Consider the following 57,671-nt stretch of genomic DNA (forward strand, 5'->3'; position numbering starts at 1 on the left):
AGCAGAAAGGCACTCACCGCAAAAGTAATCACAATTGCAGTCAACACAAACGCCTGCGGCAGCGGATCATTCATCTCTTCCGCTTCTGCAGTTCCTACCAGAGGTGCTGCGCCGAAACTACCGGACATCATGAAAATTAGCAGGTTGGTGGCGTTTCCAACAAGCAAGAAACCGAGCAAAATTCTGGTAAAACCGCGATCGAGCATGAGAGTAAAACCAACCGCATACATGACCACCATAGCTACAACTAAAAGCAGCGAAACTGTCATCGTGCTGTCACCTGCCGATCTGATTCCGTGTGCACATCAATCTGCGCGCCGAGTGAGCGAACCACATCGAGCACCAGCCCAAACACGATAAGGTACACCCCAATATCGAAAACTGTTGAGGTCACCAGCGCAAGCTCACCAAAAATTCCAAGGTCGAGATCGATCCAGTTAGATGTCAGCGCGGCCTGTCCAAACAGCATTGGAGCAATAACTGTCAGGGCCGCGATAATCATACCGATACCAACTATGCGCCCCGCGTCAAATGGCACTGTTGCACCGAGCTCGGTGCGACCGCCCGTCAAGTATCGTGCAACAACTGCCATGCCGGCAATAAGACCGCCGGCAAAACCACCACCGGGGCTGTTGTGCCCGGCAAGCAGCATGTAGATCGAAAGAATAATCAGAATATGGAAAATTAATCGCACCACCACTTCAAGCACGATCGACCGCCGTTCCGGGCTCAGGTCGCTCCCTGCAAGCATCCAGTTGCCGCGCGCGACTGAGCTCTGCGGGTCAACAACCTGGCGGAACTTATGCAGTGCATTTGACCTGGCGTCACGGCGACTAATCTTTGGCAGATTATCTCCGCGTTCAAAGAGGAACACGAGGGAGGCAATACCTGTTGCCGCAGCGATAACGACGCTCAGCTCCCCGAAAGTATCCCAACCACGAATATCGACGAGCGTGACGTTTACAATGTTTTTCCCGTGCCCACCTGAGACAGCAAGCTCAGCAAAATCAACTGAAACTGGTGTGTGAATGCGCGCACCGAGTGCAGTCAGCGCAAAAACTCCCAACACAATACCCATTGCTGATCCAATAAAGATATTGCGGATCCTGAGCGGCAGTTTTTCACGCCGTGAGAGACGCTGCGGCAGGCGCCGGATCACCAAAACAAAAGCAATCAGCGTAAGTGTCTCAACAAGCATCTGTGTCAGCGCCAAGTCAGGGGCACCGTGCAGAGCGAACAGGGCTGCCATAGCGTAGCCGGCAAACCCGACAAGAATCGCTGCTTGGAATCGCTTGGTGGCAAGCAGCGTAGCAACTGACGCGATTATCAGCACAGCAGCAATCACAGCCTGCACAGGGCTCCCCAAGTAGGTATCGACAAGCGGCTGTTGCGATAGGAGTAGGTGACCACCAACACCCACGGAGGCGACTGTCAAGGTCACAGCGAGATAGAACGGCAGGGAGCCACGTTGGGTCAGAGCGGTAATCCAGACTGCAACGCGATCCAACACCAAAAATAGATCTGCGAAAAACGCGGGAGCTGAAAACCTATCTTCGAAATGCGGCAGCCTAGAGTCACCAACCCCGAAAACAGGAATTAATAGGGCACCAACTATTAACACCGCAACGGTGGTGCCGAGTGCTGGTGTAATACCGTGCCAGAGAGCGAAATGTTCAATAGTTTCGGCCGTTGGCCGCACCCGCTGATATATCGGATCAAGCAGATTTGAGAAGATACCGCCGAAAAGAGCAAGCGCGCTAAATACCGCCGCAGAGAAAAGCATGGGTTTGCTAACATCGTGGAGTTTTTCGACTTCGGCAACTCCCTTTTTGCTTGCGAAAGCACCATATGCAAAACGGAGCATATACGCGACGGTGAGCACGGATCCTGCTACCAAAACCCCCAAAACAAGTGGTGCGTAAGGATCGTTAAGATGATGAATCAACTCTGTAAGAGCTGCCTCTTTTGCCACAAAACCGATAAGCGGCGGGAACCCAATCATCGACAGCGTCGCAAGAACTGCGACTGTTGCAAGCAAAGGTGCCTGTTTTCCGAGACCGCTGATCCGCCTTAGGTCGCGTGTTCCGGTATAGTGCTCGATCAGACCAACTGAGAGAAACAGCGGAGCTTTAGCAACTGCGTGCGCAAAAAGTAGCGCAGTTGCAGCAGCGTCAACGGCGGGGATGGCTACACCGTAGAGCATAACAAGCATCCCCAGCTGGCTCACTGTGCCGAAGGCGAGCACGAGCTTTAGATCAGTCTGGCGCAGTGCGCGTATTCCGCCGAGCAGCATGGTAACCGCACCGAGAATAACGAGTGTCGCACGGTAGCCGGGGATATCTCCGAATGCTGGCCCGAGCAGAGCCACTAGGAGGATACCGGCTTTAACCATTGCTGCCGCGTGCAAATAGGCGCTAACAGGGGTGGGCGCTGCCATAGCCTGCGGCAACCAAAAATGGAACGGGAAAATAGCAGATTTAGAAAGCGCACCAGCCAAAAGCAGGAAAACAGCAACAGCAGCGGCCGTAGATGAGGGCGCCGCGGCAATAATTGCACTCAGGTTGGCCTCGCCTGTTTCAAACACAAGAATAATCAGACCAACCAGCATGGCAAGACCACCAATAGTGGTGATAATAATTGCCTGTGCTGCTGCGACACGCCCCGTACGCTTCTTACCGTTATGCGCGATAAGCAGGAATGAGAAGACGGTTGTTGCTTCCCAAAAAATGAAGAGCAAAAATACGTTATCGGCAATTACAAGCCCCAGCATAACCGCTGCAAAGGCTGTGAATACCGCGCCGAATCTAGGGACGTTCTGATCTGCCACCTGGAAGTATCGCGCGCAGTAGAAAAGAATCAGCGCTCCAGCGCCTGTTACCAGAAGCGCAAGCAGGTTTGTAAAAAGATCTATCCGGAAGGTGATGTCGATGGAAAATTGCGGGATCCATGCGTAGTGCTCAGAAATAGCTTCGCCGTTAAAAGTTTGAGGCAAATACGTCGCCAAAGCGCAGAAGGCCATGGCTGGAACAGCAGCTAGAGCAAAAAAGCCGTTTCGTCCAAAGCGGCGAAGAAGTGGGTATGCAAGAAGGCTTGCAAAAGAGTATAGCGCTAGTGAAAAAGTGATCACTGTCACGAGAAAACCCCTGGGCCGATTGTTGGAGCCGGCACACAAATACTGAATCTAACCCTACATTGCTAACCTTAAAACTATCTGGCTAGGGAAACTGAAATGTCTCGTATTTTTTTGTGTATATATAAAAATAGTGGGGGCATGTTCCCCACTCTCACCACAACGGTAAGAGAAGAAAACACACCCCCACAAGAAAAAAATAATTCCGGCAGTGACCTACTCTCCCACACCCTCCCGAGTGCAGTACCATCAGCGCTGTCAGCCTTAGCTTCCGGGTTCGGAATGTAACCGGGCGTTTCCCTGACGCTATAACCACCGGAAAACCCTTCAACAGGACTCCCCAAAAAAGTGGAACCAATATTAAATTACCAACATTTAAGGATCCGTCGGAAACCACACAGTAGACGCAAACAACAAAAACCCAACACTTCTTATAGCCAAAAATGTTTAACAAGTCTTCGGTCTATTAGTACCAGTCAGCTCCACACATTACTGCGCTTCCACATCTGGCCTATCAACCCCATAATCTATAGGGGACCTCACACCCACAATTGGGTAAGGAAATCTCATCTCGAGGCCGGCTTCCCGCTTAGATGCCTTCAGCGGTTATCCATCCCGAACGTAGCAAACCAGCCATGCCCTTGGCAGAACAACTGGCACACCAGAGGTCCGTCCAACCCGGTCCTCTCGTACTAGGGTCAGATCCTCTCAAATTTCCAACGCACGCAGCGGATAGGGACCGAACTGTCTCACGACGTTCTAAACCCAGCTCGCGTACCGCTTTAATGGGCGAACAGCCCAACCCTTGGGACCAACTCCAGCCCCAGGATGCGACGAGCCGACATCGAGGTGCCAAACCATGCCGTCGATATGGACTCTTGGGCAAGATCAGCCTGTTATCCCCGAGGTACCTTTTATCCGTTGAGCGACAGCGCTTCCACAAGCCACTGCCGGATCACTAGTCCCGACTTTCGTCCCTGCTCGACCTGTCAGTCTCACAGTCAAGCTCCCTTGTGCACTTACACTCGCCACCTGATTGCCAACCAGGCTGAGGGAACCTTTGGGCGCCTCCGTTACTCTTTGGGAGGCAACCGCCCCAGTTAAACTACCCACCAGGCACTGTCCCAGAACCCGATCAGGGTCCGTAGTTAGATATCCAGAGTGACCAGAGTGGTATTTCAACAACGACTCCACACACACTAGCGTGCATGCTTCAAAGTCTCCCACCTATCCTACACAAGCCACACCGAACACCAATACCAAGCTGTAGTAAAGGTCACGGGGTCTTTCCGTCCTGCTGCGCGTAACGAGCATCTTTACTCGTAATGCAATTTCGCCGAGTTCATGGTGGAGACAGCTGGGAAGTCGTTACGCCATTCGTGCAGGTCGGAACTTACCCGACAAGGAATTTCGCTACCTTAGGATGGTTATAGTTACCACCGCCGTTTACTGGGGCTTAAATTCAAAGCTTCACCCAAAAAGAGTTAACCTCTCCTCTTAACCTTCCAGCACCGGGCAGGCGTCAGTCCGTATACATCCAATTGCTTGTTAGCACGGACCTGTGTTTTTAGTAAACAGTCGCTTCCCACTGGTCTCTGCGGCCACCACACCCTTTCCCAAGCAAGTTGGTATAAGCGGATGGCCCCCCTTCTCCCGAAGTTACGGGGGCATTTTGCCGAGTTCCTTCACCACGATTATCTCGATCTCCTTAGTATTCTCTACCTGACCACCTGAGTCGGTTTGGGGTACGGGCAACCAGCAACCTCACGCCGATGCTTTTCTCGGCAGCATAGGATCAGTAACTTCACCAAAACGGCTCCCCATCACATCTCACCCAAACACCCGCGGATTTACCAACGGGATAGGCTACATGCTTAGCCCGGGACAACCATCGCCCGGGATTACCTACCTTCCTGCGTCACACCTCACGCTCACGCACCAACACCGGGTTCGAAAACCAACACCAGAAATCAACCCCGAAGGGAAAAAATCCAGAAAAGCTTTCTTAGCACTTATTGGATTGTGTTGAACGGTTACCAGCCGGTACGGGAATATCAACCCGTTATCCATCGACTACGCCTGTCGGCCTCGCCTTAGGTCCCGACTTACCCAGGGCAGATTAGCTTGACCCTGGAACCCTTGGTCTTCCGGAGGACGGGTTTCTCACCCGTCTTTCGCTACTCATGCCTGCATTCTCACTCGTGTCACATCCACAACTAGATCACTCTGCTGCTTCACTCGCGACACGACGCTCTCCTACCCAGTCAACAAACTGAACCACAAAGGCTTATCTAACTGTTAACTGCCATATCTTCGGTGGTGTGCTTGAGCCCCGTTACATTGTCGGCGCGGAATCACTTGACCAGTGAGCTATTACGCACTCTTTCAAGGGTGGCTGCTTCTAAGCCAACCTCCTGGTTGTCTAAGCAACTCCACATCCTTTTCCACTTAGCACACGCTTAGGGACCTTAGATGATGATCTGGGTTGTTTCCCTCTCGACTATGAAGATTATCCCCCACAGTCTCACTGCTACGCTCTCACTTACCGGCATTCGGAGTTTAGCTGACGTCAGTAACCTTGTAGGGCCCATCGGCCATCCAGTAGCTCTACCTCCGGCAAGAAACACGTAACGCTGCACCTAAATGCATTTCGGAGAGAACCAGCTATCACGAAGTTTGATTGGCCTTTCACCCCTAACCACAGCTCATCCCCTCAGTTTTCAACCTAAGTGGGTTCGGCCCTCCACACGCTCTTACACGTGCTTCAGCCTGGCCATGGCTAGATCACTTCGCTTCGGGTCTAGGACACGCGACTAAAACGCCCTATTCAGACTCGCTTTCGCTACGGCTACCCCACACGGGTTAACCTCGCCACATGCCGCTAACTCGCAGGCTCATTCTTCAAAAGGCACGCCATCACACCAAAAACAGTGCTCTGACGGATTGTAAGCAAACGGTTTCAGGTACTATTTCACTCCCCTCCCGGGGTACTTTTCACCTTTCCCTCACGGTACTTGTCCGCTATCGGTCATCTAGTAGTATTTAGGCTTACCAGGTGGTCCTGGCAGATTCACACGGGATTTCACGGGCCCCGTGCTACTCGGGATACACATAACGCTGTAAGAAAATTTCAGATACGGGACTCTCACCCACTCCGGTCACCCCTTCCAAGGTGTTCTCCTATATCCTTAACAATCACGTCGAAAGTCCGGTAGAACAATCAAATGCGTCCCACAACCCCGCACGCGCAACCCCTACCGAGTATCACACACGCACGGTTTAGCCTCATCCAGTTTCGCTCGCCACTACTCCCGGAATCACTATTGTTTTCTCTTCCTGTGGGTACTGAGATGTTTCACTTCCCCACGTTCCCTCTACCCGCCCTATATATTCAGACGGGAGTAACACACAAACATAAAGTCGCATGCTGGGTTTCCCCATTCGGAAATCCTCGGATCACAGCTCGTTTATCAACTCCCCGAGGCTTATCGCAGATTACTACGTCCTTCTTCGGCTCTAGATGCCAAGGCATCCACCGTTCGCTCTTAAGAACTTGCAAACAAAACAAAATCACAAAACAAACACCACAACAAAAAGTTGCAGCATCCATCTCTAGACCATAAAAAAAATTAAGTATCACAACAACACAAACAAAACAAACACCACAACAAAAAATTGCAGCATCCATAAAGCTTGCATCACTGCAGATGCTCGCGTCCACTGTGTAGTTTCCAACGTACCCACACACCCAACCAGCAACCACCATCAAAACAGCAGCCACCAGAAGGAGTGCAAGAAACCCAAACCAGAAAAAACCTGGCCCCGGTCTCCCAGAACCCCAATAGTATGCACCAACAACCAGAACCGAAAACCAAACACCCCGTTCCAACCCCACAAAAGAATGAAGCGTACTAAACAGCATCCAGAAACAATCCCAATCAATCATCAAACGTTCCACCCATGAGCCACCAGCAAACACACACACGGCATTTAAACTGGCAACCACCACAAAACAGACACAAGCCTGAATAACATGCGGCGACAAATGCTCCTTAGAAAGGAGGTGATCCAGCCGCACCTTCCGGTACGGCTACCTTGTTACGACTTAGTCCTAATCACCAGTCCCACCTTAGACGGCTCCCTCCAAAAAGGTTAGGCCACCGGCGTCGGGTGTTACCGACTTTCATGACTTGACGGGCGGTGTGTACAAGGCCCGGGAACGTATTCACCGCAGCGTTGCTGATCTGCGATTACTAGCGACTCCGACTTCATGGGGTCGAGTTGCAGACCCCAATCCGAACTGAGACCGGCTTTTTGGGATTCGCTCCACCTTACGGTATCGCAGCCCTTTGTACCGGCCATTGTAGCATGCGTGAAGCCCAAGACATAAGGGGCATGATGATTTGACGTCATCCCCACCTTCCTCCGTGTTGACCACGGCAGTATCCCATGAGTCCCCGGCATAACCCGCTGGCAACATAGGACGAGGGTTGCGCTCGTTGCCGGACTTAACCGAACATCTCACGACACGAGCTGACGACAACCATGCACCACCTGTATAGAAGTGTCCAAAGAGTCCTGTATCTCTACAGTGTTCTCCTATATGTCAAGCCTTGGTAAGGTTCTTCGCGTTGCATCGAATTAATCCGCATGCTCCGCCGCTTGTGCGGGCCCCCGTCAATTCCTTTGAGTTTTAGCCTTGCGGCCGTACTCCCCAGGCGGGGAACTTAATGCGTTAGCGTCGACACGGAGACCGTGGAACAGTCCCCACATCTAGTTCCCAACGTTTACGGCATGGACTACCAGGGTATCTAATCCTGTTCGCTCCCCATGCTTTCGCTCCTCAGCGTCAGTAGCGGCCCAGAGATCTGCCTTCGCCATCGGTGTTCCTCCTGATATCTGCGCATTCCACCGCTACACCAGGAATTCCAATCTCCCCTACCGCACTCAAGCCTGCCCGTACCCACTGCAAGTCTAAGGTTGAGCCTTAGGATTTCACAGCAGACGCGACAAACCGCCTACGAGCTCTTTACGCCCAATAATTCCGGACAACGCTTGCACCCTACGTATTACCGCGGCTGCTGGCACGTAGTTAGCCGGTGCTTTTTCTGTAGGTACCGTCACTTACGCTTCTTCCCTACTAAAAGAGGTTTACAACCCGAAGGCCGTCATCCCTCACGCGGCGTTGCTGCATCAGGCTTTCGCCCATTGTGCAATATTCCCCACTGCTGCCTCCCGTAGGAGTCTGGGCCGTGTCTCAGTCCCAGTGTGGCCGGTCACCCTCTCAGGCCGGCTACCCGTCGTCGCCATGGTAAGCCATTACCTCACCATCAAGCTGATAGGCCGCGAGTCCATCCCCCACCAAAAAATCTTTCCACCAATCACCATGCGGTAAAAGGTCATATCCAGTATTAGACACCGTTTCCAGCGCTTATCCCAGAGTGAGGGGCAGGTTACTCACGTGTTACTCACCCGTTCGCCACTAATCCACCCAAGCAAGCTTAGGCTTCATCGTTCGACTTGCATGTGTTAAGCACGCCGCCAGCGTTCGTCCTGAGCCAGGATCAAACTCTCCGTAAAAAACAAAAAAACAAACAGCATCGGGAAAACAACACTGAATGCGAGTTTGACCTGACAAACGATTCTGACAATCAAAAAATCATCAAGAATGTTCATCCAAAAACAAGGAATCCCCACCAGCATAAAAACTGGCACGAGGTTCAAATAAAATTTGGCATTTGACAATCAAGTGCACACTATTGAGTTCTCAAAGACCAAACAGAACCCGTACACGCTCCAACCAAGAAGCCTCCGAACCCCGCAGGATCAAAACAATGAAAAACAACCATAACACAAAAAGCCAACAAACAAAAGCCAGAAAATGTGTAAACAGTGTTTCCCACCAAGACGCTGACCGTGTTTCCGTTTCCTGACGTTCGGCCAACAGATGACTACTCTACGCACCCAGACCCACCCCACGCAAACAACACCAACACCCGGGCGTGTCGCAGGCGTAAATACGCTTGAATAGTGCCCATGTCTATTAATGACCGCAGCAATTTTGGATTCCAAGTAAATAGCGTGCTCACCTCCGACGGTTTTACAGGCACACACTCCGGTAAACCCCTGGGTCGCACAGGCACGATCACAACACCCCACGGCACAATCAACACCCCCGCTTTTATCCCGGTTGGCACAAAAGCAGTTGTAAAAGGTTTGCTGCCTGAGACTGTTAGAGAGTTGGGCGGGCAGGCTGTTTTAGCGAACGCCTATCACCTGTTTTTGCAGCCCGGCAGCAAAACCCTCGATCGGGCTGGTGGGCTTGCAAAGTTTATGCACTGGAACGGCCCAACCTTTACCGACTCCGGCGGCTTCCAAGTAATGTCACTCGGTGTCGGTCACAAGAAGACTCTCTCAATGGAGGCGGCAAAACACAACGCCGCTGAAGTTATCGCGAAAGACAAAGATCGACTTGCCAAGGTTGATGAAGACGGGGTCACCTTCAAATCCTTCATAAACGGCGATACACACCGCTTCACGCCTGAAGTCTCCATGCGCGTTCAGCACGAAATTGGCGCAGACATCATGTTCGCTTTTGATGAACTGACCACGCTGATGAACTCCCGAGAGTATCAGGAAGCCTCTGTGCAGCGCACATCCCGGTGGGCAAAACGCTGCCTTGACGAGCATGCGCGCCTTACAAGAGAGCGGACGGATCGGCCATACCAGGCACTGTTTGGTGTTATTCAGGGAGCGCAATACGAAGACCTGCGGCGGATGGCGGCAAAAGATTTGGGCACTATGACGGGTGCGGAACACACCTCACAGACCTTTGACGGTTTCGGCCTTGGCGGCGCAATTGAAAAACCGCGGCTCGGCGAAATTGTGAGCTGGATGACCGATGAACTCCCGGAAGATAAACCGCGCCATCTGCTCGGTATCTCCGAACCAGATGACCTGTTTCTGGGAATCGCAGCAGGTGCCGACACTTTTGACTGCGTTGCCCCCTCCCGTCAGGCTCGGGGTGGCACAATGTACAGCCGCGACGGCCGTGTAAACGCAAAAAATTCGATCCACAAAACCAGATTCGAGCCGCTTGAAATAGGTTGCGATTGCTACACCTGCGAAAACTATGACGCCGCATATCTGCATCATTTGTTTAAGTCGCGCGAGATGGGCGCTGCAACACTGGCAACAATTCACAACGAACGGTTTATTGTGCGACTCGTTGATGAAATTCGCGCATCGATGACTGACGGCACCTTTGCTGAGCTCCGCGAAGAAACGCTGCATCGCTACTACGGCAAGGAGTATGCCCAGGAGGTAATTGCACGCGCTAGCTAAGCTTTACGCGGCTCTTAATTCACTTTCTCGCTTAGAGTAACCAGCAAATGCGGCACTATCGCGGCGCCGCTACCGGCTGCAACCAACAGCTGCTCAGGTTTCCCAGTGGCCGCTTCTCCCACCGCATAAAGCCCGCTGATGCGCGTTAATCCGGGAAGTGCTGCGTGCGGATCCGAAAGCCCTAAACCCTTAAATGCTGTTTCGGTCACACCGAGCGGCGCGAGGAATTTAATATTCAAAGAGCTCTTTGGCAGCACAAACCCGGCGCTTGCTGCAACAACCTCACCAGTGTGCAGGCGCACACCGTGCATTTGGGCGCGCTCACCAATAATCTCACTGACGCTATCGGCGTTTAGCACCGTCACCCTAGGGCTAAAGCGGCGCACCAGAGTCTCCGCCTGCAGCACAGCTTCCCGCTCTATTTCCGGGTGCGGAATGATGACGAGTGGCTTGTTTGTTTTTTCATAACCGTCACAAACCACACAGCTGTGTAACGCAGTCCCATAATAGGCGCGCAGGTTGGTAATTTCAGGCAGCTGTTCAGCAAGCCCGGTTGCAACCACTACGATCCTTGCGCTGACAGTTTTAACCTCACCGCCCCGCACTGTTCGTAGGCTTAGCTCAAACCCCGCATCAGCGCCGCCCTGCACCGCAGTAACCTCTGCCATTAGGTAGCTCGCACTCGGATAGGTGAGAAATTCTTCACGCCCGAGTTGCCTAAGTTCCAGCGGGGATGCGCCGTCACGGGTAATGAAACCGTGCGAGATAAGGGTGGCCGAGTGCCGTGGCCGGTTTGCATCGACCAACAGAACCCGCGCATGGCCGCGCACCAGGTTGAGAGCGCAGGCAAGCCCAGCTGGCCCGGCCCCAATCACCACAGCGTCAAAACAGTTTGCGGGAACAGCCTCCCCAGCGCCGCAGATAGCAGCTGTCGGCACAGCGCCCCCTTAAAGCTGGTCTGCTAGCCGCTGTAGACGGGTCAGCGATTCTGCCTTACCAAGCAGCTCTAACGACTCGAAAAGCGGCGGTGATACGCGACGGCCAGAAACTGCGACGCGCAGTGGCGTAAAGGCAAATCTTGGCTTCAGCTCCATTTTTTCAACCAACGCAGACTGCAGTGTTTCTTGGATTGTCGCTGCTTTCCACTTATCGTCACTGAGTGCGTTAAGCGCCTCCTGGCTCGCCTCGAGCACCTCAGGCGCGTTATCTGACAGAGCCTTAAGCGCATCAGCAGCGTAGTCAATGTGTTCAGCTGTTGTGAAGAGGAAGCCCAACATTCCAACAGCCTCACTGAGCACAGTAATGCGTGACTGCACGAGCGGCACCGCCTGGTGCAGCACCTCTCGCTGTTTCTCAGTTAGCTCAGCTGGCAGAGCTCCCCCGGCTATCAGATACGGCACTATACGCTCTTCAAAATCTTGCGGGTCGAGCAGTCGAATATGATCTGCGTTTATCGAGTCTGCTTTCTTCTGGTCGAATCGCGCTGGGTTCGGGTTGACGTTCTTTACATCAAAAGCTGCAACCATTTCGTCGCTGGTAAACACATCACGGTCTGGGGCCAGCGACCAGCCGAGCAGCGAGAGATAGTTTATGAGCCCCTCGGGAATGAAACCGCGGTCGCGGTGATGCAAGAGGTTCGACTCGGGATCGCGCTTTGAAAGCTTCTTATTCCCCTCCCCCATCACATATGGCAAGTGACCAAAGTTTGGAATATGCCCCGCAACCCCGATCTCAATAAGCGCATGGTAGAGCGCAATCTGGCGCGGAGTGGATGACAATAGATCTTCACCACGCAGCACATGGGTGATGCCCATCAGAGCGTCATCAACAGGGTTTACCAGTGTGTAAAGCGGCGCCCCGTTTGGTCGCACAACAACAAAGTCGATCGTGGAACCGGCAGGGAAAGTGATGTCACCGCGCACCAGGTCTGTGAATGATAGATCAACATCCGGCACACGGAAACGCAAAGCTGGCTGGCGGCCTTCCCTGCGGAATGCCTCTTTCTGCTCTTCGGTTAAATCGCGATCAAAGTTATCGTAACCAAGCTGCTTTGGGCGACCGTTAGCAATGTTGCGAGCTTCAATCTCTTCGGGGGTTGAATAGCTTTCATAGAGATGACCGCCGGCCTTTAGCTTCTCGATAACATCCTGGTAGATCTCGCCGCGCTGTGACTGCCGGTATGGCTCATGCGGGCCACCGACGCCAACGCCCTCGTCCCAGTTAAGACCCAGCCAGTGCAGGCTGTCGATAATCTGTGCAAAACTTTCTTCGCTGTCTCGTGCCGCATCAGTGTCTTCAATACGGAAAACAAAAGTGCCGCCCGTATGCCGTGCATAAGCCCAGTTAAACAGAGCTGTGCGCACCATACCCACGTGTGGGGTGCCGGTTGGTGACGGGCAAAAACGGACGCGCACGTCGCTGCCGGTTGCAGTTGAGAACAAAGATTTGCTTGAAGTAGTCATCACAAGCAAGTTTACTAGAGTGACTCAAGCCCCCAGCGCCCAGCATCAACCTCAGCTGCAAGTGTCGCCGCTAGTCTGGCAGCTGGGCTCAGCACCGCTGTATCGGTCGTTGCCAAGCCGACTGTGCGATGTCGCGCCCGTTGCATGGATACGGCCTTGGCCCCCTCAGGCAGTGTGCGCATGCCTGCAAGTGCTAAGCCCGGCACAAGCGCCACAGCAGTGCCGGCTGCCACCATCGCAACCATCGCCGGCATGTTATCGGTCTCTTGAATAATGTCCGGCTCGAACCCGTGCTCAGCTGCCACAGACAGCAGGTTGCCACGACACTTCTCACAGCCAGCGATCCAGTGGTCTGCCCTAAAGTCAGCCATGTCTACCGCACCTTTAACAGCAGCGCGGGCGTCATCTGCAGCGATAACAAGATGCAGCTGCTCCCGCCACAGCGGTTTATAGACCGTTCCAGCCGGCAGCTTGGTGGTGTCTTGGTAGTCGAAAATTAGCGCGCAGTCGACTTCCCCATCGCGCAGCATTGCCAAGGCGGATGGTGGCTCTGCCTCGCGATACTGCATCGTTACTCCGGGGGCGAGTGAGGCTAAGGATCGCATCATGTCCGGCACTACGGTTGCCGAAGCTGAGGGGAACCCAACCAGACGCAGCTGCCCCCCGCGATCATCTTTTAACGCAGCAATTTTCTCGAATGCTTCATCGAGCTCAGCAACGACCTTTGCACCGTGACTGGCAAGAATCAGACCCGCCGGTGTCAAGCGGACACTGCGCCCAACCCGTTCGGTTAACGGCACCTGCAGTTTTGCTTCCAGTCGCTTTACGCGCTGCGACACAGCCGGCTGACTCAACCCCAGTTTTTCAGAAACTCCGGCGAGTGAACCTTCGCTACCCAGACTGTACAAAATGCGTAGGTCTGTTGAGTCGACACCCTCAGCCATGCTGTCTCATCAGTCTTCAGAGCTCATCCGAGCATCTACAACAGCGCGTGTACGTTCAGCTTCAGCCGCTAAAAGACGCGCTTGATTCTCAGCATTTTCTGCCTGCGCGCTGCGCAGCGCCTCAGCTTTATCAGCTTCGGTGGCGACTAGCTGGCCGCAGGCTCCATCAATTTCTTTGCCGCGCGTATCACGCAGAGTTGTTGGAATTCCGGCTTCATTCAAGCGCCGCACAAATTCGCGTGTCACATCGGGCTCAGAGCGCGTCCAAATAGAGCCCGGAGTTGGGTTCAGGGGGATCGGGTTAACGTGCACCCAACCTCGCCCGCGCGCATTTAATTTTTCAGCCAGCAGGTCAGCACGCCAGGCGTGATCGTTCATATCTTTGATCAACGCATACTCGATTGACACACGCCGCCCAGTTTTTTCGAAGTAGCCGCGCGCAGCGTCAAGCACCTCGTCAACCTTCCACCGGCTGTTTACCGGAATTAGGTCATCACGCAGCTCATCATCTGGCGCATGCAGGCTCAGCGCGAAGGTGAGCGGCAGCTCCTCGGCTGTCAGTTTGCGGATCGCGGGAGCCAATCCTACGGTAGAGACGGTAATGCCGCGCGCGCTCATACCCAGCCCCTCGCCGGCCGGGGCGATCATCGTGCGAATTGATTGCATCACCCGTTTGTAATTTGCGAGCGGCTCACCCATGCCCATAAACACGATATTTGTGACGCGCTCCGGCTCTGCGCCGTTCCCAGCCTGCCGACCAACACCGAGCCCACCCTCAGCGATAACGCGGTTTGCCTGCACAACCTGATCAACGATTTCTGCCGCTGACATGTTTCGAGTCAGCCCCGCCTGCCCGGTGGCGCAGAACGGGCAGTTCATGCCGCAGCCGCACTCACTGGAAACACAGAGCGTGATACGACCCGGATACCGCATTAGAACTGATTCAATAAGGGATCCGTCAAACAGGCGCCACAAAAACTTCACAGTTGCGCCGTCATCTGTTGTGAGACGCTTCACCTCAGTTAAAAGAGGTGGTAAGAGCTCTCGCACAAGCTCTGCACGCCCCTCTTTTGGCAGGTCTGTCATCCGTTCAGGATCAGCGGTGTAGCGCTCGAAATAGTGTTTCGCAATCTGTTTTGCACGGAATGCGGGCAGCCCCAGCTCTTTAACTTTTTCAACGCGCTCTGCAACACTCATATCAGCCAGGTGCTTTGGCGGCTGTTTCACACGCGGCGCGGCAAACTGCAGAGTTGGGCGCCCGTCTGGGTTGGTTATCTGCTTCCACCCTTCCGCTTTCGGCCGCACCTGCCGACGCTCAGACCTATCCGCTGCACCAACAGAACGTGGACGAGTCGCGCGCAGCCGCCCCTCAACCTGACGCACACGCGGCGTCAGATCTGCTTTCTCTGTGTTGTGGTTAAGTCGTGCTGGATCCATAAGCCCTATTTATGCAGTTTGGTTTCTGAGATTACTGGGTTTCGCAGCACCCCAATGCCGCTCACCTCAACCTCAACACTGTCACCGTCAGTAATCGTAGATACACCAGCGGGGGTGCCGGTGAGAATCACATCGCCAGGCACCAGGGTGAAAACTGAAGACGCATAGGAGACTAGTTTCGCAACCGAATGAATCATGTCATGCACCGGCGCATCCTGCCGAATTTCACCGTTGATCCGAGATTTTACGCGCGCGGCATCAGAATTAAACTCAGTTTCAATAACAGGTCCGAGCGGGCAAAAAGTATCAAACCCCTTAGCGCGCGCCCACTGCCCGTCAGCCACCTGCAGATCGCGAGCGGAAACGTCATTAGCCACTGTATAGCCGAAAACTATGTCAAGCGCTTTCTCTTCTGGCACGTGCTTCCCAACAGCACCAATTACAACAGCGAGTTCTGCCTCAACCTGCACATTGCTAGAAACCTGTGGCAGCACGATTGGATCGCCGGGGCCAATCACAGAGGTGTTCGGCTTTAAAAACAGGAGCGGCTCAAAGGCCCCGCTGGCGGAAGTAGCGCCCGTAATATCCTGCATTTCCTGCTGGTGCGCAACATAGTTTTTACCCACACCGATTACTTTTGACATCGGCACTACCGGGGATAAAACACGGATCTGGCCGAAGCCGTATCGAGTGCCGGTTGTCTCAAACTTCCCGCCGAGCGGATCACCAGCAAGCTCAACAACCTCCAGGTCGCCGTTTTCAGCTTCGTCGACGACACCGAATGCGATTTTCTGCTCTTTTGAGAATCGAACAATCTTCACAACCGACCGCCCTCTATTGCGCTACCTGATGCAGCCAGCCGCGCTTGTCTGCGCGCGTTCCGAACTGGATGCCGGTGATCTCCTCGCGAATCCGCACGGTCACATCGCCCGTTGGCTGTGGCAGCGCAATCTCAAAACCGTCTGGCCCGATTAGGTAACCGATCGGGGCGATCACAGCTGCTGTGCCGCAGGCGAATGCCTCTTGAATGTAGCCGCTCTTAACGCCAGCTGCCCATTCGCTGACGGTTACGTTACGCTCTTCAACTGTAAAGCCAAAATCGCGAGCGATCTCAATAATGCTTTCACGGGTCACCCCGGCAAGAATATTTCCGTTGAGCTCCGGGGTGAGAAGCTTGTTGTCGTTCGTGACAAGAAATAGATTCATGCCGCCAAGCTCATCTATTGAGTCATTATCACCGGCATCTGTAAACAGCACCTGTTGGCAACCGTTTGCAAAAGCTTCGTCTGTCGCAACGAGTGATGCGGCGTAATTGCCACCGCACTTTGCAAAGCCGGTGCCTCCAACTCCCGCACGATTGTAGCTGGTCGACAGCCACAGCTTCAACGGCTTCAAACCACCTTCGAAGTAGTTACCTGAGGGGCTTGCGATAACGATAAAACGTGCACGGTGCGCACTGCGAACGCCTAAAAACACCTCGTCAGCAAACATAAACGGGCGCAGGTATAGCGAGAACCCTTCCTGCTCCGGCACCCAGCGGCTATCAACCGCAGTGAGCTTTTCGCACGCAGCGATAAAGAGCTCCTCAGGCAGTTCGGGCAGCGCAAGACGTTTTGCGCTCTTGTTGAATCGGGCAGCGTTTCGCTCTGGCCGGAAAATTGCGATTTCCCCGTTTGGATGACGGTATGCCTTCACACCCTCAAAAATTTCCTGCCCGTAGTGCAGCACAGCGTTTGCTGGATCCATCGCAATAGGGCCGTAAGGCAACACTTCGGGAGTTTGCCAGCCGGTCTCTTTTTCCCACACGATTGAGATCATGTGGTCGGTGAAAAAGGATCCGAACCCCAGCTCACCCTTTAAAATTTCAGCAACTTCAGCGTCACTCTTTGGGTTGCTTGGCACCACCTGAAATTCTACGGTCACTTTTTGCTCCGTTCTCTGATGCACTGATGTTACAACCATCTGTGCAGATAAAGATGCGCGCGGCATAAATACCGCGCGCACTAGTACGGGAGAAGAGACTTGAACTCTCACGCCTTGCGGCACAGGAACCTAAATCCTGCGTGTCTACCAATTCCACCACTCCCGCGCTGCAAACAGTTTAGCGTAAATTACGGCTGCGCATATGCAACAGGCGGCAGGCTCAATTAAGAACCCGCCGCCTGCGCATTAATAATGCTTAGTGCTCGTCGTAGTGACCGTCGTGCTCAGCGTGACGGTGACCGTCGTGCAGGTAATCTACGTGATCACCGTGCTCAACCGTCTCATGCCCACAGTCTGCGCCGTGCGCATGCTCTTCAACGGTGTGCTCGCTAGTCTTGTGCTCTTCAGTCATAATTTGGTTCCTTACTTAATAGCTGTTACACCAATTGTGACCGTGCACCGAGAGGTTGTCAATTTACTGGTAGTGAGAAACAAACTCAGTTTCATCAGGGGTTTTTTACTCAGCCAAGCCGCTGCTGCAAGAGCGGAATCAAAGCCTCAAACGCCCGCCGACGGTGCGACAGTAAATTCTTTTTTTCCGGGTCAATCTCAGCCGCAGAAACATCCATGCCGCGGGGCTGAAAAATTGGATCGTACCCAAAACCATTCTCGCCGCGCCGCTCGTTAAGAACCGATCCTTCCCACTCACCGAGCACCACATCTTCAGTGGTTGATCCAGCTGCGTCCGGCACAACCAGCGCGGCCGCGCACACGAAACTGGCCTCTCGATGCGCTGCCGGGACATCCTTTAACTGCCACAGCAGTAGGTCAACATTCGCACTGTCTGACCGAGCCGGCCCGCCCCAGCGCGCAGAAAAAATACCCGGCGCGCCACCCATTACGCGCACCGCAATTCCGCTGTCGTCAGCGATCGCCGGTTTGCCCGTGCGGATCGCCGCTGCCCGCGCCTTTATGAGCGCATTTTCGGCAAAGCTGATGCCAGATTCAACCGGTTCCGGCCCGTCGTCACCAACAAGTTGCACCTCAGGTAGCAAAGGCGCAAGAATCGCACGCAACTCTTCTAGTTTGTGTGCGTTGCGGCTGGCGAGAATAACTTCAGTCATTTAGAACTCAACTCCTTGCAAAGCCGCTTCCTGTGCGGCGCGCAACTGACTGTTTGCGGCCTCTGCAAGATCGAGCAGCTGTGCCAGTTCACCGCGCGTAAAAGGAGCGCCCTCTGCAGTTCCCTGCACCTCAACGAAGTCGCCAGAACCTGTCATCACAACGTTCATATCTGTTTCAGCGGTTGAGTCTTCAACATACGGCAAATCTGCCACGGCTTGGCCGTTAACGATACCAACAGACACCGCAGCAACAGAGTCTGTGAGCACCCTATTTCTCAAAGGAATAAACTTTCTTTCTTTCGCCCACGCAACAGCTTCTGCGAGCGCGACATAAGCGCCGGTAATGCTCGCTGTGCGGGTGCCGCCGTCTGCCTGCAGCACATCACAGTCGATGACAATAGTGTTTTCACCGAGGGCTTTGGTGTCAACTACAGCGCGCAAACTGCGCCCGATGAGACGTGAAATTTCGTGGGTGCGACCGCCAATTTTACCGCGCACTGATTCGCGCCCTGTGCGCTCACTGGTCGCGCGCGGCAGCATTGCGTACTCTGCTGTCACCCAGCCGGTGCCCTCCCCCTTTTTCCAACGGGGCACCTCGTTGGTGAAGCTCGCTGTGCACAGCACCTTTGTCTTGCCGAAACTTACAAGCGCTGATCCTTCGGCCTGTTCACTCCAGCCGCGTTCGATTTTTATGTCGCGCAGCTGTTCCGGGGTGCGGCCGTCAAATCGGGTCTGGGTCATGTTTGTCCTTTCTTAAATGCGCGTGTTAGATACGCGTCACGCTGTCGATTTGCAGGCCGAGCATTGTTTGCGCGAGCGCTTTAAACGAGCCGGTATCTCTGCCCGTCGCCTCAAACCGTATCTGAGGCGGATGGTCTTGTGGGTTTAAAAGGTCGAGCTTGCGCAGCACACGATAGACCTCGTTGGCGGTTTCAGTGTCACTGGTAACTAAGGCCACATTGGGGCCGACGGTGTGTCTAATTGCGCCCTGCAAGAACGGGTAGTGGGTGCAGCCAAGAATTAGAGTATCGATGTCGGCTGCGATTAGCGGCTCGAGGTAGCGCTTAGCGACATCCTCCACTTCTGGGCCTGCGGTTGTGCCAGCTTCAACGAGCTCAACAAAGCGGGGTGCCGCCTGACTAATCAGGTCAACTCCGCCGTGCACAGCGCAGAAATCGTCGTACACACGACTTTTTACTGTTGCTTGGGTGCCGATAAGCCCAATATTGCCGTTGCGGGTTAGGGCAATCGCGCTGCGCACGGTGGGGCGGATCACTTCTACAACCGGCACATCGTAGCGTTCGTATGCATCGCGCAGCACTGCTGTGGAGGCGGTGTTGCAGGCGATCACAAGCATCTTCACGCCCTCTGCAACCAGTCTGTCGAGCATTTCAAGCGAGTATTCACGCACCTCTTTTATGGGTTTCGTGCCGTATGGGTTGCGGGCGGTGTCGCCGAGGTAAATTATTGCTTCATTTGGCAGCTGATCCCTAATTGCACGCGCAACTGTTAAGCCGCCAACACCAGAGTCGAAAACGCCGATGGGTAGGGTTGTATCAAGTTCTGGAAACTTCTGCTTCACGCCTATAAATGTACCCTGCAAAGGTTAGAGGATCCCCCGCTTTACCATTTTGTGTGCGGCAGCAGATATGAGAAGCTCCCCTACGACTGGCGTATATTGCAGTCGCAGGGGAGCTTTTTTAGCGTTGAGTTTTAGCTCCGTGTGCGGCGGCGCGCTGTGAGAAGCGCACCACCAAGAGCAAGCACTCCGGCTCCGATTAGGAGAGCCAGGGTAGCGTCAGGAGCGCCTGTGTTGGCGAGGGTTTGCTTCCCGCTCGCTGTCACAGGAGCCGCTTGTGTAGCCCCTGATGCTGCAGCTTTGATGGTGATTTCCTGAGAGACACTCACCTTCTGCTCTGCGCCATCTGCGCTGCGTGCAAGGCCGGTAGCAATCACAGTGTGTGACCCCGCTGGCAGAGTGCTAGGCACCTTCCATGCGAGAGAGGCAGCCCCTTGCGCATCAGCTTTGACTGTGCCAATAACGAGCGGATCAGAGTGCACCTCAAAGGTGACTTCAGTTCCCGGGATAAATCCGGCTGCAAGGATATCTAGGGCATCTCCCACTGCAAGCTCAGTCTGTGAGAGGGTGAGCTGCGGTTTCACAGTCGCGGGTGCGTTATCCGCTGGTGCGTTATCCGCGTCTGCTGGTGCGTCATTCGTATCCGCGGCAGGAGCTTCTGTGCCTGCGTCGTCAGTCTCAGCAGGCACTGCCGGAGCAGCAGGCTCACTTGGCTTGTCAACCGGGGCAACCGGCTCAGCGTTTGAGTCACCTGGCTCGGTGTTTGAGTCAGCCTGCTTCTCCACCCCGATGTATAGCTTGTCAGAAACAACCCAATCTGTTTGCTTGTATTCATTTCCGTACCAGCCGGCAGAGCGAACAGAAACGGTGTAGACACCATTAGGAACAGAGCTGAAGGTTTCAGAACGCGCTTCAGGATCAGAGAGGTTCTTCTGCTTGCTCTGGTAGAGCGGGTCTGAGCACTGCTCCACACAGGTGATCAGCACCTCCCAGCCGCGGGCTGGAGTCGCACCAGAATAGCTCCATTCGGCTGCAACGTCACCCTTCTCCTGCACAGTTGCTGCAACAGTATCCGGTGCGAAGATCGCGTTTGGATCGTAATCAATCGCCTTAAATGTCAGCTTTTCTGCGCGGTCGATAGAGCGTTCAGTCAGCGCCAGGGCGTGCGCAGCCATTGTTCCGGCATAGTAGGTCTTGTTGCGATCCATACTGTTTGCCGCCAAAACAACATCTATTTTGAAGGCGCCGTCATTAGCCTTGAGCTGTTCTGGGGTTACCCACTGAGCGGCAATAAATTCGCCCTCACCGAGCCCTTGAGTTCTAACGTACTCCCCCGGCTTCCACATGGCTTCTTCGCTAACAACCACGTAGACACCATTCCGTGCAGCGTCACTAACAAAGTCTTTACCGCTAATGGTAAGCACATTCCGTGCTGCCGGATCAAGATTCTCATGCGGCTCAACAGTTACCGAAGCACTCGCACGGTTGGTGGGAGCAGTATTGCGCCCAAAAGTAGCGGTGAGGTTAACATCTGCATCCGGCATTGTGAAGGATGTTTGCGGGCTGGTCCAGGCTGTTGGCTCAACACCAGGAGTTTCGCTCGTCCAACGCAGGAAGTGATGATTTTCTGGCACCTGCGCTGTGATGGTTACGGTCTCTCCCGCAAGCGCAGTTTGCGCTGAGGCTGTGCCGCCGGTCACGGCGATCGCATGAGCTACCGCCGCAGGTTTATCTTCAAAGACTGCTGTGACGGTGACGGCGCTAGCCGGCATCATAAAACTGGTATTAGCGTCTTTCGCATTAGCAAATGACACACCAGCAGTTTCGGTGCGCCACTCGAGAAAGCGTTTACCCTCTGGCACCGACGCGGTTAGCGTAACTTTCTCCCCTTTAGCTGCTTGCGCCTGAGAGGCCTTACCACCCTCGACTGTGACAGCGTGGGTCACAATGTTTGGGGTTGTGTAGCTAATACCAATTTCTGTCGGCACTTTACGCGAGTCTGCTGAACCACCGCTGGAGTACCAGTAAGCTGCCTGCCCTGTTTCTCCTTGGAAGTCAACAAATTCTTGCGGCCATGAGCCCCAGTTCGCTCCGGTGCGTGCCTGGGTTCCGCCCAGCGGCGGAGTAACCTCAACACCCTTGTATTCGGGTGTCACTTTAATGCCACTGTCAGTTACTGTGACATTTTTTAGGGTGGCGAGAGTTACTTCACGAGCACGCAACCGCTTCCACTGGCTCTGATCCTCCATGGACGTGCCGTATCCAGAAAGGCGCCCTGTGAGCACACCCTCACCGTTTACAACGTTGAGTTTCGGGTTAACAACGCTCCAGTAGGTCATTCCCGAGTAGTAGATCACTGAGAATGAGCCAAACCAGCGGATTTGTGCGGAGTTTGTTTCAGGATCAACAGTTCCGGTGCCCTTAACGATGCGCACAATATTTTCTGAGGTTTTTCCTGAAGTGTTTGTGCGCGAGCCATCTCGAGTCTGGCACTTGGTGTCCCAGGTGGTTGGCACCAATTCTCCGTTGCTGTTTGGCTTCAGAATTGAGGTGTTATCGTCATTTTGACGCCACATCACGTCAGAGTTTGCAGGGTTAACAAACACCTTGCCGTTTTCTTCCTGTTTGCCCTGCCAGATGCTGGAAGACTCATTATCTCCAGACACACCAGCGCCAAGGAAGTTACAGGTTCTGGGTGCGTACCCCGCACTGCCTGATTCTGCGTTCAAACCCCACTCAAAGACTGCGTCAGTGATTTCTGATTCAGCAGCTTGCGCTGTGACCGGTACAAGGAGGGAGGTAGCTAGCACCCCGGAGAGTGCAACGGCAGCTATACCTGCCCTCCACTTGCTTCTATGCATGTAATACTCCTCATGTCACAAGGACATTTAGCACTTAGGTAAACGTAAATTAATCTGTGTAACTGCGTGCACGCAGTTTAGACAAGCACTACGTAGTGCTAGCCAGCCGAAAATCGGCACACAGATGAAAGATAGCATTACCTAACTTCGCAGCGTAAGAAAAAATTCCTGTGAATTTAATGAAGATCTTGCAGCCCCTTAAAACGACGCGAAAAATCGCTGATTTAAGGCAGTCTGATCCAGGTTTTGCGGTGCAGCTCGGTTACCCCGTGTGTTGCAATACCGGCGAAGTGCGCTTTCGAACCGTACCCTTTATTGCGCTCCCATGCATAGTGTGGGAAATTTTTCGCTGCTGCGATCATAAAGTGATCACGCTGCACCTTTGCGCGCACACTGGCTGCCGCAACTGTCGCACACGCGCGATCCGCCCCCACCCTAGTGACCACAGTGAGCGGTGAATTAAGTTGTGGGCTGAGCCAGTCGTGTTTACCGTCGAGCAAAATAACAGCATGCTGCACCGGAATGCCCACCTCGTGCAGCATGCTTAGCGCCTCACGCGCTGTGCGTCCGAGCATTTCGGTGATCCCGTTTGCGTCTATTTCTGCGGCTGCGCCGAACGCGACCGCGCCCGCACCCCAAGCGTCTAACAGCGGCGCCACAGCCTCCCGCCGTTTTTCGGTCAGCAGTTTTGAATCTCGCAAACCGGCTGGAATCTCTCCGGCATCCGGCGTAAAAACTTGGGCACCAACTGCAACAGGGCCGGCAATCGCCCCACGCCCAACTTCGTCGAGACCGATCACAAGCGGCGCTTTGGCGAGCAGCTCAAATTCATAATCGAGCGTTGGGTCTTTTGCGCAGTTTGAGATATTCATGCGGCTATTTGTCAGCGGGGTCGGGAACTTTTTTAAAAACTTCCGCATAGTTGTCGAGCCAGGTGAAACGATCGAGCGGCCAGTTCAAAACGAAGGCACGCCCAACCACGTTATCAATCGGCACAAATCCGCGCCCCGGCTGATCAGTGTTAAAGCGACTATCCCGTGATGCAAAGCGGTTATCACCGAGCACCCACAGCGCATTTTCGGGGACGGTCACATCGAACTCAGTGTACGGCCCCGGATGGTTGCGAGTCTCCTCAGACAAATAGGTCTCGTCTAGGGTCTCTCCGTTAATGCTCAGCCGCCCCCGTGCATCGCAGCACACCACGTGGTCGCCGGGCAACCCAATAACCCGCTTTATCAGGTAGCTGGCGTCATCTTCAGGAGCCAAACCGATGAACTGCATGAACTTACCCAGAGCGCTATCGTTCTTCTGTGGCACAGATAAAATCCAGCCACCCGGATCACTGAAAACCACAACATCACCGCGATTAAGCCCCACCACGTCTGGCACCAGCTGATTCACCATCACCCGGTCATTAACCTTCAGGGTTGTTTCCATCGAACTTGAGGGAATGAAAAAAGAGCGGATCAAGAAGGTTTTCAAAAGGAATGAGATGAGGAGCGCGACCAACACAATAACGATGAGATCGCGGATGAAGGTGAGGGCACCGCCTGATTTTTTAGCTGAGGTTTCGGAGTTCTGCACGTTTTCGTCTTAATTGAAGGATCTAGGTGAGATCACCAGTTTAGCCGCAACCTGATGCCAAGAACTCAAATACGGTAAAACATACTGCTGCCTTCGCGTAACGTGTATTAGTTTCCGGATCACTCTCTAAGGAGTTTAAACGCACTCAATCAGTTTCAGAGTTTGTTGTTGGCGCTATCTGACGCAGGATCTTTGCAGCAGGCCCTGCAGCTAGACCGGTGTACGGCTCACCCGCCCAAATGTGCGTCCATTCGTGCTCGCCCGTGCTTGCTGCTGCGCGTCGCAAAGGTGCGGTTATCTCATGCACCCCGGGATAGATTGCAGGGGCTGTTTCATGGTATCGCTCTGCCCAACTATTTTTGATAGCCCGCGCAAAGCGCCCGGTAAAAGCCCTCGTCAAAACCGTCTCCCGCTCCAACGACTGCAGCACCTCGCGCTGCGTCGCCGAGGTGCCCGCCTCGTCTGCTAAGAGCAGCGGGGTGCCGATCTCCACAGCAACAGCGCCAGCATCTAGCAGCTCTCGCACCTGCGCGGCGGTGCGGATCCCACCTGCGGCAATCAGCGGCAAAGAACATACGCTGCGTATCTTGGCAACCAGCTGCAACAGCGGTAGCTGATTTAACTCATCAGACACACTAAATGTTGACTGATGCCCACCAGCGGCAGGCCCCTGCACGCAGAGAAAATCAGCACCCGCTTGCGCAGCAACCACGGCGTCTTCAGGTTTGGTAACGGTTACACCAACGAGGGAACCAGAATCCTTAAGCCTGCGCACCAGCTCGGTGGCTGGGCAGCCGAAAGTGAAGGTTACCACGGCAACTGCCTGAGAAACACACACCTGTATGAGCTCATCAAAAACCCGAGCTTCACTCTCGACACTGGCTTTTGCCTCACCCAACTGGGCTTCTAGCTGCTGGCCTACAGTCTCTAAAGCAGTAGCGAACTCTGTCAGCTGCTTATCTGCGTCAGACGGCAGCTGTTCGTCGGTCACGGGCATAAAAAGATTGACACCGAAAGGCAGATCGGTAAGCGCTCTGGTCTTCTGAATCTGCTCTGCCAGGCTCTCGGCAGAGAGGTAGCCACCCGCCACAAAGCCTAGACCACCCGCTGCAGACACTGCTGCCGCAAGCTCAGGCGTGCTCACCCCACCAGCCATAGGGGCTCCAACAATAGGCAGTTCGAGAGATGAGAAAGAAAACATTTTGCACCCTTTCGCGAGCTTTTTCTAGCCACGAGTTTAGTCGCTGGGCTGCTTAAAGGCAGGCCTGTTTCTCTCAGCTGCGCAAGGTTGCATCTTGGCAGCTGTCATAAAACGGCAAGGGTCTGAATCCGATGCAGTATCAGATTCAGACCCTTGCAGAAGGAAACCCGTGCAGACCGATCCTAGTTAAGGAATTAGCCTAAGGCCGGGTTATGCCCTATAAGTAGTTAAGGGTTTAGACGTCGTCGCGCTTTTCGCGAATCTTAGCCTTCTTGCCGGTGAGGCCGCGCAGGTAGTAAAGCTTTGCACGACGCACATCACCGCGAGTTACAACCTCGATCTTGTCGATAGCTGGTGAGTGCACTGGGAATTTACGCTCAACCCCAACCTGGAAGCTAATTTTGCGAACGGTGAAGGTTTCACGCACGCCCTCGCCGTGACGCGCAATTACCACACCCTGGAAAACCTGCACACGTGAGCGGTTACCTTCAACGATGTTAACGTGCACCTTAACAGTGTCGCCCGCGCGGAAGTCTGGGATGTCGCTCTTCAGCGATGCTGCATCAAGGAAGTCAAGCTTCTGCATGATCATCTCTTTCTGTGCCCGCCGCAAGTCGAACACGCATTAATAGTTTCAAGACTTAGTGTTTTGTGTTAGCTTGAGACGCGCTCACCCTCACGGCAGCGGCGCGTGCTGACACACAGAGATAAATTCTACGGTATTAGTCGGTTATTTACAAACTAGAATCAGCGGGTTATTCAATCAGTTTTGCAACTCACGCTGCGTACCCACTGAGCCCTGATCAGCTTCCGGCGGCAACAGATCAGGGCGCACACGACGAGTGCGCTCGATTCGCTGTGCGTGACGCCACTCGGCGACCTTCTTATGATTCCCGCTGAGCAGCACCGGTGGCACTTCTCGGCCGCGCCACACCGCCGGCTGCGTGTAGCTCGGGTATTCGAGCAAACCGCTCTCACCCTCATGCGACTCTTCAACAAGGCTTTCCGGGTTGCCAACCATACCCGGTAAGAGACGGGCGATCGCTTCAATCATTGCAATCGAAGCCACTTCACCGCCGTTTAAAACATAGTCGCCGATGCTGACAAGCTTCACCCGCCCACGCTCTGCATACTCATCAAACACACGCTGATCGATGCCTTCATAACGACCGCACCCAAATATAAGGTGTGCTTCACCGGCAAGCTCACGCGCCATGCCCTGATTAAAAACTTCACCCGCAGGTGACGGAAAGATGATTAATGGTTCAGCATCTGTTGCAACGGTGGGCGACTCGCTAAGAATTTTATCCAGCACCAACCCCCAGGGCTCAGCTTTCATCACCATACCGGCGCCACCGCCTGCTGGTTTATCATCAACAGTGCGATGTTTGTCTGTTGTGACATCACGCAGGTCGTGGACGGCAACATCGAGCAGCCCGCGCTGCCGGGCTTTACCCAACAGTGACAGCTCTAGGGCATCAAAATAGGCGGGAAAGATTGAAACAATATCAATGCGCACTGTCAGCCTCATCAGCAAACAACCCGCGCGGCGGAGTGACACGCACGAATCCCGCTGCGAGATCAACCTCCGGCACAATCGCTGCAACCAACGGCACAAACACTGTTTCGCCAGCAGCAACCCGCACCGCTAATAGATCTTGCGCGGGCATGTGCTCAACCGAGGCCACAGTGCCGTGCACAATAACAGCGCCATCAGTGCCTAATTCTCGCACCTCAAGGCCAACTAAATCCTGATCGTACCAAGCATCGTCTTCTGCGCCCGCGGCAACAACCGCCTCATCGATCCACAAAATTGCACGCACGATGCTTTCGGCTGCTGTGCGATCTGGAACCTCGCTAAAGAAACCGACCGGCTGCTGGTTAAACCACCGCAATTCACTAAGCGTGATAGTTTTGCCAAACCACTCACTCTCGCGCGGCACCTGCAGATAAAACTCGGCTCCCGGCACGAAACGCAGGTCAGGGCTGTCGGTAAAAAGTTCGAGTTTAATGCCGCCCTTCAGACCGTGCGGCTTGGTCAGTCTGCCAACACGCAGGCTCCCCCGCCCAATATTGGGAAGGGGAGCCTGAACGCGACCTGAGGGTTTATTCATCTATGCAGTCTCATCGGTGTCGACAATATCAATGCGCACACGACGGTCACGCGCCAGCGCACCGATGACCGTGCGCAGAGCTTGCACTGTGCGACCCGACCGGCCAATCACACGGCCAAGGTCGTCCGGGTGCACACGCACCTCAAGGGTTTCACCGCGCGCGCTCTCAACAGAGTCAATCTCCACAGCTTCAGGACGGTCAACGATACCGCTGATAAGGTGCTTTAGCGCGTCCTGTAATGAGACTGTCGACATCCTAATTAAGCCTCTTCAGTGGTTTCAGCAGCGGCATCCTCAGCTGCCTCTGCCTCAGCAGCAGGAGCCTCAGCAGGCTTTTCTGCCTTTGGCTTAATAACCGACTTCTTTGACTCGTCAGCCACAAAAGCTTCCTTAGCCTCAACCGGCTTCACAACAGACTCGGTGTTGCCCTCGCCCTTGAACTTGCCCCAGTCGCCGGTCAGCTTCAGAAGTGCTCGCACCTGCTCGGTTGGCTGTGCACCAACGCCGAGCCAGTACTGTGCGCGCTCTGAGTTGATCTCAATGAAAGATGGGTTCTCAGTTGGGTGATACTTACCGATCTCTTCAATTACGCGACCGTCGCGCTTAGTGCGTGAGTCAGCTACCACAACGCGGTAGAAAGGCGCGCGGATCTTACCCATGCGCTTCAGGCGAATCTTTACTGCCATTTTTGCTCCTAATTAAAAGCTTATTCCGGTGAGCTCGGGCTCACATGAGTCAGCGACCGGCGCAAGCCTGTCGCACCCTTCAATCATGACACAGTTTTACTATATTCGCAATTTATGTTGCGATCTGGGATTTTTCATTTATGATAAGAAATCAAATAACTGTTATATTATTTTGCTACATTTAGCTAATTTGCTCTCCAGGGAGAAAAAGGCGGATCCACCTTGCGTCGACACACACGGCGCGGCACTAAGAACTTGAGGTAGGCGACAATGCATCTGTCATTCACCGACTCTCCGAATAGCACGCTCGGTATCGAGTGGGAGATCGCCCTGGTTGATGCTAACTCACTGGAGCTCGTAAACGACGCGCCAGCGGTCATTGCAGCGCTCAATGCCGCAATACCCGAAAGCTGTGACGGCAAGGTCTCCGCAGAGCTGCTACAGAACACAGTCGAACTGGTGACATCGCCGCACCGCACAGTTACCGCCGCTGTTTCTGAGCTGCGTGAAATGGCGTGGATCCTAAAACAGATTGCGGAAGAGCGCGGCTACAAACTTATTTCAAGCGGCACACACCCGTTTTCGAGCTGGGCAGACCAAAAAGTTTCAGACAGCGATCGCTACCAGAACTTTGCAAAAGACTACGGCTGGTGGGGTCGGCAAATGCTGATCTGGGGCATCCACAATCACATCGGCGTGGCAGACAAAAAATTTGCTGTGCCGGTGATGAACGCCCTCTCACGCGTGCAACCTCACCTAATTGCGCTGAGCGCTTCCAGCCCGTTTTGGGAGGGGATCAACACCGGCTATGCATCAAACCGCACGATGCTCTTTCAGCAGCTACCCAGCGCAGGGGTGCCGCCGCTACAAGCAACGTGGGACGAGTTTGAAAAAACCATTGAGCAGATGCAGCAGGTGGGTCTAATTACTGAGCTGAATGAGGCGCGCTGGGATGTGCGGCCCGCTCCCGGTTGGGGCACAGTTGAGGCACGCGCCTGTGACGGCACCGGCAGTTTGCGTCGTATCGCAGCGGTAACTGCGCTAACTCAAATTGTTGCTGATGGTGTGACCCGCGGCACGCACACATGCCATGAGCCAGACCCTGAATGGTTGACGCGCTTTAATAAATGGCAGGCGGCCAGATACGGCACAGACGCAACTCTTGGCGTGATTGACTCTAAGGGGCGTAAATCACTCACCGACTCACTGCAGCAAATAATAGAGTCGCACGCTGTGAGTATTGAGACGCTGGGTTGCGCGGAAGCGGCAGACGATATTCTTCGTTTGGCGACAGAAGATAGCTGTGCAAACAGACAGCAAGCGGCCTACACCGCAGAGTTAGATAACAGCGGAGATAAAGATAAGGCGCTGTTTAAGGCAACCGAAATTCTCGTCGATGAATTCGACGCAAACTTCGTTTAGCGCAGCCCGCTCTTCTTTAAGAGCTCCTGCATCTGCTTAATGTCGGCAGCTCGCGGCGTACCCTGGCCGGCAGAGCTCTGCCCGCCGAATGCACCCAAACCGGCGCCATTCGTCGCAGCAGATGTTGACTTGCCGGCTGCTTCCTGGGCGCGCTTTGCGGGGTTGCCTGATTTGCGGCCGCCTTTCTTCTTGCCCTGAGTCTGCTTTTTCTTACCGCCGTGTGCGCCTGGCACGCCAGGGATCTGCCCCATCCCCGGAATCTGCGGCATACCGCCACGGGCAACTGTTTTCATCATCTTTGCAGCCTGCTCGAACTGCTTCACGAGACGGTTCACATCGGTAACTGTCTGCCCGGATCCCTTTGCGATGCGCAATCTGCGCGACCCGTTCAAAATTTTCGGGTTTTTGCGCTCATAAGGGGTCATCGACTGAATAATCGCCTCGGTGTGCAAGATTTGGCGCTCATCAAACGCATCGAGCTGCGCTTTCATCTTGCCCATGCCGGGCAGCATGCCCATCATCTTCTTGAGTGAGCCCTGCCCGCGCAGCTGCTGCATCTGCTTCAAGAAATCATCGAGCGTGAACTGATCGTTTGCGATCTTCTCGGCAGTTTTACGCGCTTCTTCTTCATCGAACGCAGCCTGCGCCTGCTCGATCAGGGTGAGGATGTCACCGAGATCCAGAATCCGGCTTGCCATCCGGTCCGGGTGGAACTGTTCAAAGTCGTCAAGCGTCTCACCTGTTGAGGCAAACAGAATCGGGCGGCCAGTCACAGACCTAATTGAAAGCGCCGCACCACCGCGCGCGTCACCGTCAAGTTTGGTGAGCACAACACCGGTAAAGTCAACACCCTCTTGGAATGCTTTCGCTGTTGTGACAGCATCTTGACCGATCATCGCATCGATCACGAACAGCACTTCGTCAGGGTTGGTGGCTTTTCGAATATCCGCCGCCTGCTGCATCAACTCTGTATCAACACCGAGGCGACCGGCGGTGTCAATAATCACGAAATCATACTGTTTAGACTTTGCTTCACGAACACCGTCGGTTGCAACGCGCACGGGATCACCAACACCGTTGCCGGGTTCTGGCGCATAAATAGCTACCCCCGCCTGCTCAGCAACAACACCGAGCTGGGTTACCGCGTTCGGGCGCTGTAGGTCACAGGCGACCAGCAGCGGGGTGTGTCCCTCTTTTTTCAGCCATTTAGCGAGCTTGCCAGCCAGAGTGGTTTTACCGGCACCCTGCAAACCGGCGAGCATAATCACCGTCGGGGGCTGTTTTGCAAACTGGAGCCGACGCTGCTGACCACCAAGAATTTCAATTAACTCTTGGTTCACAATCTGCACAACCTGCTGCGCAGGGTTCAAGGCCTCATTAACCTCGTCACCGAGCGCCCGCTCACGCACCTTTGCGGTGAAGCTCTTAACCACGTCAAGCGCAACGTCTGCTTCTAAAAGCGCGCGTCGAATCTCGCGCACGGTGCCATCAACGTCACTAGCGCTCAGCTTGCCTTTGGTGCGGAGCTGCGCGAAGGTCTGTGTAAGTCGCTCTGAGAGTGTGCCAAATGTAGCCATAACTATGCCATTCTACAGGGCTTAACTGCGTAAATATTCGTAAAATAAGCGCCCCAAGAGACCCGCGGCAAGCGCATTAACTCTTCAGGCAGTTGAGTTTATGGCAGAGGCTAGCCGTTGAACGCCAGTTTGTAGGCGATTATCAGCATCACGATACCGATTAGCACATCAATAATCTGCCACGCACGCGGTTTCGCGAGCACTCCTGAGAGCGCGCGTGCCCCGAATCCGAGACCCCCGAACCAGAGGACCGAAGCTGTCATCGCGCCCACCGCTGCCAGCCATTTTGCGTCGCCAAAAGAGTTGGTGACGGTGCCGAGCATCACGACCGTATCGAGGTAGACGTGCGGGTTTAAGAAAGTGAGTGCCAAAGTTGTTGTGAGCACTGAGCCGGCACCTGCTTGTTTTGCCTCAGTTAGCGCCCCAGCACCTCGCGCCGCAGACATAAAACAGCGACTCGCGAAATAGATGAGGTAGACAACCCCGCCCCACCGTAGAACGTCGAGGAGCCACGGCACAGCGTTTGAGAGCACCCCGATGAAGGCAGTGCCGAGCGCTATCAGCAGAATATCTGCGAGCATACAGGTGAGCACCACTACGAGCACATGCTCACGTCTAATACCCTGCCGCAACACCCAAGCATTTTGCGCACCGATTGCAACGATGAGCGCGAGACCGGTAAGGAACCCCTGCAGCCAGATTTCCATGCTAATCAACCAAATTTTGTGCGAATACGTGCGGCGTGAAGCCGGTCAGGTCACCGATCCCCTCACCCTGCCCAACAAGTTTTACCGGCAGCCCTGTCTTTTCTTGCACGTTCAGCACAAAACCACCTTTGGCGCTGCCGTCTAGTTTTGTGAGCACGAGCCCGGTCACACCGGCGTGCTCGATAAACGCCTCGGCCTGAGCGAGACCGTTCTGCCCGGTGGTGGCGTCAAGCACAAGCAGCACCTCTGAAATTGGGGTTAGCTTCTCGATTACACGCTTAATTTTTGACAGCTCATCCATAAGACCGCCCTTGGTTTGCAAGCGCCCGGCGGTGTCAATCACAACCACATCGAAACCTTCGTTGATGCCGCGCTGCACAGTTTCATAGGCGACAGAGGCGGGATCCTGCCCCTGCTGTTTGGGTTTCACAATCGCTGCCCCGCCGCGCGTCGCCCAGGTGTTAAGCTGCTCAACCGCTGCTGCACGAAATGTATCAGCCGCCCCCACAAGCACTCTGCGGTTGAAGTTGCCTAGGTAGTTGGCAAACTTCCCGATAGTGGTTGTTTTGCCAACACCGTTCACACCCGCAACTAACACCACTGCTGGGCGGTCACTCAGTTTTAGGGTTGGATCAAACTTTGCAAGACGATCAGCGATAGTGTCTCGCAGCAGCTGCTTCAGATCTTTCACATCGGTGATGCTGTGACGCTCAACCTGGTCACGCAGTTCGGTGAGCATCTCATCGCTTAAGTCGGGCCCAAAATCTGCGCCGATCAAAGCCATTTCAAGATCGTCCCAAGTATCTTCAGTAATGGGTTCACTGCGGTTGAACAGCCCTGAAAACGCTTTAGAAAAAGACCATGCCATGTTTCTAGATTACCTGCTAGCGGCGGCGCTGGCAGCTTGGGCAAAATACTGCGGATCGCCCACCAACCACAACACGCTGCAACAAACTGCGGCAGCGCTGACACGGCTGCCCCTGCCGTCCATAGGCATTTAGACTGCGCGAAAAGTATCCTGATTCACCGTTGACATTAACGTAGAGAGCATCGAACGAGGTGCCGCCTTCGGAGAGGGCCTTTTCCATAACTGTGCGGGCGGCCTCGAGCAGTTCGATTAAACGCCGTTTAGAGATACGGTTTGCCGGTGTTTCCGGATGCACTCTGGCAAGCCATAGGGCCTCATCGGCATAGATATTGCCGATCCCACTCATCAGGCTCTGTTCGAGCAGCAGTTTTTTCACCTGCACAGACTTTGTTTTCAGCTGCTCAGCTACAGCATTAAAATCAAAAGCCGGATCGAGCAGGTCGCGCGCAATATGCTGGGCCTGTGCCGGCAGTAACGGCAGCTTTGTGCCCCACCCCGCAGCTTTCCCATCATGCGTTGGAGCTAATGGATCAATCGCAAGAGACCCGAAGCGCCGCTGATCGGCAAAGTCAACACGCACCTCGCTACCGGCAGCTGTTTGCACCCACAGACGAATGCGCACATGCTTATCTTCCGGCGCATCATTTGCCCTAAGCAGCACCTGCCCGCTCATCGCGAGGTGAGCAAACAGTGCCTCATCTGGCACAGCAGTTGGGACGCCACTGGGGGCAATTGGAATCCACAAAAATTTCCCGCGTCTGGCTGGGGAAAGCAGCCTGGCACCGGTGATCCGCCGCTCAAAATCAGCCGCTCGCAGGCGCCTGGTGCTCTCATCTAGTGTGCGGCCGTGCCCGGCAGCAACCGCGCCAGAGTCGCGCTCTGCCCGGCTGATGTGTCGTTTCAGCGAGCGCGCATCAAAAACTTCAGCGCCTAAGACTGTTGCGCCGGTGACGGCAGGCATTAGGCCTGCACGAACCACCTCAACTTCCGGCAGTTCAGGCATCTGCGTTTACTCGGTGCAGCTCAGCTTCATGCAGTTTTAACACCGCCTGACGCGCGGCAGCAGCTTCAGCGGCTTTTTTGCTCGTGCCCCGCCCGATCCCGGCAACTCCAAGTAGTTCCACGGTTGCGGTGTAGCGGCGATCATGATCCGGCCCTGTGCCGGTAACTAAATACTGCGGCAGCGGGAGCGCCCGCGCGGCAGCAATCTCCTGCAGTGCGCTTTTCGGATCAATTGTCGCTGCCAGAAAATCAATATCTGCAAGCTGCGGCTCTAGCAGTTCAAGCACGAAGGTTTTTGCTGTGTCAATTCCGGTTGATAGAAACACTGCTCCGATCACAGCTTCTAACGCATCTGCGAGAATTGAGTCTTTGTCGCGGCCACCGGAGTCGTTCTCGCCGCGGCTCAAATACAAATAGGCCCCGAGGTTTATACGCCTTGCGGCTTGTGCGAGCGCCACCGTTGAAACTACCGCCGCACGGCGTCTGGTGAGCTCGCTTTCTGAAAGCTTAGAGTAGCGTTTATACAGGTAGGTGGTAACCGCAAAGCCGAGCACAGAGTCACCCAAAAACTCAAGTCGCTCATTGTGGTCACGACCCTTATTTTCTGCCGCCCAAGAGCGGTGTGTCAAAGCGCGTTCGAGCAGAGCCGGATCAACCTTTACACCAAATGGTGCAAGAAAGCCGCCCGCCTCTTTGGGTGCAGACCCGAAAGATGCGGACGGCTTCTCAAAGTGTTTTTCTGTCACCTTATGCGTCAGCTACGCGACGGCCTTTGTACTCCATGAAGAGTGGGGTGCCCTGTGAGTCTTCAACAACGCGTGCGCGGTGTGGAAGGCTGTACACGGTGCGGCCGTTCTCGACAGTCTTTACCAGGGTTGGCACGCTTGCCTTCCACTGTGAACGACGATGACGAGTATTTGAGCGTGACATTTTGCGCTTTGGAACTGCCATGATGCTCTACTTTCTAAACATAATTGATGACAAACAAAACCTGTGGTCTTATTTGTCCTGGTCATTTGCAACCGAAAATTCAGCTAACGCTGCCCAGCGGGGATCAACCGCTTTCTCAGCATCAGCCGCTGCGGGCTCTGTTAGACGCTCGCCTGTCTCTGGATCTAGCCCAGCGCAGTTCTCGCGGCAAACAGGTTGGAACGGCAGTGCAAGCACAAACTCGTTCAGCAGCAGGGGTTCAAGGTTCACGTGATCACCGTGAACTCCGTATTCGTCGGCCTCAGAAGGATTATACGCGAAAAGTTCGGTAAACGCGACTTCCTGTGTTTCTGTGAACTCTCTTAGGCATCTGCCGCACTCAGCCACTGCTTCTGCATCAGCGCTAACAGTTGCGAGAATGCCTTCGTGCACGGATTCAAGTCGCACATCTGCGTTGATAGCAGCACCGGCGGGTATTTTCGCTAGGCCCTCACCCCACTGTTCTTGCAGGGTTTCAGTGCGCGCAAACTCACGCATCTCACCGGGACGGTTGTAGATGTCGCGAATATTGAATTCAAACAGTTTTCTAGTGCTCACGCATCGATTTTATGCGGCTGAGCTGGGTGCGCTATTCAGCCGCTGAGTTTTCGTCGCTAAGAGCTGCAGCGGCCATAATGTCGATAACGTGCTGCGGCACATACTCGCTGACATCTCCGCCCAGGTGAAACACCTGCCTAACAAGGCTGCTAGAAACCGCTGAAAATGCTGGATCCGGCAGCACAAACATAGTTTCGATGCCCGCTAGCGAACGGTTCATCAGCACCATCTGCGTTTCGTATCCGATATCCTGCTGGTTGCGCACACCCTTCACAAGCACTGTCGCCCCAACCTGCTTGCAGTATTCGACGAGCAGACCGTCCTGCCAACCGGTAACAACAATCTTCGCCGCCATATCAAATTTTTCGACAGCAGTGCGGATCAAATCGATCCGACTCTCAAGTGAGAGCAGCGGTTTTTTATCAGGGTTGTGCACAACCACAACGTGCACTTCATCAAAAATAGTGGCTGCACGCTCTATCACGTCGAGGTGCCCAAAGGTGACCGGATCGAAGGATCCTGGCACAACTGCGATTGAAGTCATAGTTAAACCATACTGCCTTATGTTTTATCGAGCTGTGCCGCGTTGTTAAGATCTGCCGCAACCATATCGCGCAGCTGTGGATGCTTTTCGAGCGTGGGGTCTTGCTGCAGCAGAGCGTCTACAAGCTCCCTGGCGGCATAAATTATTTCTGCGTCGTTTAACACTCTGAGCAGCCGCAGCCGAGATTTACCGCCAGACTGTGCGTTGCCTAAAATATCGCCCTCACGGCGCTGTTCGAGATCAAACTCTGCCAGCTCGAAACCGTCGCCGGTGTTAGCGACCGCTGCAACCCTTTCCCAGCCGGGAGTGCCAGGCTCTGCCTCAGTTAAAAACAGACACAATCCCGCATGCGCCCCGCGCCCCACGCGGCCGCGCAGCTGATGCAGTTGCGACACCCCAAAACGGTCTGCCTCAAGCACAATCATCATCGTGGCGTTGGGCACATTAACACCAACCTCAATAACGGTTGTGGCGACCAAGACATCGATTGCACCGGCCGCAAAATCTTGCATAACCGCTTCTTTTGCGTCGGCAGACAGCTGTCCGGTCAGCTCTCCGACTGTTACCCGCTGAAAATCATCACGCAATCTTAGCGATGCGGCAATCTGGGCGACACCGGCGCGTGCCTTTGGTGCTGCAGCGTCGGGGTTTGCCGCCGATCCGCCCCCTGTTTCAACGTCAATAGCCGGGCACACAACATACACCTGGCGACCGTTGGCGATCTCTTCAAGCGCACGCTGCCAGACGCGTGCCACCAATTGCGGCTGCTGACGCACCTGCACCGCGTGTGAGTTAATGCCCACTCTGCCCGCAGGCAGCTCTTGCAGCGTCGTAATTTCAAGCTCGCCGAACGCGGTCAGCGCAACCGTCCGGGGAATCGGGGTGGCGGTCATGGCAAGCAGATGCGGCCAGGTGCGCCCCTTTCTGCGCAGCGCATCGCGTTGCTCAACCCCGAAGCGATGCTGTTCGTCAACCACAACCAAGCCGAGGTCAAAAAACTGGGTTGCATCGCTTATGAGGGCATGGGTTCCGATCACGATTTTGCTCTCACCTGAAACGATTTTCAGCAGTGTCTGTTTACGCTCTTTGGTGTTTAAAGAGCCCGTCAACAGCACCGGCTTTAATTCTGCTGTCAGCTCAGGGCCAAGCAGCTCACACACGCTGCGAAAGTGCTGCCCCGCGAGCACTTCCGTGGGCGCTAACAGCGCTGTCTGCCCGTCACTGTCAGCAACCTGCAGCATCGCTCTGAGAGCCACCACGGTTTTACCCGATCCAACCTCACCCTGCAACAGGCGCGCCATCGGGTATGCACGGTTTAACTCCGCCGTAAAAGTCTCACCCGCAGCTATTTGGTCGCCGGTCAGCGTATACGGTAGAGCACCGTCAAATCGCTGCAGCAGCCCGTGTTCGTTTAAAGGCCTCGGGGTTGCCGCGTGTGCTTTCGCGCGCTGTGCCAGCACCCCGAATGCCAGCTGCAGCGCAAACGCCTCACGAAACTTTAGGCTGTGCTGCGCCGCTCTGTAGTCGCCCTCTGTCTCAGGCTGATGCACACCCCGCAACGCAGTATCCAGGTTTACGATACCGATCCGCTGCAACAGTGAATCAGCGAGCGGATCGCGAATTTCCTGTATTTCTTGCAGCACATGCGCAATATGTTTCGCAATAGCCCAGGAGGGCAGCGCACCGGTTGCTGGATACACCGGCACAGGTCGCTTCGAGTATGCAAGCGCGGCAGCGTCTCTAAGCGCCTGGATGTCTCCGCCTGCTGCCGCAACTTCCGCGCCACTGTCAAAAAGCTCGTAGTCGGGGTTTTGCAGTTGAAACTGGCCGCGATACTCGGTGACTTTACCCGCAAACTGACCGCTGCGACCGGCGATAAGATCTTTTTCGCGCCAGGGTTGGTTGAAAAAAGTGAGGCTTAGAAAACCGTTTCCGTCGGTCACGCGCACACTCAAAATAGAGCCGCGACGCGCTGCCATAGTGCGTTTTTGCACGTCTAGAATACGTGCGACGATTGTGACGTGCTCTCCCAGCGGGAGCGAGGTAAGCGGGGTTAGCTCACCGCGTTTTGAATACCGTCGCGGCATGTGCAGCAGCAGCTCTTCAACTGTGCGGTATCCAAAGGCGCGCTCAATCGCCTTCGCGTGCTTTACGCCAAGCACACTCTGTAAGGAAGAATCGAGCCCTGCTGTTGTCACTCTTCGAGCTTAACTGCCTCTGCCCACCAACAGCTGGTTTCACCGTAGTCCTTCACTTTTATGAGGGAGTATCCAGCAGGCCACATTGGTTCCGGGCTGCGTTTATCACGCTCAACAAGCACAGCAGCGTTTTCGACCAGATGCGGGCGCAGCAGTTCCAAGCACTCTGTCAATTCAGTTTCTTGCAGATCATAGGGGGGATCGATAAGCGCCACATCGAACAGCTCACCGGGCTCTGCAAGCAGGAATGTGCGGACGGCGCTCACGCACACTTTCGCGTGCGCCGTGCGCCCTGCGTTCTGCACCGCACCAAGCACTGTGTGCGCGTTTAATTGCGCAATTTTTGCCGCTCCCGCATGTTTTTCCACAAGCACACACTCACGCGCACCCCGACTAACCGCTTCAAGACCGAGGGCTCCCGAGCCGGCGTAAAGATCCAGCACCCGCGTATCCTCAACAAAATCCCACGCTTCGAGGGTTGAAAAAATTGCCTCACGCACCCGATCTGAGGTGGGTCTTGTGCCACGTTCGGGCACCTTCATTCTAAGGGAGCTTGCCGCACCGGCAATAATTCTTGTCACAAGCCCAACCCTACTCTGCTGTGTATATCGTTGCACATAATTCTTATGCGGAAAATTCTTAACCGTAGACACCCACTAAAAACAGCCAGAGTGCTCAGTTAGCGCAGGCTAGCTGAACACTCTGGCTGTTTAGGTTTTAGAGATGATCCGAAATTCCGCTTAGCGGCGTGGGATCATAGTGTACTTAGTCTCCAGGAACTCTTCGATGCCCTCGTGGCTGCCCTCACGGCCGAGCCCGGACTGCTTCATGCCGCCAAACGGTGCCGCAGCGTTAGAGAGCACACCAGCATTAACAGCCATCATGCCAGCTTCGATACGGTCGATCATGCGCTGCGCACGGTGCAGATTTTCTGTGAAAACGTAGCTTGCGAGCCCGTACTCAGTGTCGTTTGCAAGCTCCACAGCTTCGTCTTCGGTCTCAAAGCGCACAATCGCAAGCACGGGGCCAAAAATTTCCTCACGCGCCAGATCTGATTCGAGTGGGGTGTAGTCAACAACTGTTGGCTGATAGAAGCAGCCAGGACCAGCAATTCGCTTACCACCGGCAAGCACCCGACCGCCCTTTTCTACAGCACCGTCTACCAGACGCTCAATGTTTGCAACAGCCTTTTCTTCGACGAGTGCGCCGATCTGCACGCCCTCTTCAGTGCCACGGCCAACCTTCATAGCGCTGACGCGCTCTGCAAGTCGCTCTGCAACTTTGTCAGCGATGCTCTCCTGCACATAAACACGGTTGGCAGCGGTGCAAGCCTGGCCGATGTTGCGGAATTTTGCAGCCAGAATACCCTCAACTGCGACATCGATATCTGCGTCCTCAAACACAATGAGCGGCGCATTACCGCCAAGCTCCATCGAGGTGCGCAGCACATTTTGAGCTGCTGCCTCAAGCAGTTTCACACCAACCGGGGTTGAGCCGGTAAAGCTGAGCTTGCGCAAGCGTTTATCTTGCAACAGAGCTGCCGACTGCTTGCTCGACTGAGAAGTTGCAACAACGTTAACCACGCCCTTTGGCAGGCCCGCATCTTCAAGCAGCTGCTGGAAATAAATAGTTGTGAGCGGTGTGAGCGCAGCCGGTTTCACAACCACGGTGCACCCAGCGGCGAGCGCCGGCGCGATCTTTCTGGTTGCCATCGCAAGTGGGAAGTTCCACGGGGTGATGAAGTAGCAGGGGCCGACCGGCATTTTCGACACAATCATGTCTGCGGTGCCCTCAGGGTTTGAGCCGAAACGGCCCCCAACGCGCACTGCTTCTTCAGAGAACCACCGCAAAAACTCGCCGCCGTAGGTCACCTCACCCTCAGCTTCGGCCAGTGGCTTGCCCATCTCGATCGTCATCAGCAGGGCAAAATCTGCACGGCGTTCCTGCAGCAGCTCCCATGCCTTGCGCAGAATATTTGAGCGCTCACGCGGGCTCGTCTTTGCCCACGCTGCTTGAGCTGCGACAGCGGCATCTAGCGCCCGCTGCGCGTCAGCAACGCTCGCATCAGCGATACTCTTCAAAAGTTCGCCGGTCGCCGGGTCAAAAACGTCGAGAGTCTTTCCCTCTTGCGCTTCCACCCACTCGCCACCAATAGCGAGGCGAGATTCAACGCGATCCAGCAGATCTTTTTCGGCCTGAGTAAGTGCCATCAATATTCCTTTCACGACTACGTCGAGATCATATGCTCGTCCCATTCTACTCCCCAACAGTTGCGCCCTCACGCACGGTTTCCGATATCGCAAGGGCTCACGCTAGGCTTACACCGTGACAAAATTCCGACGCGCTTTCGCCCTCACACTGCCCCTGATAGCAGCAGCATCACTAGCTGGGTGCGCGTCACCTGTGCCACTGACCCCGGCAGAATCCGCAAACGATCCACACTGCGCAGCCGTCACAGTGCGGCTCCCAGACGAGCTTGCAGGGTTTGCAAAACGCGCCACTAATGCGCAGGCAACCGGAGCTTGGGGCGACCCTGCTGCGGTGTTAACACGCTGCGGCCTGCCGGTTTCAGAGCCGACCGTGAACCCCTGCATTAACCTAAACGGTGTTGACTGGGTGATAGATGAATCTGAGGCTCCGCTCTTCCGCTTCGAAGCCTACGGCCGGGAGCCCGGGTTTGAAGTGTTTGTTGATTCAGATCAGACAAGCGGCACCGATGTGCTGCTTGAGTTGCAGTCTGCGGTGGAGCGTCTCCCGCAGGTGCGGCAGTGCAGCAACGTTGCCGATGCACGCACAATCGAGCAGGGTGACAGCTAGCGCTGGGCTTCTAAAGCCAACTCAATAAGTTCGGTAATGAGTTCAGAGTAGCTCACGCCCGAAGCCTCCCACAGCTGCGGATACATCGAAAATGGTGTAAACCCGGGCAGCGTATTAATCTCGTTGAGCACCGGCCCGTCGGCTGTTAAAAAGAAGTCTATGCGTGCGTAGACGGCACAGCCGGCAGCATCAAATGCTTTAAAGGCCGCATCACGTAGCGCCTGATACTCGGCGTCTGTCACTTCCGCGGGAAGCACAATTTCAACGCCAGCACCACCAAGATACTTAGATTCAAAGTCGTAAAAGTCGCGGCCGGTAAACCTAATCTCACCAATCACATCACTTGCACGCAGACTCGCACCCCCACGCCCGCCAAGCACGCCGATCTCAACCTCACGGCCGGTAATGGCTGACTCAATCAGCGCGGTGTGATCTTCAGCGAGCGCAGTATCAACCGCCGCGGCAAGACCGCCAGGTTCAGTCACGCGGGTCACCCCAACGCTGGAGCCGGCGCGCGCTGGTTTCACAAACAGTGGGTAGTTAAGGCCCTGATCTAATCGCGCGGCTGCTTGCGGATCTTGCGCGAGCTGCTGGCGGCTAATCCTGTTCCATGGCGCTACTTTAACGCCCGCTGTCTCTAACACAACCTTCAGCGCATGCTTATCCATGCACAGCGCGGAAGCGAGCACACCGCTGCCAACATACGGGAGGCCCGCAAGCTCACACAGCCCCTGCACTGTGCCGTCTTCACCGAAAGGGCCGTGCAGCATTGGCACAGCCACGTCGATTGTGCCAAGTTCAGTAATTTGGTTCTGAGCGTCAAGCACACGGAGTGTGTGATCGTCGGTTGCCAGCGGCCAGATGATGCGCTCATCACCTGCCGCAACCTCTGGCAGTGGATCACTGTCAAGCGCATAACTGAGCAGCACAGACTCACTGACGGGCACGAACTGACCGGTTTTGGTGATCCCGACAGGAATCGCGTTAAAACGCTCTTTATCGAGTGCACGATACACGCCTGCGGCGGTGACACAGCTCACAACGTGTTCACTGGAGCGCCCGCCGAACAGCAGCGCCACGGTTAGTTTTTTGTCGCTCATACGGTATCTCCAGATGCTGACTCGGTGTTTTGCTTAGTTGCTGGTTTTGGCGCCCTTGAAAACGGCTTTTACACGCTGCCAAAAATTCGGGGCTGCATCATCCTGTAACTGCATTTCAGGCTGCGGCACCTCGTCTTCAGTCGCGAGGTGGGGGCCAAGGTCTGCGGGTTTCATGCGCCCCTCAAGCACCATCTGCACCTGCTCCACGATTGGCATAACAACGCCGCGCTGTCTGGCTAGCGCAAGCACCGGCGCAACTGATGTGATGCCCTCAGCAGTCTGCGACATCTCCTGCGTCGTTTCTTCTTTGCTGTAGCCCTGGCCGATCAGGCGGCCAGCAGTTGAGTTGCGCGACAGCGGTGACTGGCAGGTGGTGATCAGATCACCCAAGCCCGCAAGCCCTGTCATTGTCGTTGGATTTGCCCCTGAAGCAACCGCAAACTCAGTCATTTCGGCGATCCCGCGAGTAATGATGGCCGCTTTGGTGTTGTCGCCGTAGCCGACTCCATCAACGATGCCGATTGCGAGCGCGATTAGATTCTTCAGCACACCGCCGAGCTCTGTGCCTGTCACATCTGTGTTGATGTAGGTGCGCAGGTAGGGTGTGCTTGAAATTTTTGCAACGCGCTGGGCGGTTTCCAGGTTGACAGACGATGTCACCGCACCGGTTGGTTGTTCACGAGCTATTTCGAGCGCGATGTTGGGGCCAGAAACCACCGCAACCTGCTCAATATCCCAGTCGAGTGTGTCGGTAATCACCTGTGACATGCGCATTTGGGTGGATTGCTCTACGCCCTTAACCAGACTCACGAGAATCGCATCCCGCCGCAGATAGTGCCGCATTGCCTGCAGGTTTTCACGCAGAGACTGGCTTGGCACCGCTAAAAACACTATTTCTGCGTCCTCAACCGCAGTTTGCAGATGATCGGTTGCTTTCAAGCCTCGCGGCAGGTTTACACCGGGCAGGTATTTACCATTCCGGTGACTTGTGTTAATTTCGGTTGCAACTTCTGTGCGACGTGCCCAAAGCAGCACATCACAGCCGGCGTCAACCAGCACCTTCGCATATGTTGTGCCAAAACTTCCGGCTCCGATAACCGCAACAACCGGAGCGTCTTGCGCTGCTTCTTTAGCCACTAAAACCGCCCTGTTTCGCTCTGCTCATGCTCTCGTGGATCCCACCTTTTTGTGGGAGCCTCTTCACCGCGCAGTGTTTCTAAGAGCGCGGTGATCTCTGCCATCAGCTTATCTGTAACCTCGCCAATTACAGCGTTATTGATCGGCCGCCCCTGATATTCGCTCAGATCGAGTGGCTCACCGATGGCAACGCGCACAGTTTTGCGCCCAAACAAATTCAGCTTCTTGCCATATCGCGGCATAATCTCCTGCACGCCCCACTGCGCGGCCGGAATGAGCGGAATATTACCCTCCAGCGCAAGCCGTGCTGCGCCGCTTTTACCGCGCATCGGCCACATGTCGGGGTCGCGCGTTAGTGTGCCCTCAGGGTAGACGATAACACCGCCGCTGGTCGCAATGAGGTGACTGGCTGCCTGCATCGCTGAGTGCCTGGCACCGGCCGCGTTTGCATCACCGCTGTTGGCTTCACGATAAACCGGAATCTGCCCGGTGATCTTCAAAATCCACTTTAAAAATGGCACTTTGAAAAGGCTCGCTTTCGCCATAAAACGCGGCAATCGCCCGAGCTTAAACACCGCCACCGCCATAGCGATCGGATCGATTTCGCTCAGATGATTCGGAGCGAGCACGAACGGCCCCTGTGCGGGAAGCTTGCTGTTGGGGGCAAAGCGATACTTCGCCGCAAACTGCCACAGCGGCAGCACAATCGCGGCAATTATACGAAACGGACCAAACTTTGTAGTTTCAGGTGTGCGGCGGCGCTTAAAACGCACCAGCTCCACTTCGTGCTGTGCCCGCTCGTTCACGGTTTACCCCTCGTAAATGAAGTCTGCGCCGAGTTTGCGCAGTTTATCTATAAAATTTTCGTAGCCACGGGCAATAATGCCGATATTTGAAACTTTACTCTGTCCTGATGCTGTCAGCGCCGCAATCAGATGCGAGAACCCGCCGCGCAGGTCGGGCACCTCGATATCTGCGCCGTGCAGCGGGGTCGGGCCGGTAATCACGGCTGCCTGCTCAAACTCACGGCGTTTAACGCGGCGTCGCTCATCTTCCAGCCCAGATTTGTGCACCACAATATCGGCGCCCATCTGATTTAGCGCATCTGTGAAGCCGAAGCGGTTTTCATACACGGTTTCATGAATTGTTGACACGCCCGGTGCCTGCGTGAGGGCCACGACAAGCGGCTGCTGCCAGTCTGTCATGAATCCCGGGTGCACATCGGTTTCAATCGTGACGGGGTTGAGGTCGCCCTCTTTGCGCCAGAAACGAATTCCATCATCGTGCACTTCAAACTCACCGCCGACCTTACGGTACACGTTCAAGAATGTCATCAGCTCTTCCTGCCTGGCACCCCCGACGAAGATATCGCCGTTGGTGGCGAGCGCAGCCGACGCCCATGAGGCGGCCTCATTGCGGTCTGCTATCGCGCGGTGGTCGTAGCCGCCGAGCTCTTTCACACCCTCAATGAAGATCACCCGGTTTGGCTCAACATTGATGATGGCGCCCATCTTCTGCAGAATGCAGATGAGGTCAATAATTTCTGGCTCAATTGCAGCATTGCGCAGTTCGGTATGCCCCTCAGCAAGCACGCCGGTGAGCAGCACCTGCTCGGTTGCGCCGACTGACGGATACGGCAGCTCAATATTTGCGCCCCGCAACCCGTTTGGTGCAGTCAGGCTGATGCCACCCGACTGTTTGTCAACAACCGCACCAAATTTGCGCAGCGCGTCAAGGTGAAAGTCGATTGGGCGGTCGCCGATCCGACACCCCCCAAGATCCGGGATAAAAGCCTCACCAAGGCGGTGCAGCAGCGGGCCGCAAAAAAGAATCGGGATGCGCGATGAGCCTGCGTGCGCGTCGATATCAGCTTTATGCGCTTTTTCAACATTGGAGGGATCGAGGATCCACTCATCGTTTTCACCGCGCGTAATCAGCACTCCGTGCAGAGCCAGCAGCCCAGCAACTACGCGCACATCTGAGATGTTCGGAACGTCACGCAGCACACTCTGTTTATGCCCGAGCAGAGCCGCAACCATCGCTTTTGTCGCAAGGTTTTTCGCACCGCGCACCTCGATGCGACCGCGCAGCGGTTTGCCGCCGTTGATGATGATCTCGTCTGAGGTCAGACCTACGCGTTCGCCAGCCTTTTTTGCATCTAGCGCGAGACCGTCGGTTTTCTTGTCGCTCATCTGTTTTGTTCCTATTAACTAGATAGTTGTTGGCATCCAGGTCGGACGCTGCGCTTCGTAGGCGGCTATCGCATCTTCATTTTGCAGTGTTAGAGAGATATCGTCTAAGCCCTCTAACAGTCTCCATCGAGTGTACTCGTCTATTTGAAACCGTAGCTTGAGGTCTTTGCAGGTGATTGTTAACTCTTCGAGATCAACCGTGACATCAGCTTCCGGGTCTGCGTCAAGCAGCTGCCACAGTTGAGAGGTCTCATCTTCAGTAATTTGGGCGGTTAAAAGCCCCTGCTTGCCAGCATTACCGCGGAAGATATCACCGAATCTGGCAGAGATCACAACACGAAAACCAAAGTCACGCAGCGCCCACACAGCGTGCTCACGCGATGAGCCAATGCCAAAATCTGGGCCAGCCACAAGCACTTTCGCGCTCTTTGCCGGTTCGTGGTTGAGAAGGAAGTCTGGATCCTGCCGCCAGTTGAAAAACAGCGCGTCTTCAAAACCTGTTTTCGTGATCCGCTTTAAAAACTGCGCCGGCAGAATTTGATCAGTGTCAATGTTTGCCAGCTGGATGGCAGCAGCCTTCCCGGTCACTATTCTTATTGGCTCCATTAGCGCCCCTCCTCAATAGTTGCAACCGGTTTAGCATCGTAAGTTATTCCATTGCGCGCGTCTTCGGCAAGATCCCACGGGCTTGACAGCGTTCCGCGAATGGCTGTTGCTGCGGCGACAAGCGGTGACACCAGGTGTGTGCGGCCGCCTTTGCCCTGCCTGCCCTCAAAGTTGCGGTTTGAGGTTGAGGCGCATCTCTCCCCCGGCGTCAGCTGGTCGGGGTTCATGCCGAGGCACATTGAGCAGCCGGCAAACCGCCACTCGCCGCCGAATTCTTTAATAACCCTGTCGATGCCCTCTGCTTCGGCCTCTAACCGCACGCGCGCAGAGCCGGGCACAACCATCAGGCGCAGGCCGTCAGCCTTCTTTTTACCCTTAATAATTTTGGCGAACTCACGCAGATCTTCGACCCGTGAGTTGGTGCACGAACCCATAAAAACGGTGTCAACGCGAATGTCTTTCAGCGGCGTTCCGGGCCTTAGATCCATATATTCGAGCGCCCGTTCTGCCGCTGCCCTATCGTTCTGGTCGGTAAATTGGGAGGGATCGGGGATAGCCTCTGACAGCGGCACCCCCTGCCCTGGATTGGTGCCCCATGTGACGAACGGCTCAAGCTTGGAAGCGTCGATAAAAACCTCTTTATCGAATTTGGCTCCCTCATCTGTTGGCAGCGTCTTCCAATACGCTACGGCTTCGTCCCAGTCTTTCCCTTTGGGGGCGCGCTCACGGCCCTTCACATACTCGAATGTTGTGTCGTCGGGCGCAACCATGCCCGCGCGGGCACCTGCTTCAATGCTCATGTTGCAGATTGTCATGCGCCCCTCCATGGAGAGAGAGCGGATCGTTGAGCCGCGATACTCAAGCACATAACCCTGCCCGCCACCGGTGCCAATTTTTGCAATAACCGCAAGAATTATGTCTTTTGCGGTGACCCCTGGGCGCAGCTCACCCTCGACATTGATCGCCATCGTCTTAAAGGGTTTGAGCGGGAGAGTCTGGGTGGCAAACACGTGCTCTACCTCACTGGTGCCGATCCCGAAAGCCATTGCCCCAAAGGCGCCGTGGGTTGAGGTGTGTGAGTCACCGCACACAACGGTAATGCCCGGCATGGTGAGACCGAGCTGCGGGCCCATCAGGTGCACGATCCCCTGCTCTTTATCGCCCAGCGGGTGCGCCCGCACACCAAACTCTTTCACATTCTGTCTGAGAGTTTCGATCTGCAGTCTGCTTGTCGGGTCGGCGATCTGCCGAGTGATGTTGATGGTCGGGGTGTTGTGGTCTTCTGTTGCAACCGTCAGGTCAACGCGCCGCAACGGCCTGTTTGCCATGCGCAGCCCGTCAAATGCTTGTGCGCTGGTGACTTCGTGAATCAGGTGCAGATCGATATAGATCAGATCTGGCTCACCGTTTTCGCCTTTGACCACAACATGACTGTCCCAGACCTTCTCAGCAAGTGTGCGGGGTTTGGTTTTCGCAGTCAAGTAGCTCGCCTCCTATAGGTCGCCGGCACCGAAGGTTGGCTTGTGGCCTTCCTTATTCTCTGTTTTCTTCATTTTAATCAAGCTTGCAACGGTTGCGACCGCCATGCAAACCACAATAACCCCCAGCGAGAACCAGGTGCTCGGGGTTGGGATCCAAGAAATGTGTTCACCGTTATTAATGAACGGCAGCTCGTTGTGGCTTGCAGCGTGCAGCACGAGTTTCACACCGATATAGGCCAGAATTGCGGCTATGCCGTAGTGCAGGTATTCGAGGCGTTCGAGCAAACCGCCAAGCAGGAAGTAGAGCTGACGCAGACCCATGAGCGCAAAAACGTTGGCGGTAAACACGATGAATGGGCTCTGTGTGATACCGAAAATTGCGGGGATCGAGTCGAGCGCAAACAGGATGTCTGTTGATCCGAGGGCGAAGAGCACAAGCAGGAACGGTGTGAAATAGCGTTTGCCGTCTGCCACAACAGACAGTTTTGCGCCGTGGAAATCGTCAGTGAAGGGCAGCACGCGTTTGATTGTGCGCACCGCCAAACCTTCAGAGTGGTCATCGTCTTCATCGTGTTTCACCTGTTTCCAGGCGGTCCAGATCAGCCAGGCACCAAAAATATAGAAGATCCAGCTGAACTGCTCAATCAGCGCTGCGCCTGCGAGGATAAAAATACCGCGGAATATGAGCGCCAGGATGATACCGATCATCAGCGCCCGCTGCACGTATTCGTGCGGCACTTTAAAGGCGCCAAGGATCATAACGAAAACAAACAGGTTGTCTATCGAAAGTGAATACTCTGTGAGCCAGCCGGCGAGAAATTCTGAGCCGTGCTGCGCGTCGCCGAGCACGAACATGCAACCGGCAAAAACGAGGGCGAGCCCGACATAAAAACCGACCCACAGGGCCGCCTCACGCATGCTCGGAACGTGCGGACGTTTAATGATCAGCAGCAGGTCGATAATCAAAATGGCGAGCAAGGCCACCATTGAGCCTATTTCAAACCACACTGGCAGAGCGGATTCCAAAATTTATCTCCTTCTAAACGCGCTTGTGCGCTGTCTGAAGGTCTCTTCCCGGCAGCTTGCCAATTAAGAACCAGCTGCCGCGCCTGCACCGGTCGCTCGTTAGCGACGTACTGACGACACAGGCGAAGCGGAATACTCCCCTTCTGCAGAGCACCATTATATCCGTCTGCAACCGTGAAAGAATCTAATTTTTCTGGCAGAATATCTAATGCTTAAGCACCACTCGGGGCAGCGGGTGAGCGCGGGGCCGCAGAGGCCGTGACACCGACGTGCATCATTCTCAACACAATGAGTTAAGGATTTGTTGCTGTTATGAACGCTGCTCCTGAAAAAAATCTACCCACTATCGCGCGTTTTGCTTCTGGCGGATCCGGCATCTACGCAACCCTGCTTGCGGTTATGGCCGTAGTGCTGATTCTGTCTAATATTGGCGCTTCAAAGGGTGTAATTATCGGCCCGCTTGTCACCGATGGCGGTTTTTTCCTCTTCCCGCTCGCTTATATTGTTGGTGATCTTGTTTCGGAAGTTTACGGTTTTAAGAAGGCACGGCTGGCCATCACGGTTAGTTTTCTGCTCTCAATTTTTGCGGCCTTTTGCTATTGGGTGATTATTTGGCTCCCCGGCGCAGAGTGGTATGACGGGCAGGAGGCTCTTGAGCGCACACTCGGGCCGATCCCGCTTATTGTGCTTGCGTCTCTTGCAGCGTTCTTCGTCGGTCAGCTCTTTAACGCCTGGGTGCTTGTGCGCATGAAGCAGCGCACGGGTGAGCGTCTCCTCTTTGGGCGGATCGCGGTGTCTACCCTTGCCGGCGAGTTCGTAGATACGGTGGTCTTCTGCTCAATTGCGGCACCTGTTATCGGTATTTCAAACATCTCCACTTTTGCAAACTACGTGATTGTTGGTTTCCTGTTTAAGTCTGCGGTTGAGATAGTGCTGTCACCTGTGACTATCGCCGTGATTGGTGCTGTGAAACGCGCCGAACCTGAATACCGCGCAAACAGCGCTAAATAAGCGTCTGCTGGGGTTAAATCGGTAAGGATCGGGAGCATGACGCGAGGAAAACAACCGCACACCCCGCGCTACGAGCAGGAGGAAACGCCGCGTGATGCAGCTCCTGCGCCGTATCAACTTGACTATGACTGGGTGTGGGATGGCGCAGAGGTTAAAACGCTTGCGGTGACGGTTGTTGGCGCAAGTTTAGACGATTTTCTTGAGTCACTGGAACCGGATATTAACGGTGTGCGCGGCAGCGGCGGCTGGGCAATTTTCCCGCAAGCTCAGCCCGGTCTCTACCACTTGGTTGCGGGTGGGGAGGATGTCGCAGACGCGTTAGAGGATGCGGCAGATCGCCTGTATCAGGCGGTTAAGCAGCAGCCCGGAGCGCGTCTCTTCTGGGAACAGCTCTAGCCGCGATCCCTCCGTGCCGCCGTTATTAATAGGTGTTTAATCTGTGTCGCCTACACCGGGTCTAAAACTTTTGAGGCAGCGCAAGATTGGTTAGGCTCGACTGTATGACATTTCAAGCAGCATCGCTTCCCCCGGTTCCAGCGAAGAAACCTATCAAGCGCACGCATCACGGTGACACCGTAGTAGACAATTTTGATTGGCTGCGGGAACGGGAAAGCCAGGAGGTTTTAGAGCATCTGCACGCCGAAAACGCCTACGCAGATGAGATTCTGACCCCGCTGCACGGTTTGCGCGACAGGATTGTGGCAGAGGTGAAGAGCCACACCCAGGAGACCGATAGCTCAGTGCCCTATCGTGACGGCGATTTCTGGTATATCTCACGCACACGCGAGGGCGATAACTATCCGCGCTTTAGCCGCATCTCTGTTGCGCACTCGCCAGAGCTGCCGCAGCTTGCTGCGGCGAGCGATGAGCTGCTTGACGGCGAAGAGGTGTTTCTCGACGCTCAGGCGCTTGCCGCAGGGTGCGAGTTTTTCCAGATTGGTGGTTTCACTATCAATGAGCCAGCAAACCTGCTTGCATACAGCGTAGACACAACCGGCGGCGAAGTTTTTGACTTACGGATCGTGGATCTCAGCACCGGTCGAGTGATCGATGACGCGGTAAAGAATGTTGCATACGGGCTTGATTTCTCGATCGACGGCTCTAAGATCGTCTACGCAAAGAATGACGCGGCTTGGCGGCAGTGCGAGATTTGGGTGCACACGGTGGGTGCAGATGCCGCAACAGATCGCCTGATCTACCGTGAAAACGATGAAAAATACACAACCTACGCTGCTGCGTCACGCGGCGGCGAAGCGCTGCTCATTCACGCTGAATCGCACGCGGGGTGCGAGGTTTTCACAGTGCCGCTGGCTGATCCTGACACCACCCCGGTTTCTGTTGCTGGCCGCGTTGCCGATGTTGAATACTCGGTTGAGCACGCCGGTGATCACTATCTGGTGATCCACAACCGCGACCACGTCGGGTTCTCACTTGCCCGCCAGGAGCTTAATGTGACGGGCGCAGCGGCGCAGGATACTTGGGTAGAAATCATGGCACCCCAAAAGGGTGAACGCATCGAAGCCGTTGACGCTTTCAAAGGCCACGCGGCAGTAACGATGCGGGCGGCGGGTCTCCCCGCTATTCGTGTGCTGCCGCGAGCCCTCCCCGAAAGTGGCAGCGAAAGCGGCTGGCACGCTGAGGCCGCCTGGGATATCTCGCACGGGGGCGAGCTCGATGCGGTGTATCTCGCACACAACCGCAACTGGGATAGCGACACCATCCGCTACACACTGGAGTCACTGCTCACCCCGACAACGGTTGCTGAAGTTGCGGCAACCGGCGGGCAACCAAATATTCTCAAGGTGACTGAAGTGCCAGACTTTGAGCGCAGCAACTACGTTGAAAAACGCTTGTGGGCAACCGCTAAGGATGGCACTAAGGTGCCAATCTCACTAATGGCGCGCGCCGATGTGCAGCCCGACGGCACCAACCCCGGTTTTCTCTACGGCTACGGATCCTACGAAGCGCCTATCGACCCTAGTTTTAACGTGCTCTGGTTGAGCCTTATGGATCGCGGTGTGGTGGTTGCGATCGCGCACGTTCGCGGCGGCGGTGAGATGGGGCGCGAATGGTATTTGGACGGCAAACTAGCTAATAAAAAGAACTCGTTTAGTGATTTTGTGGATAGCGCGCACTTTCTCACCAAAGAGGGTTGGTTTGATGGGGATCGTATCGCGGCCGAGGGGCGCAGCGCGGGCGGCCTGCTCATGGGCGCGATGGTAAACCTCTCACCCGCAACATTCCGTGCCGTGTTGGCGGGGGTGCCGTTCGTTGATGCGCTCACAACGATCCTTGATCCGAGCCTCCCCCTCACCGTGGGTGAGTGGGAGGAGTGGGGCAACCCGCTCGAGAGTGCTGAGATCTATCAGTATATGAAGGAATACAGCCCCTACGAAAACATCAAGCACGAGAAGTATCCGGCGATCCTCGCCACGACTTCGCTCAACGATATTCGCGTGTTTTATGTTGAGCCGGCAAAGTGGGTGGCGCGGTTGCGTGAGGAAACAACAAACTATGAGAGCGGTGCGGCGCTTCCCGAGCGACCGATCGCATTCAAGTGTGAAATGGTGGCCGGGCACGGTGGCCGCAGCGGCCGCTACGCCCGCTGGGAGCAGCGCGCCGAAGAATACGCGTTCCTGCTCGACCAGATTGGTGCAACTGAGTTGCGGTAACTATTGCGCATGGAAGCATAGTTGTTTTTGCAATTGCCCGACGCTACGAAAGACGAAACCCCTGATGGATAAGCAACAACTCGCAGCTCAGATCTGGAAAGCCGCCAACAAAATGCGTGGCTCTTTAGACGCGAACGACTACAAAGACCTCATTCTCGGTTTAATGTTCTACAAGTTTCTATCGGGCCGAGAAGTTGAGTTCTTCCTCAAAAATGAAATTCCCGTTGAACGACTCGAGTATGAGATTACTTCTGAAAAACCGCGTCGAGTCGCTATGGCGCAAGCCTCGCTGGGGTATTTCATCGAGTACAGCGACTTGTTCTCTACGTGGGAGAAGAGGCTTCCAGATCTTCAACCTTCATGGATCACCGAAGCAGCGCTCGCTTTCGATGCCCAGGTCAACCCGCAGTACCGATCCATCTTCCATGAAATCTTTACCCCTCTGGCTTCGGCGGTGCCAAAGCTGGGAACTGATTCCACTGCGCAAGCCAAAAAACTGCGTGAGCTAATCCGTATCGTGCGCGAGATTCCTACCGATGGTCGCCAAGGATACGACGTGTTGGGGTATGTCTATGAGTATCTGATTTCTAATTTCGCTGCTAACGCGGGCAAGTCTGCTGGCGAGTTCTACACGCCCCATCAAGTCGCTTTGGTGATGGCTGAAATCGTGGGCCACCATCTGAAAGATCGGCGAGACATTCAGGTATACGACCCCACATCCGGGTCGGCTTCGCTATTGCTCAATATTGGTGACGCGATCTCCCGCCGTAGCGGCAACCCTGACTCGATTCAGTACTACGCTCAGGAGCTGAAGAAGGCCGCGTATGCGCTAACAAGAATGAACCTGGTTATGCGGGGTATCCGCCCAGCTAACATCATCACCCGCGAGGGCGACTCGCTCGGTGCAGACTGGCCGATGATCGACCCATTTACTGGCGTGTACCAAACCTTGCTGGTAGACGCCGTGGTGTCAAACCCGCCGTATTCTGCGGAGTGGGAACGCCCGAAGCTAGGTGCTGATCCGCGATTCGCCTATGGGCTCGCACCAGAAAAGACAGCCGACTATGCGTTCTTGCTCCACGAGCTCTACCACCTCAAGAGCGACGGGATACTCGCCATCGTTCTCCCGCACGGCGTACTCTTCCGCGGCGGCGAAGAAGAAGCAATCCGCACTCAACTTATCGACCGCAACCACATCGAAACCATCATCGGTCTGCCTGCCAACATTTTCTACGGGACTGGCATTGCCACCATCGTCATGATCCTGAAAAAAGAACGCGGCTCAGACGATTCCATTCTCTTCATCGACGCCTCACGCGGTTTCGAAAAAGCGGGCAAGCAGAACGAGCTGCGCGACCGTGACGTTCGAAAGATCGTCGACACCGCTATCGAACGGCGCACAGAAGACAAATACTCCAGACTCGTTAGCCGAGCAGAAATCCGCGAAAACGGCTACAACCTGAACATTCCACGCTACGTTGACTCGTCAGACCCTGCCGAGACGTGGGACATCTACGCGACCATGTTTGGTGGAATCCCACAAGAAGAAATCGACACGCTCGCCACCTACTGGGACGCCTTGCCAGGGTTGCGTGAACACATCTTCGATTCCACAACCGAGACCCACACCCACGTGCAAGACCGTATCAAGGCAGGCAACTCCCTGGCCGACTCCGTGCATCAACACCCATCTGTTGCCGCGTTCGAAGCCAGCTTTACGTCAGCTTTCACCGGATGGCCACAATCACTAAAGACTCGACTCATCTACCATCTCGCCGACGTGGAAATGACCACCATCGAGGCAGAGCTACGAACCGAACTCTTCCAGCGCTTAGCGCACGTGCCCATCATCGATGACTACTCCGTATATCAAATCTTCGCCAACCACTGGAAAGAAACCGGCAGAGACCTAGAAGTCCTTAAAGGGCAGGGCTGGGATCAAGTGCGCCGCGTCGAACCTCACTACGTCATCAAGAAAGTAAAAGGAGTCGACAAGGAAGTTCAAGAAGGATATTTTGGCACTGTCCTCCCGTTTGAGCTCGTCCAACAAGAACTCTTGGCCGAAGACTTCAGCGAACTTGAAGCTCTTCACACACGCCTAGCGCAAGCCGAGGAACGGGTAAGCGAACTATTTGACTCCCTGACAGAAGAACAACGCGGCTCCGGAGAAAACTCGGTAACCAACGCCGCCGGGGATACATTCAACGCTACCAACGTAAAAAACCGGCTCGACTCGCTCATGAAAGACATCACCTCACCCGAAATTGACGTGCTCGAAGAGTACCTCAACGCCCACGGAGCGGCACGGAAGTCTCTCGTAACGCTGCACCCAGAAGTGAACTGGGGGGCAATGACGGCGGGCAAGTCAGGCACATACACCACCACGACAGTACGCACCTATATCGACCAGCTAAAACGCGCTACAGATTTCGAAGACGACGCACTCGAACCGGTCCTCATCGAAGCACTCGACCTGCTCGACGAAGTCAAAACCGCCAAGAAGGACATCAAAACCCGAGAAGCCAAGATCCACCTTGACACCAAGCGCATTATCGAGAACCTCGATGACGATGCCGCCCGTGGTCTCCTCGCGGTTAAATGGGTCGATCGCCTACTCGACGATATAAATACCGTCCCGCATCACACCATAGAAAACCTCATCGAGGCCGTCTCGGAACTTGACGCAAAATACGACACCACCCTCTCCGACATCGGCCACAGGGCGCAAACAGCACAGCAGAATCTTTCGCGCATGATGGGGCAACTCACCGGCCCCGAACGAGACATGGAAGGCATCGCAGAACTCGCCAAGATCCTCGGAGGGCAGCAATGACAGGGGATTCTGTTCCTTCAATACGATTCGCTGGCACTGACAACAGTTGGACACGTAGAGCGCTGGGAGAAGTTTCCTGTATTAATCCAAAATCTGCGATTCCCGAGCAATTCGAATATATAGACCTCGCGTCAGTATCAGGAACAGAATTGCTGTCGCATCGGTTAGAACAGCGTGCATCTGCGCCTTTGCGAGCCCAACGTCTGGCTCAACCCGGAGATATCTTTTATCAGACCGTTCGCCCGTACCAAAAGAACAACTACTTTTTCACAAACAAAAGCACGGAAAATCAGTATGTCTTTTCTACTGGATATGCTCAACTTCGTCCCGAAATAGATGGATGCTTCTTATTTAGTTCGCTTCTACGAGACGAATTCTTGCAGCAAGTTCTCATTAGATGCACTGGAACCGGATATCCCGCCATTAATGCAAACGATCTGGCGGAAATAGAGATTAGTGTTCCTAAGGATCCAACCGAGCAAGAGGCTATCGGATCGTTATTCCATAAGTTGGATAATCTGCTTGACGCATCGGCGAAGAAGATCGAGAAGCTGAAGCAACTCAAGGCCACCATGCTCACGAAGATGTTCCCACAAGCTGGTACTGATGAACCAGATATAAGGTTTGAAGGTTTTAGTGGCGCTTGGGAGAGCCGGAGGATAATTGACGAGGTGACCATTTTCGGAGGTCTGACATACAGCCCCTCCGATATCTCCAATCGCGGCACCTTGGTTCTGCGATCTAGCAACGTACATAACGGTCATATCGTGACCAATGATTGCGTGCACGTGCGATCTGGCGCGGTCAACGTGCAAAACGTTCGCGTAAACGACATTGTAATGGTGGTGCGGAACGGTTCTCGCGCTCTCATCGGGAAGCACGCGATGATTAAACACCCGATGCCCAACACTGTTATCGGGGCGTTTATGGCATGCCTCAGAGCCGAACAACCCACCTTTATAAACGCATTGTTTAGCACAAAGGTCTTCGTCGATGAAGTAGCCAAATCGATGGGTGCAACAATCAACCAGATCACTCTAGGAATGTTTGAAGAAATGGCATTCCTTTTCCCATCCGATATCGGCGAACAACAGGCCATCGGCACCTTCTTCCACGAGCTCGATGAGCTGATCGATGGAGAGCTGCAAATGTTAGAGAAGTTGCATAATCTGAAATCGGCGTTCCTGCGGTCGATGTTCGTGTAGTTCGAAGGGGAATCCGATGGCTGATTTAGTGCATTTTGGTTCTGAACGCGAGTTTGAGGACGCGGTCGTGTCCGCGCTGACTGAGCGTCACGGCTGGTCTAAACATGTCTTGGTTCATCCGAGTGTTGATGACCTGGTAGATAACTGGGCTTCGATTGTTTTCAAGAACAACAACACCCCTCATAGACTCAACAACGTTCCGCTATCTGAGGGTGAAAAGCAGCAGCTGGTAGAGCAAATCAGCGCCCTGGCTACGCCTGCGGATGTCCAACGCTTCTTGCAAGGTAAAGAAACCACCATTCGCCGCGATCATCCAGATGACGAAGCACATAAGGGCAAGATCGTGTCGTTGACGATCTTCGACCCCAAGGAGGTTGCCGGTGGAGACTCTACGTATCAGATTGCCCGTCAGCCAGTAATACCCCGCAGTCATCCGCGCGATAGAGACCGGCGCGGGGATTTCATGCTCCTGATCTGGGGCATCCCTGTTATCCATGTTGAGTTGAAGAACCATAGCCACGACGTGTCTGAAGCGACCGGCCAGATCCACAAGTACCTGCAGTCGAACATCTTCAGTGGCTTGTTCAACGCCCTCCAGGTGTTCATCGGTATGACACCAACGGATATGCGTTACTTCGCCCGCCCAAGGGATACCAGTCATCTGACCGACATGTTTCATTTCGAGTACGCCGATTTCTATAATGAGCGCTACGAATCGTGGCAGGATATCGCGCGTCACTTTATTTCCATTCCTGCTGCTCACACACTGATCGGCGACTATCTGATCGCCGATGGGGGCGATGGAGAGCTGAAGGTGTTGCGCCCCTATCAGATGCATGCGGTGGCTGCTGTTTCGGCGCAGATGTCCAAGGTGAACCGTGTGCCTTTAGAGGATCGTGGAATCCACGATCACAAGGGCGGCTACATTTGGCATACCACGGGGTCAGGTAAGACGATGACCTCGTTTAAGACCGCGATGTTGCTGGCACGCGACAAGATTGCCGACAAAGTTGTGTTCGTTCTTGATCGCATCGAGCTCGGTGACCAATCCGAAATGGAATACCGTAATTTCGCTGGCGATGCTACAGATATTGCGCGACCTACTGCAACACGTCTCCTCGCGCGGGAGCTGCAAACCGGCACCGAGCGCCTGATTATTACGTCTTTACACAAGCTCGGGCGGCTCACGAATCCGCAGGATGAGTTTTACGCACAGACTGATTTCGAGAAAATTCAGTCTCAGCGCATTGTGTTCATTGTCGATGAGGCGCATCGGTCAACGTTTGGTGACATGTATGCCAACATTCGCCAGTGTTTCCCTCGTGCGGTGTTCTTTGGTTTCACCGGCACGCCGATT

The 57,671-nt window shown here is 54.7% G+C and carries 48 protein-coding genes, 1 tRNA gene and 3 rRNA genes (2 of these 52 running past the window's edge); 9 read left to right on the forward strand and 43 right to left on the reverse strand.

Annotated elements, in window-relative coordinates; genetic code table 11:
* The 5 genes from HCR00_RS02945 to HCR00_RS02965 form a co-directional block, all read right to left on the reverse strand.
* Positions 1-269, reverse strand: the 5' portion of a protein-coding gene (locus HCR00_RS02945) for a Na(+)/H(+) antiporter subunit C (protein WP_167142592.1). The gene continues 223 nt to the left of window position 1, outside the view; the window shows 269 of its 492 coding nt (coding positions 1-269); it begins with the start codon at positions 267-269; the stop codon falls past the left edge of the window.
* Positions 266-3,133: a Na+/H+ antiporter subunit A gene (locus HCR00_RS02950; protein ID WP_341766006.1), complete on the reverse strand. Its 2,868-nt coding sequence runs from the start codon at positions 3,131-3,133 to the stop codon at positions 266-268. Before HCR00_RS02950 ends, HCR00_RS02945 begins: the two co-directional genes overlap by 4 nt.
* A gap of 200 nt (positions 3,134-3,333) precedes the next feature.
* Positions 3,334-3,450 (reverse strand): 5S ribosomal RNA (gene rrf / locus HCR00_RS02955).
* Between the two features lie 126 nt (positions 3,451-3,576).
* A 23S ribosomal RNA gene (locus HCR00_RS02960) occupies positions 3,577-6,689 on the reverse strand.
* A gap of 497 nt (positions 6,690-7,186) precedes the next feature.
* A 16S ribosomal RNA gene (locus tag HCR00_RS02965) occupies positions 7,187-8,710 on the reverse strand.
* Together the 16S, 23S and 5S rRNA genes form the textbook arrangement of a ribosomal RNA operon.
* A gap of 456 nt (positions 8,711-9,166) precedes the next feature.
* Between HCR00_RS02965 and tgt the strand changes: the two genes are divergently transcribed.
* Positions 9,167-10,474, forward strand: coding sequence for a tRNA guanosine(34) transglycosylase Tgt (gene tgt, locus HCR00_RS02970; RefSeq protein WP_167142595.1), 1,308 nt, complete (start codon positions 9,167-9,169; stop codon positions 10,472-10,474).
* A gap of 14 nt (positions 10,475-10,488) precedes the next feature.
* Here the strand turns inward: tgt and HCR00_RS02975 are convergent, their stop codons facing one another.
* From HCR00_RS02975 to rpsP, 20 genes are all read right to left on the reverse strand, one after another.
* Entirely contained in the window at positions 10,489-11,412 is a 924-nt protein-coding gene (locus HCR00_RS02975; protein ID WP_167142598.1) for an NAD(P)/FAD-dependent oxidoreductase, read from the reverse strand.
* A 9-nt stretch (positions 11,413-11,421) separates the two neighbouring features.
* Entirely contained in the window at positions 11,422-12,936 is a 1,515-nt protein-coding gene (gene gltX / locus HCR00_RS02980; protein ID WP_167142601.1) for a glutamate--tRNA ligase, read from the reverse strand.
* Between the two features lie 14 nt (positions 12,937-12,950).
* The gene (locus tag HCR00_RS02985) at positions 12,951-13,880 is read right to left on the reverse strand and encodes a LysR family transcriptional regulator (RefSeq protein ID WP_166987554.1); all 930 of its coding nucleotides are present in this window, start codon (positions 13,878-13,880) and stop codon (positions 12,951-12,953) included.
* Between the two features lie 9 nt (positions 13,881-13,889).
* Positions 13,890-15,317, reverse strand: a complete 1,428-nt coding sequence (rlmN, locus tag HCR00_RS02990; RefSeq protein ID WP_167142604.1) for a dual-specificity RNA methyltransferase RlmN — start codon at positions 15,315-15,317, stop codon at positions 13,890-13,892.
* A gap of 5 nt (positions 15,318-15,322) precedes the next feature.
* Positions 15,323-16,138 (reverse strand): fumarylacetoacetate hydrolase family protein, encoded by an 816-nt coding sequence (locus HCR00_RS02995; RefSeq protein WP_167142607.1) that lies wholly within the window; start codon positions 16,136-16,138, stop codon positions 15,323-15,325.
* A 13-nt stretch (positions 16,139-16,151) separates the two neighbouring features.
* On the reverse strand, positions 16,152-17,279 hold the full coding sequence (locus HCR00_RS03000) for a branched-chain amino acid aminotransferase (protein WP_166987544.1): 1,128 nt from the start codon (positions 17,277-17,279) through the stop codon (positions 16,152-16,154).
* 45 nt (positions 17,280-17,324) lie between these two features.
* Positions 17,325-17,406, reverse strand: a tRNA-Leu gene (locus tag HCR00_RS03005).
* A 90-nt stretch (positions 17,407-17,496) separates the two neighbouring features.
* Complete coding sequence (locus HCR00_RS03010) at positions 17,497-17,652, reverse strand: zinc transporter permease (protein WP_166987541.1); 156 nt, start codon at positions 17,650-17,652, stop codon at positions 17,497-17,499.
* A 109-nt stretch (positions 17,653-17,761) separates the two neighbouring features.
* Positions 17,762-18,364, reverse strand: coding sequence for an RdgB/HAM1 family non-canonical purine NTP pyrophosphatase (gene rdgB / locus HCR00_RS03015; protein WP_166987538.1), 603 nt, complete (start codon positions 18,362-18,364; stop codon positions 17,762-17,764).
* Positions 18,365-19,105 carry a ribonuclease PH gene (gene rph / locus HCR00_RS03020; RefSeq protein ID WP_167142611.1) on the reverse strand — a complete coding sequence of 247 codons (741 nt, stop codon included), beginning with the start codon at positions 19,103-19,105 and terminating at the stop codon, positions 18,365-18,367.
* A gap of 25 nt (positions 19,106-19,130) precedes the next feature.
* Entirely contained in the window at positions 19,131-19,946 is an 816-nt protein-coding gene (gene murI, locus HCR00_RS03025; RefSeq protein WP_166987532.1) for a glutamate racemase, read from the reverse strand.
* Between the two features lie 131 nt (positions 19,947-20,077).
* Entirely contained in the window at positions 20,078-22,804 is a 2,727-nt protein-coding gene (locus HCR00_RS03030) for an InlB B-repeat-containing protein (protein WP_167142614.1), read from the reverse strand.
* 224 nt (positions 22,805-23,028) lie between these two features.
* Positions 23,029-23,676 carry a ribonuclease HII gene (locus HCR00_RS03035; RefSeq protein WP_167142617.1) on the reverse strand — a complete coding sequence of 216 codons (648 nt, stop codon included), beginning with the start codon at positions 23,674-23,676 and terminating at the stop codon, positions 23,029-23,031.
* A gap of 4 nt (positions 23,677-23,680) precedes the next feature.
* Positions 23,681-24,388: a signal peptidase I gene (lepB, locus tag HCR00_RS03040; protein WP_167142620.1), complete on the reverse strand. Its 708-nt coding sequence runs from the start codon at positions 24,386-24,388 to the stop codon at positions 23,681-23,683.
* A 145-nt stretch (positions 24,389-24,533) separates the two neighbouring features.
* A complete protein-coding gene (locus HCR00_RS03045) occupies positions 24,534-25,589 on the reverse strand; it encodes an NAD(P)H-dependent flavin oxidoreductase (protein ID WP_167142623.1) in 1,056 nt (351 codons plus the stop codon).
* A 235-nt stretch (positions 25,590-25,824) separates the two neighbouring features.
* On the reverse strand, positions 25,825-26,175 hold the full coding sequence (gene rplS / locus HCR00_RS03050) for a 50S ribosomal protein L19 (RefSeq protein WP_166987514.1): 351 nt from the start codon (positions 26,173-26,175) through the stop codon (positions 25,825-25,827).
* A gap of 177 nt (positions 26,176-26,352) precedes the next feature.
* Positions 26,353-27,108, reverse strand: coding sequence for a tRNA (guanosine(37)-N1)-methyltransferase TrmD (gene trmD / locus HCR00_RS03055; RefSeq protein ID WP_167142626.1), 756 nt, complete (start codon positions 27,106-27,108; stop codon positions 26,353-26,355).
* Positions 27,098-27,703 carry a ribosome maturation factor RimM gene (gene rimM, locus HCR00_RS03060; protein ID WP_166987508.1) on the reverse strand — a complete coding sequence of 202 codons (606 nt, stop codon included), beginning with the start codon at positions 27,701-27,703 and terminating at the stop codon, positions 27,098-27,100. The genes trmD and rimM overlap by 11 nt, the downstream gene beginning before the upstream one ends.
* The gene (locus HCR00_RS03065; protein ID WP_167142628.1) at positions 27,704-27,958 is read right to left on the reverse strand and encodes an RNA-binding protein; all 255 of its coding nucleotides are present in this window, start codon (positions 27,956-27,958) and stop codon (positions 27,704-27,706) included. It lies immediately after the preceding gene.
* A gap of 5 nt (positions 27,959-27,963) precedes the next feature.
* Positions 27,964-28,389, reverse strand: coding sequence for a 30S ribosomal protein S16 (rpsP, locus tag HCR00_RS03070; protein WP_166987502.1), 426 nt, complete (start codon positions 28,387-28,389; stop codon positions 27,964-27,966).
* 270 nt (positions 28,390-28,659) lie between these two features.
* Here rpsP and HCR00_RS03075 point away from each other — a divergent pair, with 270 nt between their 5' ends.
* Positions 28,660-29,811 carry a carboxylate-amine ligase gene (locus HCR00_RS03075; RefSeq protein WP_167142631.1) on the forward strand — a complete coding sequence of 384 codons (1,152 nt, stop codon included), beginning with the start codon at positions 28,660-28,662 and terminating at the stop codon, positions 29,809-29,811.
* On the opposite strand, the gene ffh is transcribed toward HCR00_RS03075, so the two are convergent.
* The 11 genes from ffh to HCR00_RS03130 all read right to left on the reverse strand — a co-directional run bounded on the left by ffh (position 29,808) and on the right by HCR00_RS03130 (position 40,444).
* Positions 29,808-31,388 carry a signal recognition particle protein gene (gene ffh, locus HCR00_RS03080; RefSeq protein ID WP_167142634.1) on the reverse strand — a complete coding sequence of 527 codons (1,581 nt, stop codon included), beginning with the start codon at positions 31,386-31,388 and terminating at the stop codon, positions 29,808-29,810. The two genes, HCR00_RS03075 and ffh, sit on opposite strands and share 4 nt — an antisense overlap.
* Before the next feature lie 110 nt (positions 31,389-31,498).
* The gene (locus HCR00_RS03085) at positions 31,499-32,095 is read right to left on the reverse strand and encodes a LysE/ArgO family amino acid transporter (protein WP_167142637.1); all 597 of its coding nucleotides are present in this window, start codon (positions 32,093-32,095) and stop codon (positions 31,499-31,501) included.
* Position 32,096: 1 nt separating this feature from the next.
* Positions 32,097-32,963: a signal recognition particle-docking protein FtsY gene (gene ftsY / locus HCR00_RS03090; RefSeq protein WP_167142640.1), complete on the reverse strand. Its 867-nt coding sequence runs from the start codon at positions 32,961-32,963 to the stop codon at positions 32,097-32,099.
* Positions 32,964-32,979: 16 nt separating this feature from the next.
* Entirely contained in the window at positions 32,980-33,966 is a 987-nt protein-coding gene (gene mutM / locus HCR00_RS03095; protein WP_167142644.1) for a bifunctional DNA-formamidopyrimidine glycosylase/DNA-(apurinic or apyrimidinic site) lyase, read from the reverse strand.
* On the reverse strand, positions 33,959-34,609 hold the full coding sequence (gene rnc, locus HCR00_RS03100) for a ribonuclease III (protein WP_243854536.1): 651 nt from the start codon (positions 34,607-34,609) through the stop codon (positions 33,959-33,961). The genes mutM and rnc overlap by 8 nt, the downstream gene beginning before the upstream one ends.
* A gap of 103 nt (positions 34,610-34,712) precedes the next feature.
* Entirely contained in the window at positions 34,713-34,916 is a 204-nt protein-coding gene (gene rpmF, locus HCR00_RS03105; protein WP_166987481.1) for a 50S ribosomal protein L32, read from the reverse strand.
* Positions 34,917-34,964: 48 nt separating this feature from the next.
* The gene (locus HCR00_RS03110) at positions 34,965-35,492 is read right to left on the reverse strand and encodes a YceD family protein (RefSeq protein ID WP_243854516.1); all 528 of its coding nucleotides are present in this window, start codon (positions 35,490-35,492) and stop codon (positions 34,965-34,967) included.
* Between the two features lie 31 nt (positions 35,493-35,523).
* The gene (gene coaD, locus HCR00_RS03115) at positions 35,524-36,036 is read right to left on the reverse strand and encodes a pantetheine-phosphate adenylyltransferase (protein WP_167142650.1); all 513 of its coding nucleotides are present in this window, start codon (positions 36,034-36,036) and stop codon (positions 35,524-35,526) included.
* A gap of 17 nt (positions 36,037-36,053) precedes the next feature.
* Entirely contained in the window at positions 36,054-38,234 is a 2,181-nt protein-coding gene (locus HCR00_RS03120) for an ATP-dependent DNA helicase RecG (RefSeq protein WP_167142653.1), read from the reverse strand.
* Positions 38,231-38,815, reverse strand: a complete 585-nt coding sequence (locus tag HCR00_RS03125; protein ID WP_167142656.1) for an RsmD family RNA methyltransferase — start codon at positions 38,813-38,815, stop codon at positions 38,231-38,233. Before HCR00_RS03125 ends, HCR00_RS03120 begins: the two co-directional genes overlap by 4 nt.
* A gap of 159 nt (positions 38,816-38,974) precedes the next feature.
* Positions 38,975-40,444: an NAD-dependent succinate-semialdehyde dehydrogenase gene (locus HCR00_RS03130; RefSeq protein WP_167142658.1), complete on the reverse strand. Its 1,470-nt coding sequence runs from the start codon at positions 40,442-40,444 to the stop codon at positions 38,975-38,977.
* 115 nt (positions 40,445-40,559) lie between these two features.
* On the opposite strand from HCR00_RS03130, the gene HCR00_RS03135 reads away from it, so the two are divergent.
* Positions 40,560-41,051, forward strand: coding sequence for a DUF3515 family protein (locus HCR00_RS03135; RefSeq protein WP_243854517.1), 492 nt, complete (start codon positions 40,560-40,562; stop codon positions 41,049-41,051).
* Here the strand turns inward: HCR00_RS03135 and HCR00_RS03140 are convergent.
* From HCR00_RS03140 to HCR00_RS03170, 7 genes are read right to left on the reverse strand one after another with little or no spacing between them, the layout of a single operon-like run.
* On the reverse strand, positions 41,048-42,151 hold the full coding sequence (locus HCR00_RS03140; protein WP_167142661.1) for a D-alanine--D-alanine ligase family protein: 1,104 nt from the start codon (positions 42,149-42,151) through the stop codon (positions 41,048-41,050). The genes HCR00_RS03135 and HCR00_RS03140 overlap by 4 nt on opposite strands.
* Positions 42,152-42,184: 33 nt before the next feature.
* Entirely contained in the window at positions 42,185-43,288 is a 1,104-nt protein-coding gene (locus tag HCR00_RS03145) for an NAD(P)H-dependent glycerol-3-phosphate dehydrogenase (protein WP_167142664.1), read from the reverse strand.
* Positions 43,288-44,094 carry a lysophospholipid acyltransferase family protein gene (locus HCR00_RS03150; protein ID WP_243854518.1) on the reverse strand — a complete coding sequence of 269 codons (807 nt, stop codon included), beginning with the start codon at positions 44,092-44,094 and terminating at the stop codon, positions 43,288-43,290. Before HCR00_RS03150 ends, HCR00_RS03145 begins: the two co-directional genes overlap by 1 nt.
* A gap of 3 nt (positions 44,095-44,097) precedes the next feature.
* On the reverse strand, positions 44,098-45,480 hold the full coding sequence (gene murA, locus HCR00_RS03155; protein ID WP_166987458.1) for a UDP-N-acetylglucosamine 1-carboxyvinyltransferase: 1,383 nt from the start codon (positions 45,478-45,480) through the stop codon (positions 44,098-44,100).
* A gap of 18 nt (positions 45,481-45,498) precedes the next feature.
* Complete coding sequence (gene leuD, locus HCR00_RS03160; RefSeq protein ID WP_167142667.1) at positions 45,499-46,086, reverse strand: 3-isopropylmalate dehydratase small subunit; 588 nt, start codon at positions 46,084-46,086, stop codon at positions 45,499-45,501.
* The gene (gene leuC / locus HCR00_RS03165) at positions 46,086-47,567 is read right to left on the reverse strand and encodes a 3-isopropylmalate dehydratase large subunit (RefSeq protein WP_167142669.1); all 1,482 of its coding nucleotides are present in this window, start codon (positions 47,565-47,567) and stop codon (positions 46,086-46,088) included. Before leuC ends, leuD begins: the two co-directional genes overlap by 1 nt.
* Before the next feature lie 12 nt (positions 47,568-47,579).
* A complete protein-coding gene (locus HCR00_RS03170) occupies positions 47,580-48,593 on the reverse strand; it encodes a TerC family protein (RefSeq protein WP_166987448.1) in 1,014 nt (337 codons plus the stop codon).
* A gap of 312 nt (positions 48,594-48,905) precedes the next feature.
* Between HCR00_RS03170 and HCR00_RS03175 the strand changes: the two genes are divergently transcribed.
* The 6 genes from HCR00_RS03175 to HCR00_RS03200 form a co-directional block, all read left to right on the forward strand.
* Complete coding sequence (locus HCR00_RS03175; protein ID WP_167142672.1) at positions 48,906-49,604, forward strand: queuosine precursor transporter; 699 nt, start codon at positions 48,906-48,908, stop codon at positions 49,602-49,604.
* Between the two features lie 36 nt (positions 49,605-49,640).
* A complete protein-coding gene (locus HCR00_RS03180; RefSeq protein ID WP_167142675.1) occupies positions 49,641-50,000 on the forward strand; it encodes a hypothetical protein in 360 nt (119 codons plus the stop codon).
* 104 nt (positions 50,001-50,104) lie between these two features.
* The gene (locus tag HCR00_RS03185; RefSeq protein ID WP_167142677.1) at positions 50,105-52,276 is read left to right on the forward strand and encodes a S9 family peptidase; all 2,172 of its coding nucleotides are present in this window, start codon (positions 50,105-50,107) and stop codon (positions 52,274-52,276) included.
* 64 nt (positions 52,277-52,340) lie between these two features.
* Complete coding sequence (locus HCR00_RS03190) at positions 52,341-55,109, forward strand: type I restriction-modification system subunit M (RefSeq protein ID WP_167142680.1); 2,769 nt, start codon at positions 52,341-52,343, stop codon at positions 55,107-55,109.
* On the forward strand, positions 55,106-56,314 hold the full coding sequence (locus HCR00_RS03195) for a restriction endonuclease subunit S (RefSeq protein ID WP_167142684.1): 1,209 nt from the start codon (positions 55,106-55,108) through the stop codon (positions 56,312-56,314). Before HCR00_RS03190 ends, HCR00_RS03195 begins: the two co-directional genes overlap by 4 nt.
* 16 nt (positions 56,315-56,330) lie before the next feature.
* Positions 56,331-57,671 carry the beginning of a type I restriction endonuclease subunit R, EcoR124 family gene (locus HCR00_RS03200; RefSeq protein ID WP_167142687.1) on the forward strand. Its footprint extends 1,908 nt past the window's final position, so 1,341 of the gene's 3,249 nt are visible here — the first part of the coding sequence; it begins with the start codon at positions 56,331-56,333; the stop codon falls past the right edge of the window.

Origin of the sequence: Canibacter zhoujuaniae (assembly GCF_011752005.1) — a bacterium.
GTDB classification, from domain to species: Bacteria; Actinomycetota; Actinomycetes; order Actinomycetales; family Microbacteriaceae; genus Canibacter; species Canibacter zhoujuaniae.

What these genes read in the sequence shown, in the direction of transcription:
- HCR00_RS03075 (WP_167142631.1), top strand. Translation starts at nt 28,660, where the DNA reads ATGCATCTGTCATTCACCGACTCTCCGAATAGCACGCTCGGTATCGAG.
- HCR00_RS03185 (WP_167142677.1), top strand. Translation starts at nt 50,105, where the DNA reads ATGACATTTCAAGCAGCATCGCTTCCCCCGGTTCCAGCGAAGAAACCT.
- HCR00_RS03195 (WP_167142684.1), top strand. Translation starts at nt 55,106, where the DNA reads ATGACAGGGGATTCTGTTCCTTCAATACGATTCGCTGGCACTGACAAC.
- rph (WP_167142611.1), bottom strand. Translation starts at nt 19,105, where the DNA reads ATGACCCAGACCCGATTTGACGGCCGCACCCCGGAACAGCTGCGCGAC.
- HCR00_RS03130 (WP_167142658.1), bottom strand. Translation starts at nt 40,444, where the DNA reads ATGGCACTTACTCAGGCCGAAAAAGATCTGCTGGATCGCGTTGAATCT.
- rimM (WP_166987508.1), bottom strand. Translation starts at nt 27,703, where the DNA reads ATGAATAAACCCTCAGGTCGCGTTCAGGCTCCCCTTCCCAATATTGGG.
- HCR00_RS03010 (WP_166987541.1), bottom strand. Translation starts at nt 17,652, where the DNA reads ATGACTGAAGAGCACAAGACTAGCGAGCACACCGTTGAAGAGCATGCG.
- leuD (WP_167142667.1), bottom strand. Translation starts at nt 46,086, where the DNA reads ATGGAGCCAATAAGAATAGTGACCGGGAAGGCTGCTGCCATCCAGCTG.
- mutM (WP_167142644.1), bottom strand. Translation starts at nt 33,966, where the DNA reads ATGCCTGAACTGCCGGAAGTTGAGGTGGTTCGTGCAGGCCTAATGCCT.
- HCR00_RS03190 (WP_167142680.1), top strand. Translation starts at nt 52,341, where the DNA reads ATGGATAAGCAACAACTCGCAGCTCAGATCTGGAAAGCCGCCAACAAA.
- rlmN (WP_167142604.1), bottom strand. Translation starts at nt 15,317, where the DNA reads ATGGATCCAGCACGACTTAACCACAACACAGAGAAAGCAGATCTGACG.
- HCR00_RS03045 (WP_167142623.1), bottom strand. Translation starts at nt 25,589, where the DNA reads ATGTTTTCTTTCTCATCTCTCGAACTGCCTATTGTTGGAGCCCCTATG.
- HCR00_RS03180 (WP_167142675.1), top strand. Translation starts at nt 49,641, where the DNA reads ATGACGCGAGGAAAACAACCGCACACCCCGCGCTACGAGCAGGAGGAA.
- HCR00_RS03085 (WP_167142637.1), bottom strand. Translation starts at nt 32,095, where the DNA reads ATGGAAATCTGGCTGCAGGGGTTCCTTACCGGTCTCGCGCTCATCGTT.
- HCR00_RS03030 (WP_167142614.1), bottom strand. Translation starts at nt 22,804, where the DNA reads ATGCATAGAAGCAAGTGGAGGGCAGGTATAGCTGCCGTTGCACTCTCC.
- rpmF (WP_166987481.1), bottom strand. Translation starts at nt 34,916, where the DNA reads ATGGCAGTTCCAAAGCGCAAAATGTCACGCTCAAATACTCGTCATCGT.
- rpsP (WP_166987502.1), bottom strand. Translation starts at nt 28,389, where the DNA reads ATGGCAGTAAAGATTCGCCTGAAGCGCATGGGTAAGATCCGCGCGCCT.
- HCR00_RS03035 (WP_167142617.1), bottom strand. Translation starts at nt 23,676, where the DNA reads ATGAATATCTCAAACTGCGCAAAAGACCCAACGCTCGATTATGAATTT.
- HCR00_RS03000 (WP_166987544.1), bottom strand. Translation starts at nt 17,279, where the DNA reads ATGGTTGTAACATCAGTGCATCAGAGAACGGAGCAAAAAGTGACCGTA.
- HCR00_RS03065 (WP_167142628.1), bottom strand. Translation starts at nt 27,958, where the DNA reads ATGTCGACAGTCTCATTACAGGACGCGCTAAAGCACCTTATCAGCGGT.
- HCR00_RS03175 (WP_167142672.1), top strand. Translation starts at nt 48,906, where the DNA reads ATGAACGCTGCTCCTGAAAAAAATCTACCCACTATCGCGCGTTTTGCT.
- HCR00_RS03140 (WP_167142661.1), bottom strand. Translation starts at nt 42,151, where the DNA reads ATGAGCGACAAAAAACTAACCGTGGCGCTGCTGTTCGGCGGGCGCTCC.
- murA (WP_166987458.1), bottom strand. Translation starts at nt 45,480, where the DNA reads ATGAGCGACAAGAAAACCGACGGTCTCGCGCTAGATGCAAAAAAGGCT.
- ftsY (WP_167142640.1), bottom strand. Translation starts at nt 32,963, where the DNA reads ATGGCATGGTCTTTTTCTAAAGCGTTTTCAGGGCTGTTCAACCGCAGT.
- tgt (WP_167142595.1), top strand. Translation starts at nt 9,167, where the DNA reads ATGTCTATTAATGACCGCAGCAATTTTGGATTCCAAGTAAATAGCGTG.
- rplS (WP_166987514.1), bottom strand. Translation starts at nt 26,175, where the DNA reads ATGCAGAAGCTTGACTTCCTTGATGCAGCATCGCTGAAGAGCGACATC.
- coaD (WP_167142650.1), bottom strand. Translation starts at nt 36,036, where the DNA reads ATGACTTCAATCGCAGTTGTGCCAGGATCCTTCGATCCGGTCACCTTT.
- gltX (WP_167142601.1), bottom strand. Translation starts at nt 12,936, where the DNA reads ATGACTACTTCAAGCAAATCTTTGTTCTCAACTGCAACCGGCAGCGAC.
- HCR00_RS02985 (WP_166987554.1), bottom strand. Translation starts at nt 13,880, where the DNA reads ATGGCTGAGGGTGTCGACTCAACAGACCTACGCATTTTGTACAGTCTG.
- rdgB (WP_166987538.1), bottom strand. Translation starts at nt 18,364, where the DNA reads ATGACTGAAGTTATTCTCGCCAGCCGCAACGCACACAAACTAGAAGAG.
- ffh (WP_167142634.1), bottom strand. Translation starts at nt 31,388, where the DNA reads ATGGCTACATTTGGCACACTCTCAGAGCGACTTACACAGACCTTCGCG.